46 protein-coding genes, 1 tRNA gene and 2 riboswitches (2 of these 49 cut by a window edge) are annotated in these 57,671 nt (G+C 62.0%); of the genes, 26 read left to right on the top strand and 21 right to left on the bottom strand.

Going from position 1 to position 57,671, the window contains the following annotated elements; genetic code table 11:
- The 4 genes from cobN to EOI86_RS12515 form a co-directional block, all read left to right on the top strand.
- A protein-coding gene (gene cobN / locus EOI86_RS12530) for a cobaltochelatase subunit CobN (RefSeq protein WP_127765532.1) crosses the window boundary here: on the top strand, positions 1-3,543 show its 3' portion. Its footprint begins 207 nt before the window's first position; 3,543 of the gene's 3,750 nt are visible here — the last part of the coding sequence; its start codon lies off the left edge, out of view; the stop codon is at positions 3,541-3,543.
- Between the two features lie 176 nt (positions 3,544-3,719).
- A complete protein-coding gene (gene cobO / locus EOI86_RS12525; protein ID WP_240035658.1) occupies positions 3,720-4,343 on the top strand; it encodes a cob(I)yrinic acid a,c-diamide adenosyltransferase in 624 nt (207 codons plus the stop codon).
- A 101-nt stretch (positions 4,344-4,444) separates the two neighbouring features.
- Positions 4,445-5,170: a lipid-binding SYLF domain-containing protein gene (locus tag EOI86_RS12520; protein WP_127765531.1), complete on the top strand. Its 726-nt coding sequence runs from the start codon at positions 4,445-4,447 to the stop codon at positions 5,168-5,170.
- Positions 5,171-5,239: 69 nt separating this feature from the next.
- Positions 5,240-6,733 (top strand): cobyric acid synthase, encoded by a 1,494-nt coding sequence (locus EOI86_RS12515; RefSeq protein ID WP_240035657.1) that lies wholly within the window; start codon positions 5,240-5,242, stop codon positions 6,731-6,733.
- A gap of 39 nt (positions 6,734-6,772) precedes the next feature.
- Here EOI86_RS12515 and cbiB read toward each other — a convergent pair whose 3' ends face one another.
- From cbiB to EOI86_RS12500, 3 genes are all read right to left on the bottom strand, one after another.
- Positions 6,773-7,813 (bottom strand): adenosylcobinamide-phosphate synthase CbiB, encoded by a 1,041-nt coding sequence (gene cbiB / locus EOI86_RS12510; protein ID WP_240035656.1) that lies wholly within the window; start codon positions 7,811-7,813, stop codon positions 6,773-6,775.
- A 34-nt stretch (positions 7,814-7,847) separates the two neighbouring features.
- The gene (locus tag EOI86_RS12505; RefSeq protein ID WP_240035655.1) at positions 7,848-9,119 is read right to left on the bottom strand and encodes an EAL domain-containing protein; all 1,272 of its coding nucleotides are present in this window, start codon (positions 9,117-9,119) and stop codon (positions 7,848-7,850) included.
- A 167-nt stretch (positions 9,120-9,286) separates the two neighbouring features.
- On the bottom strand, positions 9,287-9,985 hold the full coding sequence (locus EOI86_RS12500; protein ID WP_161973815.1) for a transglutaminase-like cysteine peptidase: 699 nt from the start codon (positions 9,983-9,985) through the stop codon (positions 9,287-9,289).
- 198 nt (positions 9,986-10,183) lie between these two features.
- Between EOI86_RS12500 and EOI86_RS12495 the strand changes: the two genes are divergently transcribed.
- Together EOI86_RS12495 and rfaE1 are read left to right on the top strand one after the other, a co-directional pair.
- On the top strand, positions 10,184-12,319 hold the full coding sequence (locus EOI86_RS12495) for an HD domain-containing phosphohydrolase (RefSeq protein WP_127765529.1): 2,136 nt from the start codon (positions 10,184-10,186) through the stop codon (positions 12,317-12,319).
- Between the two features lie 80 nt (positions 12,320-12,399).
- Complete coding sequence (rfaE1, locus tag EOI86_RS12490; protein ID WP_127765528.1) at positions 12,400-13,890, top strand: D-glycero-beta-D-manno-heptose-7-phosphate kinase; 1,491 nt, start codon at positions 12,400-12,402, stop codon at positions 13,888-13,890.
- Between the two features lie 24 nt (positions 13,891-13,914).
- Here the strand turns inward: rfaE1 and EOI86_RS12485 are convergent, their stop codons facing one another.
- Entirely contained in the window at positions 13,915-14,400 is a 486-nt protein-coding gene (locus EOI86_RS12485; RefSeq protein WP_127765527.1) for an MmcB family DNA repair protein, read from the bottom strand.
- Between the two features lie 200 nt (positions 14,401-14,600).
- On the opposite strand from EOI86_RS12485, the gene EOI86_RS12480 reads away from it, so the two are divergent.
- A complete protein-coding gene (locus tag EOI86_RS12480) occupies positions 14,601-15,410 on the top strand; it encodes an AsmA family protein (RefSeq protein ID WP_240035654.1) in 810 nt (269 codons plus the stop codon).
- 101 nt (positions 15,411-15,511) lie between these two features.
- Here EOI86_RS12480 and EOI86_RS12475 read toward each other — a convergent pair whose 3' ends face one another.
- From EOI86_RS12475 to EOI86_RS12460, 4 genes are all read right to left on the bottom strand, one after another.
- On the bottom strand, positions 15,512-16,735 hold the full coding sequence (locus EOI86_RS12475; protein ID WP_127765526.1) for a threonine synthase: 1,224 nt from the start codon (positions 16,733-16,735) through the stop codon (positions 15,512-15,514).
- A gap of 194 nt (positions 16,736-16,929) precedes the next feature.
- Complete coding sequence (locus EOI86_RS12470; protein ID WP_127765525.1) at positions 16,930-17,409, bottom strand: hypothetical protein; 480 nt, start codon at positions 17,407-17,409, stop codon at positions 16,930-16,932.
- Between the two features lie 89 nt (positions 17,410-17,498).
- Complete coding sequence (locus EOI86_RS12465; RefSeq protein ID WP_150132799.1) at positions 17,499-18,053, bottom strand: hypothetical protein; 555 nt, start codon at positions 18,051-18,053, stop codon at positions 17,499-17,501.
- Positions 18,034-18,139, bottom strand: a riboswitch (cyclic di-GMP riboswitch). It overlaps the preceding gene by 20 nt.
- Positions 18,140-18,261: 122 nt before the next feature.
- Positions 18,262-19,872, bottom strand: coding sequence for a tetratricopeptide repeat protein (locus EOI86_RS12460; RefSeq protein WP_161973814.1), 1,611 nt, complete (start codon positions 19,870-19,872; stop codon positions 18,262-18,264).
- 84 nt (positions 19,873-19,956) lie between these two features.
- Here EOI86_RS12460 and EOI86_RS12455 point away from each other — a divergent pair, with 84 nt between their 5' ends.
- The 3 genes from EOI86_RS12455 to EOI86_RS12445 all read left to right on the top strand — a co-directional run bounded on the left by EOI86_RS12455 (position 19,957) and on the right by EOI86_RS12445 (position 23,744).
- Positions 19,957-20,346, top strand: coding sequence for a DUF6165 family protein (locus EOI86_RS12455; RefSeq protein WP_127765522.1), 390 nt, complete (start codon positions 19,957-19,959; stop codon positions 20,344-20,346).
- Positions 20,347-20,473: 127 nt separating this feature from the next.
- Positions 20,474-21,688, top strand: a complete 1,215-nt coding sequence (locus EOI86_RS12450; RefSeq protein WP_127765521.1) for a sensor histidine kinase — start codon at positions 20,474-20,476, stop codon at positions 21,686-21,688.
- Between the two features lie 130 nt (positions 21,689-21,818).
- Positions 21,819-23,744: a motility associated factor glycosyltransferase family protein gene (locus tag EOI86_RS12445; RefSeq protein WP_127765520.1), complete on the top strand. Its 1,926-nt coding sequence runs from the start codon at positions 21,819-21,821 to the stop codon at positions 23,742-23,744.
- A gap of 87 nt (positions 23,745-23,831) precedes the next feature.
- Here the strand turns inward: EOI86_RS12445 and EOI86_RS12440 are convergent, their stop codons facing one another.
- Complete coding sequence (locus EOI86_RS12440; RefSeq protein ID WP_127765519.1) at positions 23,832-24,485, bottom strand: HupE/UreJ family protein; 654 nt, start codon at positions 24,483-24,485, stop codon at positions 23,832-23,834.
- Between the two features lie 104 nt (positions 24,486-24,589).
- A riboswitch (cobalamin riboswitch) is annotated at positions 24,590-24,835 on the bottom strand.
- 333 nt (positions 24,836-25,168) lie between these two features.
- Here EOI86_RS12440 and EOI86_RS12435 point away from each other — a divergent pair.
- Positions 25,169-27,265, top strand: coding sequence for an ATP-binding protein (locus EOI86_RS12435; RefSeq protein WP_127765518.1), 2,097 nt, complete (start codon positions 25,169-25,171; stop codon positions 27,263-27,265).
- A 21-nt stretch (positions 27,266-27,286) separates the two neighbouring features.
- On the opposite strand, the gene EOI86_RS12430 is transcribed toward EOI86_RS12435, so the two are convergent.
- The 3 genes from EOI86_RS12430 to EOI86_RS12420 form a co-directional block, all read right to left on the bottom strand.
- Entirely contained in the window at positions 27,287-28,036 is a 750-nt protein-coding gene (locus tag EOI86_RS12430) for an NYN domain-containing protein (RefSeq protein WP_127765517.1), read from the bottom strand.
- A gap of 107 nt (positions 28,037-28,143) precedes the next feature.
- Positions 28,144-29,649 carry a DUF4153 domain-containing protein gene (locus EOI86_RS12425; protein WP_127765516.1) on the bottom strand — a complete coding sequence of 502 codons (1,506 nt, stop codon included), beginning with the start codon at positions 29,647-29,649 and terminating at the stop codon, positions 28,144-28,146.
- 502 nt (positions 29,650-30,151) lie between these two features.
- Positions 30,152-30,814 (bottom strand): hypothetical protein, encoded by a 663-nt coding sequence (locus tag EOI86_RS12420; RefSeq protein ID WP_127765515.1) that lies wholly within the window; start codon positions 30,812-30,814, stop codon positions 30,152-30,154.
- Between the two features lie 257 nt (positions 30,815-31,071).
- Here EOI86_RS12420 and EOI86_RS12415 point away from each other — a divergent pair, with 257 nt between their 5' ends.
- Both EOI86_RS12415 and EOI86_RS24770 read left to right on the top strand, forming a co-directional pair.
- Positions 31,072-31,329, top strand: coding sequence for a type II toxin-antitoxin system ParD family antitoxin (locus EOI86_RS12415; RefSeq protein WP_240035653.1), 258 nt, complete (start codon positions 31,072-31,074; stop codon positions 31,327-31,329).
- Positions 31,316-31,498, top strand: coding sequence for a type II toxin-antitoxin system RelE/ParE family toxin (locus EOI86_RS24770; protein WP_240035652.1), 183 nt, complete (start codon positions 31,316-31,318; stop codon positions 31,496-31,498). The genes EOI86_RS12415 and EOI86_RS24770 overlap by 14 nt, the downstream gene beginning before the upstream one ends.
- 355 nt (positions 31,499-31,853) lie before the next feature.
- Here EOI86_RS24770 and EOI86_RS12405 read toward each other — a convergent pair.
- Positions 31,854-31,930 (bottom strand) — tRNA-Arg (locus EOI86_RS12405).
- 633 nt (positions 31,931-32,563) lie between these two features.
- Here EOI86_RS12405 and EOI86_RS12400 point away from each other — a divergent pair.
- The 3 genes from EOI86_RS12400 (at position 32,564) to gpt (ending at position 34,877) form a co-directional block, all read left to right on the top strand.
- Positions 32,564-33,760 (top strand): hypothetical protein, encoded by a 1,197-nt coding sequence (locus EOI86_RS12400; RefSeq protein WP_127765514.1) that lies wholly within the window; start codon positions 32,564-32,566, stop codon positions 33,758-33,760.
- Positions 33,761-33,877: 117 nt separating this feature from the next.
- Complete coding sequence (locus EOI86_RS12395) at positions 33,878-34,333, top strand: DUF4864 domain-containing protein (protein WP_161973813.1); 456 nt, start codon at positions 33,878-33,880, stop codon at positions 34,331-34,333.
- Between the two features lie 64 nt (positions 34,334-34,397).
- Positions 34,398-34,877 carry a xanthine phosphoribosyltransferase gene (gene gpt / locus EOI86_RS12390; RefSeq protein WP_127765512.1) on the top strand — a complete coding sequence of 160 codons (480 nt, stop codon included), beginning with the start codon at positions 34,398-34,400 and terminating at the stop codon, positions 34,875-34,877.
- A gap of 16 nt (positions 34,878-34,893) precedes the next feature.
- Here gpt and EOI86_RS12385 read toward each other — a convergent pair whose 3' ends face one another.
- The 7 genes from EOI86_RS12385 to EOI86_RS12355 form a co-directional block, all read right to left on the bottom strand.
- Entirely contained in the window at positions 34,894-35,751 is an 858-nt protein-coding gene (locus EOI86_RS12385) for an ABC transporter permease (protein ID WP_127765511.1), read from the bottom strand.
- Complete coding sequence (locus tag EOI86_RS12380; protein ID WP_127765510.1) at positions 35,748-36,701, bottom strand: ABC transporter permease; 954 nt, start codon at positions 36,699-36,701, stop codon at positions 35,748-35,750. The genes EOI86_RS12385 and EOI86_RS12380 overlap by 4 nt, the downstream gene beginning before the upstream one ends.
- Positions 36,702-36,784: 83 nt before the next feature.
- Complete coding sequence (locus EOI86_RS12375; RefSeq protein WP_205032187.1) at positions 36,785-38,293, bottom strand: ABC transporter substrate-binding protein; 1,509 nt, start codon at positions 38,291-38,293, stop codon at positions 36,785-36,787.
- Between the two features lie 174 nt (positions 38,294-38,467).
- A complete protein-coding gene (locus EOI86_RS12370; RefSeq protein ID WP_127765509.1) occupies positions 38,468-39,481 on the bottom strand; it encodes a methyltransferase in 1,014 nt (337 codons plus the stop codon).
- A gap of 120 nt (positions 39,482-39,601) precedes the next feature.
- A complete protein-coding gene (locus tag EOI86_RS12365; protein WP_127765508.1) occupies positions 39,602-40,639 on the bottom strand; it encodes a P1 family peptidase in 1,038 nt (345 codons plus the stop codon).
- A 390-nt stretch (positions 40,640-41,029) separates the two neighbouring features.
- Positions 41,030-42,382, bottom strand: coding sequence for a sensor histidine kinase (locus EOI86_RS12360; protein ID WP_127765507.1), 1,353 nt, complete (start codon positions 42,380-42,382; stop codon positions 41,030-41,032).
- A 238-nt stretch (positions 42,383-42,620) separates the two neighbouring features.
- Entirely contained in the window at positions 42,621-43,367 is a 747-nt protein-coding gene (locus tag EOI86_RS12355) for a TVP38/TMEM64 family protein (RefSeq protein WP_161973812.1), read from the bottom strand.
- A 426-nt stretch (positions 43,368-43,793) separates the two neighbouring features.
- On the opposite strand from EOI86_RS12355, the gene rpmH reads away from it, so the two are divergent.
- From rpmH to argB, 5 genes are all read left to right on the top strand, one after another.
- Positions 43,794-43,928 (top strand): 50S ribosomal protein L34, encoded by a 135-nt coding sequence (rpmH, locus tag EOI86_RS12350; protein WP_127765505.1) that lies wholly within the window; start codon positions 43,794-43,796, stop codon positions 43,926-43,928.
- A gap of 3 nt (positions 43,929-43,931) precedes the next feature.
- Positions 43,932-44,381 (top strand): ribonuclease P protein component, encoded by a 450-nt coding sequence (rnpA, locus tag EOI86_RS12345; protein WP_127765504.1) that lies wholly within the window; start codon positions 43,932-43,934, stop codon positions 44,379-44,381.
- A 50-nt stretch (positions 44,382-44,431) separates the two neighbouring features.
- The gene (yidC, locus tag EOI86_RS12340) at positions 44,432-46,222 is read left to right on the top strand and encodes a membrane protein insertase YidC (RefSeq protein ID WP_127765503.1); all 1,791 of its coding nucleotides are present in this window, start codon (positions 44,432-44,434) and stop codon (positions 46,220-46,222) included.
- 62 nt (positions 46,223-46,284) lie between these two features.
- Positions 46,285-46,962: a ribosome biogenesis GTP-binding protein YihA/YsxC gene (yihA, locus tag EOI86_RS12335; RefSeq protein ID WP_127766373.1), complete on the top strand. Its 678-nt coding sequence runs from the start codon at positions 46,285-46,287 to the stop codon at positions 46,960-46,962.
- 112 nt (positions 46,963-47,074) lie between these two features.
- Positions 47,075-48,034, top strand: a complete 960-nt coding sequence (gene argB / locus EOI86_RS12330) for an acetylglutamate kinase (RefSeq protein WP_127765502.1) — start codon at positions 47,075-47,077, stop codon at positions 48,032-48,034.
- Positions 48,035-48,066: 32 nt separating this feature from the next.
- Here argB and EOI86_RS12325 read toward each other — a convergent pair whose 3' ends face one another.
- On the bottom strand, positions 48,067-49,101 hold the full coding sequence (locus EOI86_RS12325) for an NAD(P)/FAD-dependent oxidoreductase (protein WP_127765501.1): 1,035 nt from the start codon (positions 49,099-49,101) through the stop codon (positions 48,067-48,069).
- 150 nt (positions 49,102-49,251) lie between these two features.
- Here EOI86_RS12325 and tsaE point away from each other — a divergent pair, with 150 nt between their 5' ends.
- The 5 genes in view from tsaE to addA are tightly spaced (each overlapping or abutting the next) and all read left to right on the top strand, a layout consistent with a single transcriptional unit that may run on beyond the window.
- A complete protein-coding gene (tsaE, locus tag EOI86_RS12320) occupies positions 49,252-49,758 on the top strand; it encodes a tRNA (adenosine(37)-N6)-threonylcarbamoyltransferase complex ATPase subunit type 1 TsaE (RefSeq protein WP_127765500.1) in 507 nt (168 codons plus the stop codon).
- On the top strand, positions 49,755-50,759 hold the full coding sequence (locus tag EOI86_RS12315; RefSeq protein WP_161973811.1) for an aminoglycoside phosphotransferase family protein: 1,005 nt from the start codon (positions 49,755-49,757) through the stop codon (positions 50,757-50,759). Before tsaE ends, EOI86_RS12315 begins: the two co-directional genes overlap by 4 nt.
- On the top strand, positions 50,756-51,514 hold the full coding sequence (locus EOI86_RS12310) for a nucleotidyltransferase family protein (RefSeq protein WP_240035651.1): 759 nt from the start codon (positions 50,756-50,758) through the stop codon (positions 51,512-51,514). Before EOI86_RS12315 ends, EOI86_RS12310 begins: the two co-directional genes overlap by 4 nt.
- Positions 51,511-54,543, top strand: coding sequence for a double-strand break repair protein AddB (addB, locus tag EOI86_RS12305; protein WP_127765498.1), 3,033 nt, complete (start codon positions 51,511-51,513; stop codon positions 54,541-54,543). The genes EOI86_RS12310 and addB overlap by 4 nt, the downstream gene beginning before the upstream one ends.
- Positions 54,540-57,671 carry the 5' portion of a double-strand break repair helicase AddA gene (gene addA, locus EOI86_RS12300; RefSeq protein ID WP_127765497.1) on the top strand. The gene runs 480 nt beyond the window's last position, so the window shows 3,132 of its 3,612 coding nt (coding positions 1-3,132); its start codon is at positions 54,540-54,542; its stop codon lies off the right edge, out of view. Before addB ends, addA begins: the two co-directional genes overlap by 4 nt.

Genomic DNA, 57,671 nt, shown 5'->3' with positions numbered 1-57,671 from the left:
CATAATTTTTCCGTCGACCTTTATGTCGAGGAAATCGTAGGCAAGGCCCGCTTCGTTCTTTGCCGTCTGCTTGGCGGGCGGTCCTACTGGACCTATGGCGTCGACGAGGTGGCCGCCGCCTGCAAGGCAGCCGGCATCCCGGTCGCTTTCCTGCCCGGCGATGACAAACCGGATATCGAGTTGCGGGACCTGTCCACCATCCCGGACGATCTTTATACCGATTTATGGGAATATTTCATCCAGGGTGGTGTCGATAATGCGGAAGGCGCGTTGACCGCCATCGCCGCGGAACTGGGTTACGCCGTAACACCACCCGCGCCGGCGCCGTTGTTGAAAGCAGGCCTGTATTGGCCGGGCCTCGCCAACCCATCCCTGTCCGATGCGCCCTGGGCGGAAATCGGCACGCGGCCGGTCGCGGCGATCACCTTCTATCGCGCCTTGGTCCAGGCCGGGAATCTTGCCGCAGTGGACGGCATGATCCAGGCGCTGCAGGCGCAGGGCGTCATCCCCTTGCCGATCTTCGCGGCCAGTTTGAAAGACCCGGTCTCCATCGCAACGATGGAGGAGTTGTTCGGCGCGGCCAAGCCGGATGCGATTTTGAACGGCATGGGTTTCGCGGTTGGAAAGCCGGGCGGCGAGAATACCGGGACCGTGCTGGACGCGGCGGATTGCCCGGTTCTGCAAGTGGTCTTTTCCGGCAGCAATCTGCAATCCTGGGAAGAGGGAACGAAGGGTCTCACGCCGCGCGACATTGCCATGAACGTGGCCTTGCCCGAAGTGGACGGGCGTGTCCTGACCCGTGCGGTTTCCTTCAAGGGGGCCAGCCTGCGGGACCCGAATGTTCAGGCGGATATCGTCGGCTATGAACCGGTGCCGGATCGCTGCGACTTCGTCGCGGAACTGGCCGCGAATTGGGCAGCGCTTCGACGGGTACGGCCAGCCGACCGGAGCGTCGGCCTGATCCTGGCAAATTATCCCAACCGGGACGGACGCCTTGGCAACGGGGTCGGGCTGGATACGCCGGCGGGCACGCTGACCATTTTGAACGCGCTGGCCGATGCGGGGTATTCCGTGCCGCATGACTTCGCGACCGGCGACGCGCTGATCGACCATCTGGCCGCGGGTCCGACCAACGCGGCGGTCGACGGGCGGGAGATCCGCGAGACACTGACGCGGGCCGATTACGATGCATTCTTCGCCACCCTGCCGCAAGATGTCCGTTCGGGCATAACCGACCGCTGGGGCGGGCCTGAGGCGGACCCGTTCTTCCGAACCTCAGAGGACGATTTCGCCCTACCAATCTTTACATTGGGGAATATCGCAATCGGCCTGCAACCGGCGCGCGGTTACAATATCGACCCGGTTCAGACCTATCACGACCCGGCCTTGCTGCCGCCGCATGGATACCTTGCCTTTTACGCCTGGATGCGGAAGCGCTTCGGGGCGCAAGCGATCGTGCATATCGGCAAGCACGGGACGATGGAATGGCTGCCGGGCAAATCCATCGCCCTGTCGCAATCCTGTTTGCCGGAAGCGGTTTTCGGCCCGATGCCGCATCTTTATCCCTTCATCGTCAACGACCCGGGCGAAGGGACGCAGGCGAAACGCCGGGCCCAGGCGGTGATCGTCGACCATCTGACCCCGCCGCTGACCCGGGCGGAAAGCTATGGTCCCCTGCGCGACCTGGAACTGCTGGTCGACGAATATTACGACGCCGCCCAGGGCGACCCGCGCCGGGTGAAGGTGCTGCGTCAGGAAATTCTGGACCTCACCCGCTCCGCCGGGTTGGACAAGGATATCGGCATTGCGCCCGATGCCGCGCCGGATGATGCCTTGGCCGCGCTCGACAACCATCTATGCGAATTGAAGGAAATGCAGATCCGCGACGGTCTGCATATCTTTGGGCAAAGCCCCGAAGGGGGGTTGCGCGATGGGCTTCTGATGGCGCTGATCCGTGCGCCGCGGGGATCGGGCGACGGGAACAAATCCCTGCTGCGCGCCTTGGCGGAAGATCTTTCGATCCACGAAGGCTTCGATCCCCTTGACTGTGTAATGGGGGAAGCTTGGACCGGACCTTGCCCGCAGGCACTGATGGCGGTCGATACGTCCCCGTGGCGGACCAAGGGCGACACGGTGGAACGGTTGGAACTTTTCGGCCTGGACTTGATCGCGGGCAAAACGGCAACGCCAGGCCCGGCATCGCAAGCGGTGATGGAAACGGTGGCCGCACGGTTGAAGCCGGCGGTGGATGCCTGCGGGCCGGCGGAATTGGCTGGGATTCTGACCGGGTTGGACGGGCGTTTCGTGGCCCCTGGTCCGTCCGGCGCACCGTCGCGCGGGCGTCCCGAAGTTTTGCCGACGGGCCGGAACTTCTATTCCGTCGATACCCGCATGGTGCCGACCCCGGCGGCCTGGACGCTGGGCTGGAAATCCGCCCAGATGATGGTCGAACGCTATGCCCAGGATCATGGCGACTATCCAAGGCAAATGGCGATAAGCGCCTGGGGAACGGCGAATATGCGGACCGGCGGCGACGATGTCGCCCAAGCCCTTGCCCTGATGGGCGTTCGGCCGACCTGGGACGATACCTCCCGCCGGGTGACCGGGTTCGAAATTCTTCCCGCCGACCTGCTGGACCGGCCGCGCGTCGATGTCACTTTCCGGATCTCCGGATTTTTCCGGGACGCCTTTCCGGGTTTGATCGACTTGCTCGATTCCGCCGCGCGCGCCGTCGCGGCGCTGGACGAGGCCGAGGCGGTCAATCCCTTGGCGGCGCATGTCCGGGACGAGACGCAAGCCCTGATCGACGCCCAAGGCCTGACGGCGGAAGATGCCGCCCGCCGCGCCGGGGCGCGTGTTTTCGGGTCCAAGCCCGGTGCATATGGTGCGGGCCTGCAAGCGCTGATCGACGAGAAGATCTGGCGGGATGAAGGCGATTTGGCTGAGGCCTATCTTACCTGGGGCGGCTATGCCTATGGCGCCGGACAGGAAGGGGAGGCCGACCATGACGGTTTCTCGAATCGGCTGAAAAAGGTCCAGGCTGTCGTCCATAACCAGGACAACCGGGAACACGACCTGCTGGATTCCGACGACTATTATCAATTCGAAGGCGGCATGACCGCCGCGGTCCGGCACTTGTCGGGCGATCAGCCGACGGTTTATCACAACGACCATTCCCGCCCTGAAACGCCCCGCATCCGAACCTTGAAGGAAGAAATCGGCAGGGTCGTCCGCGCCCGCGTGGTGAACCCGAAATGGATCGCGGGCGTCATGCGCCATGGATACAAGGGCGCTTTCGAAATGGCCGCCACGGTCGACTACCTCTTTGCCTTCTCCGCCACCGCGCGGGCGGTGGAAGACCATCATTTCGACCTTGTCTTCGATGCCTATCTTGATGACGCGGCGGTGCGGGAATTTCTGGAGAACCACAACCCGTCCGCTTTGAGGGAAATGGCCGACCGTCTGTTGGAAGCGCAGGACCGGGGTTTGTGGAAGCCGCGCCGCAACAGCACGCGCGAGGCGTTGCAACGCCTGGCCGGCTGACACGTTTATTGGATATCGCACTGTACGGAGACCGGATTGGGGGCCGATGCCTTTTTTCAGCCATACTATGCCGCCATAGTCAGGTGTCACCCATAGTGAGGTGTCATAGCGGGCGAATCCGGGCATTACAGGGGTGACCAATCACTGTACGGGACGTGTGGGGAAGGATTGCCGGTATGAAAACCGAAGGCATGACCGAAGAAGAAATCAATAAGCGCCACGCCGAGAAGATGGCGAAGAAAAAAGCGGCGCGCGACAAGATGATAGCCACCAAAACCGAGGAAAAGGGCCTGTTGATGGTCCATACCGGGAAGGGCAAGGGCAAGACGACCGCCGCCATGGGGCTCGCCGCGCGGGCCGTGGGCAACGGTATGAAGATCTGTATCGTTCAATTCGTGAAAGGTGTGTGGAACACCGGCGAGCGCTTGGTGCTGGAAAAGTTCCCGGATCAGGTCGTGATGAAGGCGATGGGCGAAGGGTTCACCTGGGATACCCAGGACCGGCAGCGCGACATAGCCGCCGCGCAGGCGGCCTGGGCCTATGCGAAGGAAGCCATCAACAATCCTGACTATCAGATGGTAATTCTGGATGAACTCAATATCGTGTTGCGATATGACTACCTTCCACTAGATGATGTAATCGACACCCTGAAGAACAAACCGCACGACACGCATGTCGTCGTCACCGGCAGAAACGCGAAGGAAGAGCTGATTGAGATCGCCGACATGGTGACCGAAATGGAAATGGTGAAGCATCATTTCCGCGGCGGGGTGAAGGCCCAAGTAGGGATCGAATTTTAGGGCGTGATCGAATTCCGAAACCGGTGCGTGATGTGCCGGGACGGACGGGGGTAACCGGCCTGGATATCTTATCCGGGCGGAGGCAACGGAAAAGGAATCACATGATGATCGAATTTAACGGACTGAAGCGCGTCGCCGCGGCGGCGGTCCTGTCGGCCGCGATGGCTTTCGGTATTGCCGCGCCCGCAACCGCCGACGATGCAGCGGACAACTTGAAAACGGCCAATGAGCTTGTTTCCAAAGCGGTCTTCACGGCGGAAAAGATGCGGAACCACAAGGAATTCGCCTCCTACGTGAAGGGCTATATGAAGAAGGCGAAGGGTGTGGTGCTTTTCCCGCAGATCTTGAAGGGCGGATTCTTCGTGGGTGGTGAAGGCGGGTCCGGCGTGCTGCTGGCGAAGGCCGATGACGGTCGCTGGAGCTATCCGACCTTTGTCGGCATGGGCGCGGCCTCGTTCGGGTTGCAGATCGGCGCGCAGAGCTCGGAACTGATGCTGATCGTCCTCACCGGCAAAGGGCTGGAAGCGATCCTGGACGACAAGGTCACGATCGGCGGCGAAATCAATGGTGCGGTCGGTCCCTATGGCGCCGGGGCGGAAGCCTCGACCACGGCGAACCTGAACGCGGATGTCATCGCCTATTCGGTGGCGCAAGGTGTCTTCATCGGGGTCAGCATTGAAGGGGCGGCCGTATTCCCGCGCGAAAAGCTGAATGCCGCCTTTTACGGTACCAACGATGCCAGCCCGAAATCGGTTGTCATCGACGGCAAATTCGCGAATTCGGCGGCCGATCCGTTGCGTGAGGAATTGGCGCGGTATCCCCAATAAGGGATATCTGGAACAGACTGTATCTGGATTAGGCTGCGGAAGCGCAGTAACCGAACGTAAAGGGCAAGTATGACACCGGTGCCGGGCCTTTCGCTGATGTTGCAGGGCACTGGCTCCGATGTCGGGAAGTCCCTTCTGGTCGCGGGCCTCGCCCGGGCACTGACCCGGCGGGGCCTGACCGTCCGTCCCTTCAAACCGCAGAACATGTCGAACAATGCCGCCGTCACGGCGGAAGGCGGCGAAATCGGCCGTGCCCAGGCCTTGCAGGCGCGGGCCTGCGGTGTACCGCCCAGTGTTCATATGAACCCGATCCTGCTGAAACCGCAGAGCGATATGGGCTCCCAGATCGTGGTTCAGGGTAAGGTTTTCGGCCAGGCCAAGGCGCGCGACTACTACACGCTGAAACCCACCCTTCTCCCGAAGATTCTGGAAAGCTTCGCCTTGTTGCGGGCTGAGGCCGATATCGTCCTGGTCGAGGGCGCCGGTAGCCCGGCGGAAGTGAACCTGCGGGCCGGGGACATCGCCAATATGGGATTCGCCGAGGCGGCGGATGTGCCGGTCGTGCTCGTTGCCGATATCGACCGGGGCGGGGTCATCGCCAGCCTGATTGGCACCCATGCGCTGCTGACCGATGGCGAACGCGGCCGGTTGGTCGGTTATATCGTGAACAAGTTCCGTGGCGACAAATCGCTCTTCACCTCCGCGCTGGACATCATCGCAGACCGCACCGGCATGGACTGCCATGGGGTGCTGCCCTGGTTCGGCGACGCCCATCTTTTGCCCGCCGAAGACGCGGTGGCGCTCGACACCCCTTCGGCCGATCGAAGGGCGGGGGACGGCAGTGAAGCGACCCGGCCGATCCGCATCGCGGTGCCGCGCCTGCCGCGCATCGCGAATTTCGATGATCTCGACCCGTTGCGGGCGGAACCGGATGTGGAAATCACCATCGTGCCCGCCGGAAAACCGCTGCCGCTGGACGCGGACCTGATCCTGCTGCCGGGGTCGAAGACCACGATCGGCGACCTGACGGCGTTCCGGAACGAGGGGTGGGATATTGACCTGCACGCGCATATCCGGCGCGGCGGGTGGGTTCTGGGCCTATGCGCCGGATACCAGATGCTGGGAAAGCGTCTGTCCGACCCTAAGGGAATAGAAGGGCCGGCGGGTGATACGGCGGGACTGGGCTGGTTGGATATCGAGACCGAGATCGCCGGCGACAAGGCCTTGCGTGAGGTTACGGCGAGGGAACTGACCACCGGCAAATCTGTTTCGGGGTACGAGATGCATATGGGCGTCACCGCCGGGCCCGGCCTGGCCAGCCCGATGGCCTATATCGCCGGGCGCATGGACGGGGCCGTGGATGCCACGGGTCGGGTCATGGGCTGTTATCTTCATGGGCTTTTCGCCGCCGACGGATTCCGTCACGCTTTCCTGAACCGGTTGCGCGAAGGCCGTACCGGCGGCAGCACCTATGACGCATCGGTAGAGCGGGTTCTCGACCGCCTCGCCGATCACATGGAAGATCATCTTGATATCGACGCCTTGTTGGCGGCGGCACGCTGAGTCCATGGCCCGCTGAGTACACTGCCCTGGGCCGGGTTCCTATCCGGCCAGTGAATAGATCGCGAGCGGTGCGACCAACAACCACAACAAGCCACAGCCGACGACGAACAGCGCCAATCCCCGACGCACGTCGCCGGCCTCAAGCCGGGCCTTGCCGTCGCCGATCCAGATCGCTTTGCTCAAGCCACCGGGATAGACGCGCGGTCCGCCTAAAGCCATGTCGAAGGCGCCCGCCATCGCCGCTTCCGGCCAGCCCGCATTCGGGCTGGCATGTTTGCGGGCGTCGCGGACCATCACCTTCAACGCACGGGCCGGGTTTCCGCCGGGGGCGAAAGCCGCGCCGATCACGAAGATCAGCCCGGCAATTCGGGCCGGAATCCAGTTCACCGCATCGTCCAATCTGGCCGCTGTCATACCGAAGGAAATATAGCGGTCCGTCTTATAGCCGATCATGGAATCCATGGTGTTGATTGCCTTGTAGGCGAACAGCCCCGGCAGGCCGAGCAGCAGGAACCAGAAGGCGGGCGCGACAACCGCGTCGGAGAAATTTTCCGCCAGGCTCTCCAGTGCCGACCGCCCGACGCCGTGCCGGTCCAGCTTGTCCGGATCGCGGCTGACCAGATGCCGCAGATTGTCCCGTGCTTTCAACAGATCGTTCTTGCCCAGCGCGCGGCCCACATCCCGGACCCGCCCGGCCAAGCTGCGCTGTGCCACCAGAATGGCGACCAGCAGAACCTCCGCCATCCAGCCGCTTGGATGTTGGCGGGTCAAAAACTGAACGCCCCACCCCGCGCCGGCGGCGGTCAAGGTGACGAAAACACAGACGACCGCCCCACGGACGGTGCGGTTGATATCGCCGCGCCCTTCCCGGTTCAGTTTCTTGTCCAGAAAACCGATAAGCTTGCCGATGATCACCACCGGATGCGGCAGAAATTTGAACAGCCAGCGCATGTCCCCGATCAGCCAGTCCAGCGCCAAGCCCATCAGCAGCAAAAGAGGGGTCGCGGAGGCAAGCCACAGGGTCTGCCCGTCGCTGCTGCGCCAGATTTGCATAAAGGAAGTGAAGTCTATTCCGTCCATCGGGCTCATCCGAAAGGTGCCGTCCGCGACGGATCTAGGAACGGGTCAGGCGGCCTTGGCCGACCGCCGGCCCCCAACTGCGGCTGCCGCGCTGAAGAATCTGGTCGACCTGGCGGCCTTGGAACAGGGTGATCCCCAATTTCATGCCGTTGCGGATCATGTTCTCGTTGTCCACGCGGGACAGGATCACCCGTCCCTTGCCGACGCGGGCGATTTCCTCACCCACTTCCTGCAGGCGCGGGTCGTTCTCGTCCACGGTGTCGAAGACGGGTGAACTCGCCAGCTTGATCAGGTCGACGCCCATCTGGTGCCGGTCCACATAGAACAGCGTGTCCGGCGTGATGCCGTCCAGGCAGACGCGATATCCTTTTTCCCGCGCGAAATCGCGGGCGAAGAGATAGTTGGAATAGTCGGCCAGAATGTCGATCATCTGCAACTCAACGACCAGCGTGCCGCGGCTGCCCATGCGCAGGCTGGAATCGAACTCAAGGAATTCCTGCGACAACAATGTGTGGACGTTCAGGTTCACCGAAATCTGGGAATGCAGCGATGTATCTTCCGCGCGCGCCAGCATTTTCAGAACCCGGCGGTCCAGCGTCTGGGTCAGGTGCTGAAACAGCCAGCGGTTCGCGGCAAGGTCTACATCCGGCAGCACCGTTGTCGCCAGGTCGACGACGGAAACGAACAATTCCCGGAACATCGGTTTCGGTGGATCGTTGCGGCCCTTTCCGAAGGCGCAGACCGCCTGACGGCGCAGGACGGAAGATAAATCCGCCCTCTCAAGCACTTCTTCCAGCCGGCCCAATTGCTGCGGCGATAACGGCCGGCGCGTATCCGTCGGCAGGTCGTCGCCCGACTGGGTGGCGATCTGCTGCAAACGGCGCTGGCGGATCTGTTCCTCGTTATAGAGGTTTTTGCAAAGGTCGAGGAAACCGTCGTACTGGCTTTCGATATTATACAGCGTCGCGAAGCGCCCATGCCCGTCTTCATCCGGGTCGGCGGAAGACAAGGGATCCTCGCTGAACATATACCGCATCCGCATGACGATATCGTCCAATTGCGCCAGCCGGACGCCCTTGCAGACGAAGACGACGTCGGCACTGCCCAATGTGAAGATCTGTCCTTCATAGGACCGGACGAAATCTTCCAGCGTATTCACCGCGATGCGCAAATGGTGGTCGCGCCGGTTCTGCGGTTTCAGGCGGGATAGATGCAGATGAACGGCGCGGCGCTCTTCCCGATGCCGCTCCAGCCGCTGGGCGAAATCCAGCAGCATGTATTCCTGCCCGCTCGTATTTTCCTGCACGTCGCCACCCGGCACTGAATCAAAGGAATCAACCGGTTGAATACACCAGATTCACCGGGACCGGCCAAGGTATTTGGCGTTTTCGCCCGGTTCAAAGCAAGGTTCGTGGCCCGGTTCATGGACCGGTTCGCCGCGCGGGGTGGCCCTAAGCCTCTAACGCCGGGCGTCTAACCCCGGTGGAGCCACCAGGCGTCTTCGTTGATGGAATAGATCGGCTTGTAGTGTTTCACGCGGTCGGCGCTGATCACGGTCGATATCTGGTTGTCCAGCATCAGCACATCGCCATCCAGCTCCACCAACAGCACCGCATGCGCCGTGCTCAGGTTCAAATCCTGCAGCACCAGGACCCGCATCTTGTCTTTGGGAAAACCCAGATGCGCCAGCGACATGAACTTCGATATCGCATAATCTTCACAATCCCCGGCCCGCTGCATGAATTGCTTGGGCGTCGCCCAATAGTCCTTCACCCCGTAATTCACGGGGTCGATTACATAGAGCCATTTGTTGAGATAGGCGTTCACCAGGTCCAATTGTTCCCGCTTGGGCCGGGTCAGGATCTGTTTCAGGAAAATCCGCCAGCGTGCCAGATGGCATTGATTGGTCGGCGTGACCTTGCAGATTTGCAATTCCTCGGGCTCTTCGCCGGAATAGCGTTTAAGCGTGTCCGTCCATTTCTGGAACTTGGCCAGTTTGGTGGACATCACCTCCTTGGTACCGAAAACAGACCATTTGGCGGTGGTGCGCGCCGCGGCGGACGCATCCGGGGCCAATACCAGCATCGGGGCCAGCATCATGGCAGCGACAGCCAGGACCGCGATCAAGCCGTAAAAGGCATGGTTGGCGCGCGGCGAAAGTGCCGCCGCCATCGCCCTCGCTCCACCGTTACGGTTCCCTGTCGGCCTGCGTCGCATTCCGGTGCAAAATCCCATTAAACGTACCGAATTGTTGGATATTTCATGATGAGGTCGGTTAATTATCTATGAAGATGTGTTGCGGGTGCGATTCCGCTAGGGTGTAGATGAAAAAAGCGGCGATGCGCCAGACCGGAATTGGGGAGATATTCCGTGAGTGATCTATCCACGGCGACTGTGAACGCGTCGGGCAACAAGCCCGGGTCGGAAAGCGGACGGTCTGCGCTGTTCAAAATGGCGGCGACTGGGTTTGCGATTCTCGTTTTTGCGGTGGTCGGCGGCATTCTTGTCCATCAGTTCACCGAAGCCGAACGCGAACGGGAAATGCGCCGCTGGCAGGTTCGCCTGGGCATCATCGCCGATAGCCGCTTCGCGGAAATCGACAATTGGATGGACGCCCAGGTCGACGAATTGCGCGGTTTGGCGGAAAACGAGTCGCTCCAGCTATACATGACCATCCTGTACGATGTGGCCGGCGGCGCGGATGGCGAAGCCTCCGCGGAATTGGAATATCTCGGCAATCTGCTGACCGTCGTCGCTGACCGCACCGGCTTCACCGCCGCGGTCAGCGGGCCTGCCGTGGCGGCGAATGTGAACCGCGTCGGGTCGGCTGGAATCGCCATTGTCGACGAAGAAGGCAATATCGTTGTCGCCAGTCCCGGCGCCCCGCCGGTACAGGGACATATCCGCAGTTTCATCGAGAACACGCCGAAGGGCGAAGCGGCGGTATCCGACATGTTCATCGGGCCGGGCGGTGAGCCGACCATGGCGTTCCTGGCGCCGGTCTTCGCCTTGCAGTCGGATGAAAGCGCCAGTTCCCAGATCGCCACCATTGTCGGCATCAAACCGGTGACCGACGAGCTTTTCCCGCTGCTGGAACAGCCAGGTAATGTGGACCAAACGGCGGAAGCTGTGTTGGTGCGCGCCACCGGCGCGACGGTGGAATACCTCTCCCCGCTGCTCAATGGGGCTGCGCCCATGAAGTTGAAGCTCTCCACCGACACGCCGAACCTCGCCGCCGCCTGGGCGGTCCGCACGCCGGGCGGATTCGCGGTGAAGACGGATTATGCCGGGGCAGAGGTCCTCGCCCTGTCGCGCGCCTTCCCGCAGGTCCCGTGGACCTTGATCTACAAGGTGGATACGTCCGAGGCGCTGGCTGAATCAGAAGACCGCCTGAACCAGATGGTGATCGCCTTTTCCGGCATCATCGTTCTGGTCCTGATCGGGGGCGTCGCGCTTTGGTATTACGGCACGTCCCAGCGCGCGCAACAGGCTGCCGACCGGTTCGAGCGGCTCGCCAGCCGGTTCGAGGCCCAGCGGAATTTCATGCATGTGGTGACCGACAGCCAGCCCAACTCCATCGTCATCTATGACGAAGGCGGGCATTACCGCTGGTTCAACGACATGGCCATGCAGCAGGCCCGGATGGAGCGCGCGGACCTGTTGAACAAGCATGTCAGCGCAATTTTCGGGCCGATCCACGGCAAGCGGATCGCCGGGTGGGTCAAGGAATGCGTCGAGACGCAGGAACATCAGTCGCACACTCATGAAATGGATTTGGGCGATGGCGCGCGAGTGTTCCGGTCGGACCTTATACATCTGCCGCCGTCGGAAGGCATGCCGAACGGCGCGCTTGTGGTCACCCAGGACATCACCGAAAGCGTCCGCGAGCGCGAAAAGCGCGAACAGGTGATGCAGCAATTGGTGAACACCCTGGTCTCCGTCGTTGATCAGCGCGACCCCTTCTCGGCCAATCACTCGGTCCGGGTCGGCGTGGTGGCCCGCGCGATCGCGGCGGAAATGGCACAGGACCCGCTGCTGATCGAAACCTCTGGCACGGCGGGCAGCCTGATGAATCTGGGCAAGATCACGGTGCCGACCCATGTGCTGACCAAGGAAGGCAAGCTGACGGACGAGGAATTCAAGATGATCCGCGACAGCGTGATGGTCAGCGCGAATCTTGTCCGCAACGTGGATTTCGAAGGCCCGGTCGCCGATACGCTGGCCCAGATGCAGGAAAATTACGACGGGACGGGAACGCCGGACGGGCTTTCCGGCACCGATATCATCGTGACCTCGCGCATCGTGTCGGTCGCGAACGCCTTTGTCGGCATGGTCTCAGCCCGCGCCTGGCGCGACGGCATGCCTTTCGAGGCCGCGGTCGACCAGCTTCTGCAGGACGGCAACAAGAAGTTCGACCGTCGCGTCGTCGTCGCGTTGGCCAATCATCTGGATAATCACGGTGGGCGGGAAGCCTGGGCGGATTTCGGAACAAGGCCCAGCGCCTGACGGTTCCGGTCCTGTTTTTCCGATAGCCGGTGATTCGCGGGATGCTTGAACCTCCCCCGGGCTTGGAGTACGCAGCCTTTATGACGCAGGAAAAATCACTGAAATCCGCCCCTTTGGGCGACGATCCGGTCCGCGCGATCGAAGGGTTGACGCATGCGACCGTGCTGGTCATCGGCGATGTCATGCTGGACCGGTTCGTCCACGGCGCGGTCGACCGGATTTCCCCGGAAGCGCCGATCCCGGTCTTGTCCGTGAAAGGGCGCAGCACGGTTCCCGGCGGGGCCGGCAATGTGGTGTGCAATTTGGCGGCCGTCGGCGCGAAATCGGTACTGGTTTCGGTCACCGGTGACGATGCCGCCGCCGACGAATTGGGATCCTTGCTGGGCGACAAGCCCGGCCTGGCCCTGACCCTTATTCGGGACAATACCAGACCGACGAGTGTGAAGACGCGTTTTCTGGCCGGCGGGCAACAATTGCTTCGCGCCGACGAGGAAACAAACGGGTCGCTGGACGGGGAAACCGAAGCCTCGGTCATTGCGGCAATCGATATGGCCCTGTCGCGCTGCGGGGCGATCGTGTTGTCGGATTACGGCAAGGGCGTCTTGACGGAAGGAATCATTGCCGCCGTGGTCGACCGCGCGGGCAAGGCCGGTATCCCCGTTTTGGTCGATCCCAAGGGCCGCGATTACGCGCGCTATGCAGGGGCCGATCTGTTGACCCCCAACCGGGCGGAATTGTCCCTGGCGACGGGTATGCCGATGGCGACGGATGCCGAGGTTGTCGCCGCCTGCGAAACCGCCATCCGCGATTTCGGCGTGGCTGGAATCCTCGCGACCCGCAGTGAGAAAGGCATGACCTTGGCCGGTCCGGCCGGTGTTTTGCATATTCCCGCCCAGGCGCGGGAAGTCTTCGACGTAGTCGGCGCTGGCGATACGGTCATCGCCCTGATGGCCGCGGCCTTGGCGTCCGGCCTGGACAGCGGCAGTGCCGCGCGGCTGGCCAATCTGGGCGGCAGCGTCGTGGTGGGGAAAACCGGCACCGCCGTCGCGCGGCCCGAAGAACTGGTTGCCGCCGCCCATGGCGCGGCCTGGCTGGAAGGCGAACGCAAGGTTCATACTTTGGCCAGCATGACGGATTTGGTCGGCCTATGGCGCCGCCAAGGCAAATCGGTCGGCTTCACCAATGGCTGTTTCGACCTGCTGCATCCCGGCCATGTGCATCTGCTGCAACAGGCGCGGGAACAATGCGACCGGTTGGTCGTCGGCCTGAACTCGGACGAGTCCGTGGCGCGGCTGAAAGGCCCTGAACGCCCGGTGAACAGCGAAACGGCGCGCGCCACGGTGCTTGCCTCGCTCGCCAGCGTCGACGCAGTCGTGGTCTTTGGTGAGGATACGCCGTTGGACCTGATCCGCGCCTTGAAACCCGACGTTCTGGTGAAGGGCCAGGACTATACGGTCGAAACCGTGGTCGGCGCGGAAGATGTTCAATCCTGGGGCGGGCAGGTTTTCCTGGCCGGCTTGCTCGACGGGCATTCCACCACGGGGACGGTCAAGAAGCTGCGCGGTAGTTGACCGTTTGAACCCTTAAAAATTTGTTCAAATGTCGGTCAGGAATTCCTTGCCGGCGGCGCCCAGGACTTCGTCCGTCACCGCGCCCAACCGGCTGGCCGCGTGGCGCGCGAATCGGATCGTCAAAGCCTTGCGCCGGCTGCCGTTCATATCGCCTTCCGCCGCCGGATTCAGAATCGCCGCGCCATAGGCGTCCGCCGTGATCAGGCCGGCTTCCTCCGGCAAAATCTCCTGCGGGAAGTCCACCGGCACGGCGAAATAGAAGGCATCGCAGAAAGGCAGATATTCCTGCCATTTCCGATCGCCGCGGAAATCGGCGACGCTGACCTTCACTTCGACGATTGTGAATTTACCTTTTGAATTCAATGAGATGACGTCGACCCGGCGGCCCGTTTTCAGGCGCAGTTCGGTCACGCAGGCCTGGTCCATCTGGGTCAGCAACCGGCACACGCCCCGGGTCACAAGGCGCGTCTTGTCCGCTGCGGCGATGTCGTCCAATTCTGTACCGGTCATGAAACGGTCTTCTGCATGAAATAATATTACCCGACTCTCTTTACTGGATTCGTAACAGGCTTACACTTGCGGCACGGGGCCAGCTCGCCGATAAGGCAGCCGGGGCGGGACAGTTTATAGCAGCGATCTCACCAGAGATCCCAGAATAGATCCCAGTGATTTGGGTCCGAAGCTTCGGGCTCAGGAAAGGCGGCACCAAAATGGTGAAGAAAATCGGCATAGCACTCGTTGTCCTGATCGTTCTGATCGGCGGCGGTGTCTATTACTTCTTGAGCAATCTGGATGAATTCGTGCGCACGGCGGTCGAAAAGGCCGGAACCCGCGCGACGGGTGTCGAAGTCACCCTTGGCAAAGTGGCCCTCGACATTGCCGGCGGCAAGGGATCGCTCGGCGATCTGAACGTGGCGAACCCGTCCGGATTCGATACGGACTACGCATTCAACCTCGGCGATATCAGCGTTTCCCTGGATTTGGACTCGCTGCAGTCCAATCCGATCGTCATCAATGAAGTCATCGTGACCTCGCCAAAGGTGATCTATGAACTCGGCGATGGCGGGTCGAATATCGATGCGATCCAGCGCAACGTGGAAAACTTCACGAAGGAAATATCCGGCGGGGCGTCCTCAAGCGACGAGGCCGGCGGCGACGGCACGAAGGTCGTGATCAACGATCTTTACATCCGCGGCGCCGATGTCCGCGTCAGCGCACCCTTCCTGAAGGGACAAGCGATGGGTACCGAAGTGCCGGAAATCCATCTGCAGGATATCGGGAAGGATTCCGGCGGCGCGACGCCGGGCGAAGTGGCCGCGCAAGTCCTCGACTCGCTGACCTCGCGCGTCCAGGGCGTCGTCTCCAACCTCAATCTCGACGAATTGCGGGATGCGGCGACGAAGGCCGTCGAAGGGGCTGCCGGCGAAGCGACCAAGGCGCTGGAAGGTGCTGGTGGGTCGGCCGGCGGGGCGCTGGAAGGCGCGACGGAAGGTCTGAAAGGGCTGATCGGCGGCGATTGATCCGCAAATCGTTTTCGGTGAGTTAAGAAAAAACCGCACCTCATTTTCCGGGGTGCGGTTTTTCTTTTTTCAGGATCGCTCGGTTCCTAGCTGAACTGGGCTTAACTGAATTGGGAATAGTCGATCGGCTTGTTCCGGTCGAGCGCGCGGTCGATGCGCGGCATCGGGTATTTCAGGCCGGTGGCGCAGTTATACAGCACCGCCGATTCGCCTTTGCCGACCCTGCCATCGGCCAAGGACTGTTTATAGGCCGCATAGGTCGCCGCCCCTTCCGGGCACAGCAGCAGGCCTTCGCGTTTCGCCACTTCTTCCTGCGCGTCTTGTATGGCGTCGTCATCGACCGCGATGGCGAAGCCGCCGCTTTCGCGCACGGCGCGCAGGATCAGGAAATCGCCGACGGCGATGGGCACGCGGATGCCGGACGCCATGGTATGGGCGTTTTCCCACAAAGGCGCATGTTCCTCGCCATCCTCATAAGCCTTGACGATGGGCGCGCAGCCGGTCGCCTGAACCGCGATCATGCGCGGCATCTTGCCGGTCAGCCAGCCGATGGTCTGCAATTCGGCGAAGGCCTTCCACATGCCGATCAGGCCCGTGCCGCCGCCGGTGGGATAGAAGATCGTATCGGGTAGGGTCCAGCCCATTTGCTCGGCCAGTTCGATCCCCATCGTCTTCTTGCCTTCGATGCGATAGGGCTCCTTCAGCGTGCTGACGTCGAACCAGCCGACGCTTTCCTTGCCCTCGCCGACGATCTTGCCGCAATCGTTGATCAGCCCGTTGACCCGGTAGACCGTCGCGCCTTGAAGCTCAATTTCCGAAACGTTCACTTCCGGTGTGTCTTCCGGGCAGAAGATCGTGGTCTTCATGCCGGCATGGCTGGCATAGGCCGCCATGGCCGCGCCCGCATTGCCGTTCGTCGGCATGGCCAGATGGTTCAGGCCCAATTCCTTGGCCATGGAAACCGCCAATGCCAGGCCGCGCGCCTTGAAAGAGCCGGTCGGCAGGCGTCCTTCGTCCTTCACGATGATCTTGCCGCCCAGTTCGGCGGAAAGCTGGGGCAGGTCGATCAAGGGCGTCATCACTTCGCCCAGCGCAACGGCGTTTTCCGATTTCCGCACCGGCAGGAATTCCCGATACCGCCAAAAGCCGCCTTCCAGCCGGCTTGCCAAGTCTTCCTTGGTGATCGCCTTGCCCAACGCGTCCAGGTCATAGCGGACCAGCAGCGGCCGGCCCACCTCGGACAGACCCTGGATCGTGTCTGCCGGATAGGTCTTGCCCGTCATGGAGCATTCGAGATGGGTGACGAATGTCGGGTATTCGCGCATGCGGACGCTTCCTTCGATGGTGTATTTTTTTCGGTGGGTTTATGAGTTCACGGCGTAAGACCCTAGTCGAAGCGGTGCGGGCCCGACAAGCATGCGCTTTCCCATGCAGGGGACAAGGTCTCTTGCCGAAATCTATCGGGGGGGCTGATGTCGAAAGCGCGTGGGGCGGAATCCGGATTGGCGCGGTGCCCCCGTTACGCGGCCAGCCGGCCGCCTTCGCAGGTGGCGGGTGTTTTCCGGGTGACCCGCTGGATGGGATAGTTGCCGTCGAAGATTTCGATCCTGGGTGTCCCCCGCAGACCGACGGCGTCAACCAGGTCGCCTGCCAGGGAGGCCTTGTCACCGCGCAAGACCGGCTGCCCTTCTTCAATGCCGGTGACGCGTACGGCAGCGGCGAAGCGCTGCAAGCGGTCCCGCACGATCGGCATGTATCTGCAGAAGCGGTTGGCTTCCTTCTTGCCGTTTGTACTGACCACGGCCGTTACCGTGTGACGCTTGCCGTCGACGCCGATCAGCGTGAAGGGGGGCGTGGTGATCCAAAGCCGTGCCGATGCCGACCCCGACGCGCCGTCGAACTCGATCCTCCGTTCGACCTTGCTAGCAAAATAGAGCCCGCCGACGATGGATACCGACAGGGTCACGCAGGAAGCTGCAAAGATCGTCGTGAAGTTCACTCGCACACCAGCAAAAAACGGCGGGTAGGCCCCGCGGGTTCATCCCGGGCAGCGACACCGGAAGAACCTTTCCCCGTAAAAGCCCGTTCTTAGAAGAAAACGGGGCCTTTGCGGCGGTCCAGTGTGCTGCCGTCGCAAACGACCGACTCGCCACCGTGCAGTACAGAGCCGGGCTCCACTTTCGCGTCGACGAAATCCACGCTCATCGGCACCCCGGTTTCCAACAGCACGGCCAATTCTTTCTTCAGCCGGCGTTTCTCGATCGACAATGTCGGCACGCCGTGTGTTTCGAACCGCCGGTTCACTCCGGCGACCACTGTCTGAATGCGGTCGCGGACGATCGGCATCCATCGGCACAAGCGTGTCGCGTCCGTCCTGTTGTCCATCTTCAAGGCCACGACGAAGATCCGATTGTCGCCGGCGGAATCGAGTATCGAGAAGGCCGGGGTGGTCAGCCACACATTGGTGCTGCCCGCTTTGGATCCACTATCCTTGCGGCCCCGTTGGACGTCTTGCTTGCCGGCCAGATCCTTCGTGACGTAAACCAAGGCACCCGGCGCGGAAAGCGCGAGGGACAGAAGTATCAATCCGATCAAGGTCGTGCGACGCATCAACATCACTCCATTCGGCAGTCCCGCTACCATCACGCCGCCACCCGTTGCCGGAGAACGCCCGTTTTAGGCCGGAAACTTTGCGTCCCACCGTTTCCAGTGGTTTGCCGTTTCGTGGGCTGCCCTATGCGGACAGACCTCAACACGCTGCATCATTCACTATAGCTTATGGAAGCGCTGTGACCGCTGTCACAAACGCTCAATTTTTAGGAAAAAGCCCGAAATCGTTTTTTCCGAAGGTTTAAAGGCTGGTTTTCAAGGCGTTGGCGATTTCCCTGACCGGGCCGGACCAGTCCCCGCGAACACTCTGCCGGAAAAGACGCATGGTCGGATACCACGGCATGGCCGACCCGGCCGTGCCCCATCGCCATTCCGGCACTTTTTTCAACAAGACCCAGCTCCGCGCGCCGATGGCGCCGGCCAGATGCGCCGGGCCGGTATCGCTGGTGACAACAATGTCCAGGCAGTGCATGACAGCGGCGGTATCGACGAACGCGTCGTCGCCCAGGTCGAGGGCATCACCCAGATCCGTAACGTTCGGCAAATCGGCGATACCAGCCAGGGCGTCGCGCCCATGCTGTTTCTGCAGCAGGAAGAAATGGATACCTTCAAGCGCCAGCAAGCCTCGAAGCGCGTCGAATGGCAGGGACCGCCCGCGTTCCGACTGGGAAGACGGATCGCCTTGCCAGTTCAGACCGACGGCAAGTTTCCCGCCGCTCCATTCCGCCAATTTCGGCCGCCACTGGGCGATCAATTCATCCTCCGCCGTCAGATAGGCCTGCGGTGCAGGGATATCGGCCAGGGTCATACCCAGCCGGTAGGGGATGCTCATCAACGGGCAATGAAAATCGAAACTGGCGCCCGGCGGCACCGTATCGATAACGGCGATGTCCTGAGAGGCATTTGGCGACAGGCTTGAAATCAGCCGGCGCAAGCGCGGGCGGACCAACAGGGTCACTGCCGCGCCTTTATCCCGCAGTGTGGCGGCGAAACGGCAGAACTGGATCGTATCCCCCAACCCCTGTTCATCGTGCAGCAAAAAGGTTTTGCCGGCGACGTCTTCGCCCTGCCAGGGCACTGCGTTGAATTCCGGCACTTCCATGCCAGGGCGTTTCCAGCGCCATTCATATTCCCGGAACCCGTTCACAAAATCGCCTTGCAATAGGAAGTTCTGCGCCTGGGCGAAGCGCAGCACGGGGTCGTCCGGACGAGCCGCCAAAAGGCGGTCGAATCGGGACCGGCTGGCGGGGAACAGGCCCAAATCCCGTTCCACCAGGGCAAGCGTCAGTTCCAGGTTCTGATTGCCCGGTTGGATCTGAAGGGACCGCTTATAGGCGGCATAGGCTGTGTCGATATCGTCCGCCGCCGCGCTGGCATGGCCCAGCCAGCCCAGCACATCGGCATCGTTCGGCAATTGCGCCGCAAGCGTACGATAGACGTCGCGCGCCTCCGCCGGCTTGCCTGATTTCATCAGGCTCAGGCCCAGATTGCGCGCCGCCGCCGTCTGGCCGGGATCGATTTCCAGGGCTTTCCGCAAGGCGGCGATCGCCTCGCCGGACCGGTCCGCGGTCGCCAGCATCAGGCCCAGCGAAGACCAGGCCCCGGCATCGTCCGGCGCAAGGTCGACGGCTTTTTGGAACGCCGCGGCGGCGTTCGCACTGTCGCCCCTGTGATGGCGAACCGCGCCAAGGCATTTCCAAAGCTCCGCATGGTCGCCCAAGTCGCGGGCCGCGGCCATGCAGGTTGCTTCGGCCTCGTCGAACCGGGCGCTCTGGGCCAAGGCGGTCGCCTCCCGGATTGCCGTCTCGACCGACTCCTTTATGGTTTGAGAAGGGTTGGCGTCGTTTGACATAACAGCGATTATTGTCCCAACGGTGGCTGGCTTGGTCACGGCCATTCGGCCTATTCGACCAACTTTTTTGGGAGGTCCTGCCTAATGTCCGTGTTGGTGCCCGTATCCTGGGGCGAGTTGATCGACAAAATCACGATTCTGGAGATCAAGCAGCAGAAACTCGAAGATCCGGCGGCGCTCGAAAACGTGCGGAAGGAACTGGCGCTCCTTTCGGCGGTCCGCGACAAAGCGGGCACCTTGCCGGACGGCGTCGCCGCGGCGACAGACGGGCTGCGCACGGTAAACGAAAGCCTGTGGCGGATCGAAGACGACATCCGCGATTGCGAGCGCGAGAAGAACTTTAACAAAACCTTCATAGAACTCGCGCGGGCCGTCTACAAAACCAACGATCGCCGCGCCGCGCTTAAGCGTGAGATAAATACGCTTATGAAATCAGATATTTATGAAGAAAAATCCTACGCGTCTTATGACTGAAGGTCTGCGGAATCACGGATAACCCCGCCCCGGTCCGTTAACAAAACTTTGGGATTTGTTAACCTTCCCCGGATGAGGCTTGGCCCGCGCAAATATATGCGGGGGGCAATTTTGTGCGGGGGTATGTATGCAATCTTCTATTTCCCTGTCCGTCGGGGAGCGCGCGGTCAGCCTGGGTGCGGTCGCCACAATCGTGGAACCGTGTCTGACAAGGACGCGATGCGAAACGGTCTACGAGCTTTTCTGCGGCGATCCCGATCTTTTCGTGCTGCCGGTTGTCGATGAAGCAGGCCGACCCGTCGGTTTGGTCGGCCGGCACCAATTCCTGCTCACCTTCGCCGCGCCCTATGGCCGGTCGCTTTACGCCCGTCGCCCAATAACCAGCCTGATGGACGCATCGCCGCTGATCGTGGATGCCGTCGTTCCCCTGTCTGTTCTCAGCCGACGGATACTCGGTGAGAAACCCACCGCGGTGGTACAGGGCTTCATCGTGGTGCGGGACGGTGCCTATCTTGGGGTCGGGACCGGTGCGGACGTATTGCGATTGTCGACCGAGACGATCCGCATCCAGACCGCCGAGTTGATCGAAGCGAAGCAGGACGCGGACCGCGCGAACACGGCGAAGTCGCAGTTTCTGGCCACGATGAGCCACGAACTGCGAACACCCTTGAACGCCATTCTTGGATTCGCGGAATTGATCCGCGACCGCGTCATGGGCGAGGATGTACCGGAAACCTATTCCGACTATGCCGGGCATATTCATGACAGCGGCGCGCATTTGTTGGAATTGATCAACGATGTCCTCGACATCGCGAAGATCGAATCCGGCAAGGTCGAGACCGAGCGCGAGGAATTCGACCTGGCTGATTATCTCCGGCCCGTGGTGGAAGGGTTTTCCGCCAAGGCGGTTAAGCAGGAACTTGCCTTTACCGCCAGAATTCCGGAAGCGCCCTTGCCGTGTTTCGCCGACCCGCGCTCTGTGCGGCAAATTCTGACGAATCTCGTCGGAAATGCGATCAAATACACGCCAAAAGGCGGCCTGGTCGCGGTCACGGTCCGGGAGCTGAATGCGAACGAGGTGATCATCGAAGTCGAAGATACCGGTGTGGGCATTGCGGAAAAGGATCAGAAACGCGTCTTCCAGCCCTTCGAACAGGTCGATAACAAGTATTCCCGCCAATCCGAAGGGTCGGGCCTCGGCCTGGCGCTGGTCCGGCAATTGGTCGATTTGAACGGTGGATGCCTCGCCTTGCGGTCCGTGCCGGGGGAAGGTTCCTGTTTCTCCGTCACCTTGGGAAAGCGCCGTGCGAAGGCACCCGCGCGGGCGGCAGCCGCCGCCTGATCTTTTCTTAAGGGTATCATGATATGCATTGAACCGTGAAACGGGATTTCCCTTTCCGGGCGAAGCATGCCAGGATTTTCCGCAGAAAACGGGCCTGTTTAGCGGAAAGCCAGAGTGAATCGCGTCACCCATGTCATATTTCGAGCAAAGTATTGAAGCCTTTCGCCGCGCCGGGATGGGAACCATCGTCGATGCGGCCGCGGAACGGCAGGGCGGCGCCTATCACCTAAAGGGATCGGCCGCACAGGGTGATTTGAACCTGTATGATGCGAACGGCAACCCGCTTTACAATCCGGATGCCTTGACGGCCGCCTATACCCAGGTCGAGGAATTCAAGCGGAAGCCGACGCGGCATTTGATTCAGCCACCCGGCACCAGCCCGATGCGGACCCTGGCCGGCGACCGGTTCATCGACGATCTCTACAGCAAGCTGGGAAATATGAAGGCCGATCCGGTACCGACACCGGATGCGGGCGGGTTCGTCTGCTTCGGGCTTGGCTTGGGAATTTTCCTGCCGCTTGTCCTGGAAGCGTTCGAAACCCGGGACCTGGTGATCTATGAGACCGACCCCGACCTGATTTATTGGAGCTTGCACGCCCTGCCCTGGGCCGGAATTTTCCGGGCGGTCGAAGCGCGCGGCGGAACGGTGACCCTGGTCGCGAACGGCAATCCCGACAATGCGGCGAGCGAGATCATCTTCGCCCTGCGCGGGGCGAATGCCGCCTTGATCGACGGCAGCTATTTCATGACCCATCTGGACGCGCCGCATAACCGGGCGGTGCTGGACCGGGTGGCGGCGCGCTCGAAACTGTTGGAGGTTTCGTCGGGCTTTCTGGAAGATGAAATCCTTATGTTCCGGAATACTTGGGCGAACCTGAAGCGGCATGATTGGAAATTGTTCCGTGACGGGCCCAAGGGCGGCCTTTCCGCCCCGGCGCTGATCGTCGGCAGCGGCCCTTCGGTGGACGCGGCGATCCCCTTGATCAAGGAGCTGGCCGGCCGTGCGCTGGTTTTCTCAGGCGGTTCGTCGCTACGGGTCCTGCTGCGCCACGGTATTCAACCCGACTTCCATTGCGAGTTGGAGAATACCTCCGACATGGCCGACATGCTGGCCGCGACCCGGGCGGATTACGATTTCGACGGCACGGTGCTGATCGGCGGCAACCCGATCGACCCCAGGATCGGGGAACTGTTTTCCCGCAGGTTGTTGTATTTCCGGCCTGCGACGACGGGCGCGCGCGTCTTTTCGCCGGATGCGGGGGCGATGGACCTGGCGGGGCCGACGGCGATCAACACGGCGGTACGCGCCGCCATCGGCTTCGGCGTCACCGATATCTGGCTTTTCGGCGTCGACCTCGGCGCCCGTGAGACGGACCGGCATCATTCCCGCGACAGTCAATATTACGCCACGGACGACCCCTATTGGCAGGGCGGCACGGGGATGGAACAGATCGATGTGCCCGCCCCGGCGAATTTCGGCGGCACCGCCCATACCACGCCCAGCTTCCAATACGCACAGATGTTTCTGACCCGGCTGCTGGAAAGCGCGCCGCAATGCAGGGTTCTGAATTTCAGCGACGGCGTCGCCCTGCCCGGTGCCCGTCCCGCCCGCCCGGAACAAGCGCCGGTCGATGCGCTGGAATTGGACCGCGCCGGCATGGTGGCGGATCTGCTGGCCGACCTGCCGGCGCCGGATGCGGACGAGTTGTTTCTGGAGGTATGCGTCGACGGCTATCGTCTGGCCCTTACCGATTGGTTCGACAGGGTGGAGCGCACCCTTTACCGCGCCCGGGGAACCGGATTCCTGGCGCTGCACACACAGCTGAAGCCCTTGATGCAGGCGCCCGGTTTGGAAGACGCCCATACCCCCGATATCGCCGCGCGCTATTGCGCGTCGGGCACGCTGGACCGCTGCATGATGCTGGGCCACTACTTGATTCGGCGGCTTGACCGGGAAGCGCGCCCGGCCTTTTTCGAAACCTTCCTGGAGACGCTGGCCGCGCATGTGAAGACGATGCGCAGCACGGCCATGTCCCAATTCGACGCGCCGGAATGAAGGCCTTGTGACAACGAACTGACAACGAAAAAGGGCGCGGAAAACCGCGCCCTTTGTCTTGTGCCGTAACGGCTGTGATGGGGTCGGTCAGACGCCCCAGCCCAGCGCGTTCATGACGATGCCTTCGGCGGTTTCCAGCGACAGGAACAGGCCGACGCCCGCGACGACCGCGCCCGCCAAACGGGCTTCGATCGCTTTCGGGGAGGAAACCTTGAACAGGGTTTCCGCAACCCGGCCGGCAGCCAGGGCAACACCGTATTGCAGGGCGCCCAGGCCGATCAGGTAGCCGATCAGAACCGCACCGCCGACGCCGCCTTCCTGTGCCGCCATGCTGTCGCCGAAGGCGGAGCCGTGGAACAGGCCGAAGACCAGGAACAGTGCCATGAAAGCGCCGGCCGACAGGCCGCGGCCCGACAGGACGATCCCGCCCACGACCAACAGGGACAATCCGATGACCGCTTCCTTCATCGGCAGGCCGATGCCGGCATACATGGCATAGCAGCCGATCAGCATGCCGCCGATATAGGCGGCCGGGGTCAGGTATTTGCGCCCGGTGAACAGGGCGGCGATGCCCATCGCGACTACGAAGAACAGGTGATCGAAGCCAAGCAACGGATGACCGATGCCCGACAGCAGCCCGTCCCCGAATGTTTCCATCGGTGCACCGCCCATGGCGTGGTGTGCAAAAGCCGGGCTGGCGAAAGTGGTGAGTAGCACACCCGCTAGAAAGATCTGACGCATTTATTCCCCCTCAAAAAAGGTGACTGGCCGGCCGGGTCTGTGCCTTTGGGGGATAATGGGAAGAAGCTTCTCAATTATCCGGTCCCGGAACACCCCGTCCGACCACGTGATTGATCTCGATGGCAGGTCTCCTGGCTCGCGAAGTATCGCCTTCCGCCCGCCTTCCCAACCCTGTGTGCCGGTTTCCTTGCGGATCGCCCGGCAGGGTCAGTGGCTTGTTGGGCACGGCACTCCGCTTACAGTTGCGGGGGCAGCCACGGTCTCGGTCCCTGATGGGTACGCCTCACCGTGTTCCCTTTTCATCCAGAACTTACGCTCCAAGTCCCGGAACCATCGACGGAAACCATGGCCCAAGCCGGACCGGAATGCAATTGGGTTGTTGACCTGAAAGCACCGTGAAAAGCGATGACCGCCTCTGTCGGTGCGCAAGTAAAAACAAAAAGACTCTTGCCGGTTCTTTGAAGATTCGTAATAGTTTCTGAATAATAACCAATAAATCTGGGTGGATTCTATCTGCGGCTGGGAAAATTGGTCGCAAATATTTGGTCTGGGCCGGTGCAGTACTGGGCCGGATGTTCGAAGTTTTACGGCCGGGGGGCTGTGGGGGCATGACGGGGTTTCGAATTCAGCGGCATTGGCGGCGCTTTGGGACGGATTGCGGTTCGTATTCGCGAGCGTAGCCAATGGAAAACTATATCGACGTTGCTTGGATCATTATCGCCGCCGCGCTGATACTGGTCATGCAAGGCGGATTCTGTGCGCTTGAATCCGGCTACGTCCGCGCGCGCAACAACGTCAATGTCGCCGCCAAGAACCTCGCCGATCTGTGCCTTTCCACCGCGACCTTCTGGCTGATCGGCGCGTCGATCATGTTCGCCGACGGCCGGCTCTATCAGCCGGGCGAGGCGGATCTTGGAACCGGCTGGCCATCCGCCTTCCTGCTCTTCCAATCGCTTTTTTGCGGCACCGCGACGACCATCATATCCGGCGCGGTGGCGGAACGTGTCGGGTTTCTGGCCTATAGCTGCATCACGCTGGTCGTCGCGCTGGCGATCTATCCGGTGTCCGGCGGCTGGGCCTGGAGCGGGATCGACGGTGGCGCCATGGGTTGGCTGGAGGCGATGGGCTTCGTCGACTTCGCCGGGTCGACCGTGGTGCATTCGGTCGGCGGCTGGGTCGCGCTTGCCGTGTTGCTGATCATCGGTCCGCGCATGGGTCGTTTCGACGGCAAGGAGAAACCGCCGCAGCCCAACAATCTGTCGCTGTCGGCGCTGGGCGTCATCTGCCTCTGGGTCGGGTGGTTCGGCTTCAATGGCGGATCGACCCTGCATTTCAACGCCATGGTTCCGCATATCATTCTGAACACGACAATCGCCGCCTGTTTCGGCGGTATGATCACCCAGGCCGTCAGTTACGCCCTGACCCGCCGGGTCCATATCGGCAAACTGTTCAACGGCATTCTCGGCGGTTTGGTCGCGATCACAGCGGGCGCGCATATCCTAACCACCGAAGGGGCGGCTGTGATCGGGGTCGCGGGCGGCCTGGCGGTTCTGGCGGGCGAATATCTGCTGGTCCGCTGCAAGGTCGACGACGCGGTCGGCGCGGTTCCCGTGCACCTGTTCGCCGGCGTGGCCGGGACGATCGGCCTCGTGCCCTTGGCACCGGCGGGCACCTTCGCCATTCCAATTCTCGACCAGCTGATGGTGCAAGCGCTCGGCGTGCTGGCCATCGGCACCTATAGTTTCGGCGTCGCCTTCGTGTTGTTCAAACTGCTGAACAGGGTACTGCCGCTGCGCGTCTCGGCGGAAGGGGAACGCGTGGGCCTCAACGTCTTCGAACACGATGAAAGCTCACCCATCATCGACATCATCGACGACATGGAAAAGAACCAGGATGCGGATTCCCATCTGCAGCCGGTCCGCATCCATATCGGGTCCGAGATCGAACCCGTGGCGCAGAAATACAATCAGGTCGTCGGCCGGGTGAACCAGCACATGCTGTATCTGGAAAAGACGATGAACGAGCTGGTCCGCGCGAAATCGGCGGCGGAAAGCGCAAGCCAGGCGAAATCCTCCTTCCTGGCCAGCATGAGCCACGAGCTGCGCACCCCCCTGAATGCCATCATCGGCTTCGCCGAAGCGATGGAGCTGGAAAGCTTCGGACCGCTCGGCGGTAACGGGAAGTATGAGGATTACACAAAATCCATACGTGAGGCCGGCGGCCATCTGCTGTCCCTGATCAACGATCTGCTGGAACATTCCCGGATCGAAGCCGGCAAGCTCGATCTGCACGAAACCGATGTCGATGTCGGTATAGTCGTCGATGAAGTGCTGCGGTTGGTGGAACCGAATGTCCGAAAAGCGGGGGTCACCCTGGCCTTTGACGGGGCGTACAATCTGCCCGCACTGCACGCCGACCGGCGGCTGGTGAAGCAGGTGCTCATCAACCTCACCTCCAACGCCATCAAATTCACCGATCAGGGCGGCTGCGTCACGGTCAGGACGGCCTTGGAAACGGATGAACGGCTTGCCATCAGCGTCATCGACACCGGCGTCGGCATGACACGGGCGGAAATCGGCCAGGCGGTTGAGCCGTTCGCTCAAACCGGCTCAGCCTATATCCGCAACGATCAGGGGACCGGCCTCGGCCTGCCGCTTGTACGCGCCATGATGCGCCTGCATCAGGGCTCGATGACCATCGAATCCATCCCCGCCAAGGGCACGACCGTCACGGTCCGATTCCCGGAAGACCGCATCGTGCGGGAAGTCGCGGTGGCCTGATCCCCATTCGATTACCGGCCCCTATTTCGGCCCCTTGCTCTTGCTCCGGGATTTGGCGCGGACATAGATCATGCCGCCTTCCTTCTTGATCTCGAAAGACCCGGTCTTCTCCACCAGGCCCATCAGCTTGGCCTGTCCGTAAGTCCGGGAGTCGAAATCCGATGCCAGGTTCGCAAGCTGCTTGCCGACCGCGCCCAGGCCCACCCAGCCGTCATCGTCTTCCAATTGCGCGATGGCTTTGCGCAGCAGCGGGGTTGCCGCGCTGGGCGATTTCAGCGCCTTGCCGGGTGGGGCGTCGGGCTCGGACTGGGTTTCCGCATTGGCCGCGCCGGGCAACAGGTTTTCCGTATAGATGAACCGGCGGCAGGCTTGGCGGAAACTCTCCGGCGTTTTCTGTTCGCCGAAACCATAGACATCCACACCCTGTTCGCGAATGCGCGAGGCAAGCCGCGTGAAGTCGCTGTCCGACGACACCAGGCAGAACCCGTCGAACCGGCCGCTATGCAGCAGGTCCATCGCCTCGATCACCAGGGCGATGTCGGACGCGTTCTTACCCGTGGTATTGGCGAAGTTCTGGCTCGCCGTGATCGCGTGTTTGGACAAGACCTCCGCCCAGGATTTCAGCCGCGTGCCGGAAAAATCGCCATAGATCCGCCGCACGCTGGCCTCACCGATCTTCGCGATCTCCTCAAAAAGCCCATCCGCGATCTTCGCCGACGCATTATCCGCGTCGATCAGCACCGCAAGGCGTGGTTCGCTTGTTTCAGCCATGGGTTATCTTTCCGTTCCAGAATTGCGCGCCGGTGTTCGTACGCGACAAAGCACGATTCTAACAGGACCGCACGCCGCTTGCGCGGCTTTGTTTCGAGGACTGACAGTCAATGGGGGATATCCAGAAAGTTCAGCAAACGCTGGTTCCGAAAACTCCATGATCGCCAGTCATCGCTGTCGCGCAGAAATTTGGCGAGCCGCTTGCCGAAACATGTCGCATAGCGGGATGGGTTTTCCGGCCCGCGTGGAACAAAGGTTTCGACCGCGGGGAAGGCGTGAACACCGAGGGAGCAGATATAGGCGGCATCCACGGAGTTCGACCAACTGGAGGTCTTGGTAATAGTCGGGGCGCCACCGTGGTTGAGGTTATAGGCGGCAATGAAATAGGGAAAGTTGACGAAGGCGCAGACATATAGCGTCGCCACAAGCGCCAGTGTATTGGCGGAAATCAGCCAGCGGTTCGATTTCTGCAACACGATCCGCACGACGATCAGGACAAGGCCAGCCGCGACCAACCCCATCCAGACGAAGGCGGCGATGCGCAGATAGGTCAGGGCATATTCGGCCACATAGAGCTGCAGCCGGAAGATCGACGACATCACCAGCAAGACGTTTTGCGCGGTCCACAGATAGACCAGCTTGCGCACGGCCGGGTTCCCTTCGGTACGGCTGCCCGGCCGCATCGCGAACAGGATAACGGCCCCGGCAAGCAACGCCGTGAAGACAAGTGGGTAAGCGCCCCTATGCGCGTATTCCGCATGGGTCATGCCGATGGGAAGGCGCGTCCCGCCCCAAAGATAGAACAGGTCAAGGCCCGTTTGGATCAGGAAGAGAGCATTGAATGCCGCGAGCGACCGGATCACGGTATCTGTGCCGAAAAGGGCGTCCGCATGGCGACCGCCAACCACCGGCTGGCCGAAACCGGTGGTCACGGGTGTTGCCGGGAAGACAGCCGATGATCGCTTCAGCCGGACGAACGGCCACACAGCGATCAGCGCGCCGGCCCAAAAGCAAATTCGCCCGGCCTTGATGGTATTGCCCGTCATGTCGGGGACAAGTGACGCCAACCAACTCTCGATCAATGGATTTGCCAACCGGAACAGCAGCAGAAAGATCAGGCCGAGCCCGATGGGCATGATCCAGGGAAGAATGACTTGCGACATCGAATGGCGGCACTTGGCGCGTCTTCCGGCGCGCTTCATCTGCCGAACCGTGCGGATCAATTGAAAGGGACCCGACGTTAACAGGCTGGCGCTTTTGAACAGCAGGCCCTCGAGGCGGGTTGGAATATCCTGATTGAGCAGGATGGCAAAGCTGGCGATTCCCATTATTACAATAAATAGGGAAAGCGTGCTGGCATATTCCAGAATCGGCAGTACGGATGCGGCCAACAAGGCGACGGCAATGGCAATCCGGCGCTTCGGGACCGGCTTGGAAAGTCCGGCGACGACACCAAGCGCGACCACCGTGACGGCGACGATGACCGATATACCCAAAGGCCTGTCATAGAAAAGCCAATCCGCCACCGCGATCATCAAACCCGCCAAAAGGAAGGAACGGCGTATGCCTGGTTTGGGCAGGATGAAGGGTTTCGTCGTTACGGCCGTTGGCATGGCATGCCCTCGTTCAGCGTTGGGGGTCCGGTTCTGCGCGACGTGCCGGCTCGGCCGCGAAACCCGTTTCACGAACCGAATCGCACGACCCGGCACACAGCCACCAGCCGTCTTGCAGTACCCGGTCGGGGATCCGTGGAAGGGGCATGTCGGAGGGGTCGATGCGCGTTGTCATGCGCAGGGTTATGCATCCGGAATACGTCAATACCGTGGCGCAATTGGGGCCAAATCGCGGTTTTGTTCGGGCTTGTTCAAGGAAATAGAGGCGAAGGACGCAGTGCAGCGGGGGCCGTTGCCCATCTGGTTGGGATGTCGCGTTTCAAATCATCACGGGGAATTGGTGCGCGCGGGAAGGGTTGAAACTCGCACTTTTTGATTCGTGGTCGAGTCCTCCATCGAAACGAGCCACGGGCGTGTATAGTTTCGTAGCATGATGCCCACACCCATGTGAGAAAGGCGGAATGGGTCTTCAGGGGATCATGCAGGGCCTTCTGATGCCCTCTTACTGACTTCCGATAAGCGCTCCCATCACGGCTGCTTCTGCTGCGATGGAGTTAACGTAGGATCGTTGATATTCCCTGGTCGCCAATATCATGCCGTCGCGCCACCCTTTTTCAGCGATGTGCTCCACGACCAGCCCATCGAATTCCGGATAGCGGCGTAAGAATTCGGCTTTCGCTCGTTCGAAATTATTCAGGACTTTGATGCCGAACCTGCCCCGGTCAAACAGATAGGTGATCGTGCCCACGTAAATCGCTTTTTGTGGTTCGGCGTGCATCGATATCTGTTGGCCTATGCGACTGCTCCAAAAGAAATCGGAAGGCGTACCGGACCAATACAAGTATTGGTCCCGAGCCGGACCACGCACAATGCCGAGGAATGACTTGCCGGTCTTGCCCGCGTTCGGGAACAGCACATGGTCAAGGGGAATTAACGCTGTGTCTGTCAGCACTAGCTCGTCATCGCCGATGGTCTTCCAGAACTGCCCCGGGACGGAATCTCTAAACTCGCCGCGTGCCTGATCGAAGGCGGCGATATCGTAAAAGAAAAGCATTTCGCCATCACCCAGCGGCGTTCGTGCAACTTCCGAGCCCATATGTGTGCCGCACGCGGCGAGCATCGAAATGAACAGGAGCGTGGCGATAAACCGAACAACAATGCGCATTGAAACCGTCCAAACAGCAGGCGGAGTTGGCGATAAGCGAAGATGATAGCACGTCGACAAATCTCAGTGAAAGAATCAAAAAGCGTGCTGGATCGTTACCCAGGATGTCATGTCGATCATCGGCCGAGCTCATGCGCGGAAAGCTGAGGCTACACGGGCTCGTTGCGGCTCGAAAGGCAGGGATTCCGGCTGACATAGAGGTAATGGTAGGATAAAGTAGGATAAAGTCGCTTAGCTGAAGTTTCCGTGGAAACACCATGAGCATGATCAAGAAAAGCATCACCGTGACGGAACAGCAGGAAGAATGGATTCAGGCGCAATTGGCGTCCGGCCACTACGCGTCGGACAGCGAAGTCGTGCGTGAAGCCATCCGCGAAAAGCAACTGCGCAGCGCCGAGATCGAGCGCATCCGCGCCGCGCTTATCCAGGCCGAGGAAGGCGGGTTCGCTAGCCTTGGAAAGGATGACATTCGCCGCTCCGTTCAAGATGAACTGAAAAAGAATGGCGGGCTATAGGCTCAGCCGTCACGCGGCGGAGGACCTGAGGCGCCTTTACGGGTTTGGCATCGAGCAATTCGGGCTGCCGCAGGCGGACAGCTATTTCGATGGTCTGTTCGACCGTATCGATCAGCTTACAGAAAACCCGCATCTCTATCGTGCCGTGGATGAGATACGGCCGGGCTAACGGCGTTGCGCCTTTGGCGGCCACGCCATCTATTATCGCGTCGATGGCGACTCAGTAGAAATCATGCGTGTGCTGGGGCGTGAAGACCCGACTATTTTGTCGGCCGACGAATAGAGTCCATAGGGAGGAATGCGCACCCGGGAAGATTTGAAGCCGCCAGGGTTCGCAAGGTCGACCGGCCGCCCGAGCTAATGCGAGGAAAGCCCAAGACCGCGGATGCGGTCGCCCGGCGATTGAGGGTCAAGAACCCGCCAGGGTTCACAAGGCCGACCGGCCGCCCGAGCTTATGCGAGGAAAGCCCAAGACCGCGGATGCGGTCGCCCGGCGCTTGAGGGTCAAAATATAAAAGAGAAAATGGCGCGCCCGGGAAGATTCGAACTCCCGACCTCTTGATTCGTAGTCAAGCACTCTATCCAACTGAGCTACGGGCGCGCAGGGCCTTTTCGGACCCGCCCCAGGATAGCCTTCGAGAAGGCCGGTTTCCAGGGACCGCGTATCGGCTTGGCCGATGCGAGGGCGGTTGGTACAGGATGATGCGGGGGATGGCAAGCACCGAATTAAGGCATCCGTTTTAATGATTTCTTCAGGGTTTTCGGGTGACCCTTAAGGAAGGGTGTTCGCCTGCGGGGCCTTCCGGGAACCTTGGGCGGGCGCCCGATGGGAGCTGCCGGATGGACGGCATTTGTCGAAAAGCCGGGACGGGCCTGTCTTGTGGGTGATTTTCTTCTCCCGTAAGATGCGCGCGGCTTGACAGTCGGCCCGGTCCCTGTTGGGAAAGGGGAAAGGTTGTTCAAGCGTTGCAGGCATTTAGCCTTCGGTCTTAAAGGATCGTCCGGCTCGGTGCCGTTGCAGGGACGTTTCGGGGGAACGTCTGGTGGGCCGCATAGCGGGATCGCCAAGTTTCCGCGCTGCGAAGGGGCAATTAAGGGTGACCTTTCAGGCAATAACGTTTAGGGTGCATCAAGTATAGATCGCCCAAAAGCGTGGTTTTTGTCTTGTGAGTATTGTTTTAGAGTATTCGTTATTCGATTTGGAATTGGGGCAGGGTTGAGGCGCGAAGGTCACATGCGGAAGATCAGCGGCACTTGGAAAACTGGTTTGCTCGTCACGGCGTCTGTCGCCTTGGCTGGGTGTGAAGCACTATGGCCGACGACGGAGGCACCCGACCCGGTCGGCGCGCCGACCACCGTGCAGGCCCCGTCGCAGCCGGAACCGGCACCTTTGGCGACGTCGGAAATTCCGGCGCCGGCCTCCTCCGGGTATCAGCAGCCGGCGGCACAGCAATCCATCCAGCAGCAGCTGCAATCGCAAAGCGCGGTTGCTTCCACGGGCGTCACGACGCCGACGATCGGCCAGACTTTCGTCGGTCGCAAGGTCGACGCCATGCAGGGCGATCTGGCCAAGCTGGAAGGCAGCGTGGGCGACATCAAGGCCCGTGCCAATGCGATCATGGAACAGGGGCGTGCCTCGGCCGATCAATATCATCAGCTGGTCGCCGCGATCACCGCGCGCCTGCAGCAGGGGACGACGCCGGGCAACCCGATCCTGGTCGCCCAGTGGAATCAGGCGCAGAGCGCGCTGGAAAGCATCGCGGAAGTGACGCCGCAGGTCACCGTTCTGTCGAATGACGCGGCCGAACACGCCGCCTTCGGCCAATATCTGTTGAACGCGGTTCAGGCGACCTATGGCCTCAGCGGCGCGGTCGAGGAAGACCATGTGCGCTTGCGGATCCTGGAGGACAAAGTTCATCAGGCGGTCGTCGAAGTGGACCGCACGCTGAATGAATTGAGCCAGGATATCAGCCGCCAGAACATCTATGTGAACAGCGAGCGTCAAAACATGACGACCCTGTCACTGGCGATCAAGAACGGTGAGCTTTATGGCTCCAGCCTGGCGACCCAGGCCTTCACGCAGACCGAAAACCTGGCCCGCGCGGCCGCCCGGGCCACCGTGCCCGATGCGAGCGACCCGCCGCTGGTGATCATCCGGTTCGACCGGCCGAACGTGCAGTACCAGCAGGCGCTGTTCAACGCGGTCAGTCAGGCCCTGTCCCGCAAACCGAACGCCACGTTCGACCTGCTGGCCGTCAGTCCGGCCCAGGGCAATGCCGCGAATATCGCCCTGAACAACTCGGCGGCGAAGCGGAATGCGGAAGACGTGCTGCGCACGCTGACCGATATGGGGATTTCCTCAAGCCGGGTTCAGCTGTTGACCACGACGGACGCGGTCGCGAACAACGAAGTCCACGTTTTCGTTCGCTGACCGGGGCCCGCCGATTGAGAGGGGGTAATCCTTTTCGCCGGCTCGTTCGTACCTAATATGAGAAAGCGGCCCCGACCGGGGCCGTTTTCCGTTCCGGTCGATGAAAAGGGAAAGGTCATGACCCGCATTCCAGCGTTTTCCCGTCTCCACGCCCCCACCCTGACAATTCTGATCCTCGCGGCCTGTCTTGCCGGCCTTCCCCGCGCCGGGCAGGCGCAAACAGCCGAACAGCAAGCCGCCATTGTCACCGTCATCGAAAGCCAGCTAAACGCTTTCCGCCGGAATGACGGGCCGGGGGCCTACGGTTTCGCGGCGCCGAATATCCGCACCATCTTCCCCACCGCCGAAGTCTTCATGGACATGGTCCGGGGTGGCTATGGCTTCCTGATCGATCCGGCCGCGGTTGAGTTTCTGGACGTCAGGGCGAAGGGCGGCGACCTGTATCAGGCGGTCCGGGTCATCGACCGCGACGGCAAACGCCGGATCGCGATCTATCAAATGGAACGCCAGGAAGACGGGACATGGAAGATCGCCGCCGTCTACATCACCGAGGATCCGGACGCAGCCGTGTAACGCTTTTCAACCGGCCCTAACCGGTCTATCAAATCGCCGGACAGCAACGCGCGGAGGCGAAACGATGGTCGATGAGAAGGGCATGGATTTCCCGGTTTCCTGGGACGAGCTACACCGGACGGCGCGGGCGCTCGCCTATCGTCTGGACTCGCTGGGGCCCTTCAAAGGCATCGTCGCCATCACCCGCGGGGGGTTGGTACCCGCCGCGATCGTGGCGCGTGAACTGGAACTCCGCCTCGTCGATACGGTCTGCATCTCCACCTATGATCACAAGGATATGGGTGAGGCGAACATCCTGAAGGGGATCGACGGCGACGGGGAAGGATGGCTGATCATCGACGATCTGGTCGATACCGGAAAGACCGCGAAGATCGTTCGGGAAATGCTGCCCAAGGCCCATTTCGCCACCGTCTTTGCCAAGCCGGCCGGGCGGCCGCTGGTCGACACATTTGTGACCGAAGTCTCGCAGGATACCTGGATCCTGTTTCCTTGGGACGTGGAACTGGCCTATGCCCAACCGATCCGCGCGCGGAAAGGCAAATAGGCTGGGGTAGCCCTTCTTAACCCGACCGCACGATGCGCAGGCGCGGGTCCAGCACGTCGCGCAGCCCGTCCCCCAGCAGATTCAGGCCCAGCACCGCGACCATGATCGCGGCGCCCGGCACCACGGCCTGCATCGGATGGGTGAACATCAGGGTTTGCGCGTCGTTCAGCATTTTGCCCCAGCTCGGGTCCGGCGGCTGCACGCCCAGGCCCAGATAGCTTAGCCCCGCCTCCGCCAGGATCGCGACCGCGAATTGGATCGTCGCCTGAATGATGATGGCCCCGGCCGCGTTCGGCAGAACATGGTGGATCGCGATGGCGATCGGGGGCCGGCCGATGGCCGCCGCCGCGGTGACGAATTGCCGGCCCATCACGTTCAGGGCCGCGCCGCGCGTGACGCGGGCGAAGACGGCGATGTTGAAAATCCCCACCGCCAGAATCGCATTGGTGACGCCGGGCCCGTAAAGGGCCGCGATCAGCACCGCGGTCAGGATCGCCGGAAAGGCGAAGATCAAATCCGACAGGCGCATCACCGCGTCGACCGAAAGCCCCTTGCGCATAGCGGCATACAGGCCCGCCGGCACGCCGACCGCCAAGCCGATCCCGACCGCGACACAGCCCATCAGCATGGCGTTCTGCGCGCCCTTCATCAGCATCGACAGCAGGTCGCGGCCCAGGGAATCAGTGCCCAGCCAATGCGCGGCTGTGGGCGGCTGCAGCCGTTCGGCGATGGACACCCCGTCGGTCGGATAGGGGGTTCCGATCGCTGCAGCCAGGGCGGTCAGAAAAATGAAACCGGTCAAAAAGCCGCCCAGCACCAGGTTCGGCCGGTGCAGGGCCTTGCGGATCAAGGATTTTTGCCGGGTCCCGCTCATCGGTGCGCCTCCCCATGGGGGCGCGGGTCGATCAGGGCATAGGCCAGGTCGACGATGAAATTGACCAGCACGACAAGGCCGGCCAGCAGCAAGATTATGTTCTGTACCACCACCAGGTCGCGCTGGAAGATCGCCTGCAGGATCAAGCGGCCCAGGCCGGGCAGATAGAAGACGTTTTCCACCACCACCGCGCCGGCGATCAGAAAGGCGAATTGCAGCCCCATGATGGTGACGACCGGCAGCAGCATATTGCGCAGCACATGGCGGAACAGCACGGCGGGTTTGCTCAACCCCTTGGCCCGAGCGGTGCGAACGTAATCCTCGCGATAGACATCCAGCGTCGCCGAGCGGACGACACGCGACAGGATCGCCGCTTCCGACAACGCCAGCGCCACGGCGGGCAGCAGCAGGGATTTCAGCGCCGGTCCCCAGCCATCCGCCCAGGGCGCGAACCCGCCCGCCTGGAACCAATGCAGCTGAACCGCGAAGATCAGGATCAACAAGATGCCGAACCAGAAATTCGGCACCGCCAGGCCCAATTGCGAAAATCCCATCACCAGATAGTCGCCGGGCCGGTTGCGGTTCACCGCCGCGAAAACGCCGAAGGGAAGGGCGACGGCAACCGCCATCAGAAAGGCGATGATCGCCAGCGGCACGGTCACTTGAAGGCGTTCCAGCACCAGTTCCGCGACCGGCACGCCATAGGTCATGCTCTGTCCGAAATCACCGTGCAGCACGCCCCCGATCCAGTCGAAATACCGGATCACGGCGGACTCGTTCAGGCCCAGTTCCGCGCGCAGGGCGGCCAGGGATTCCGGCGTCGCGCCGACCCCCAGCATGATTTCCGCCGGGTCGCCCGGCAGGACGGAGAGGATGACGAAAACGAGCAGCGAGGCCGCCAGCAGCGCGGCGGCCAGGTTGAAGGCGCGGTGAGCGAGATAGGACAGCATCAGGCGTGCCCCTCAACCATCACAAGAAAACAGAAAACGGCGGAAAATGCCCCGGCACCTCGAATCCGGGCCGGGGCGATTTCCTATTTCCGCCAATGGACGCCGGTGACGTCATTGGCCTGGATCGGGGCGTTTTCCCACAAGCCGTCCAGCTTGGCGGCGCGGACACCTGTTTTGGCCAGTTGGAACAGGAAGACGTTTGCGGTGTCCTCCGCCAGGATCGTCTGGGCTTTCTGATACAGTTTTGTGCGTTTTGCCTCATCCGCCGTATCACGAATTTCGTCCATCACCGCGTTGAACGCGTCCGAGTGATAGCCGAAATAATAGTCCGGGCGGGCATAGATTCCGATATCCAGAGGCTCGGTATGGGAAACGATGGTCAGGTCGAAATCATGGTCGCCCTTGAAGACGTCCGACAGCCACTGCCCCCATTCCACATTGACCAATTCGGTTTCGATTCCGACCGCGCGCAACTGGGCGGCGATGATTTCCCCGCCGCGCCGCGCATAGGACGGCGGCGGCAGTTTCATCACCAGCTTCAGACCGTCCGCATGGCCGGCCTCGGCCAGTAGAGATTTCGCCTTTTCGGGGTCGTAGGGCGCGACGCCGGTCAGGTCCAGATAGGCCGGGTTATGCGGCGCGAAATGGGAACCGATCGGCGTGCCGAACCCGAACATCGCCCCATCGACGATTGCCTGCTTGTCGATGGCATGCGCGATGGCGCGGCGGACCTTCGGGTCCTTGAACAGATCCCGCCGCTGATTCAGCACCAGCAGAGTTTCCCCTTCCGTCGTGCCGACGACGACTTCAAAACGCGGATCGGCTTCGAATTGCGCCAGGGTTTCCGGCGCGCCCATATTGGGCATCGCGTCCACATCGCCGGCCAGCAGTGCCGCGACCTGGGCGGAGGCATCGGGAATGAATTTGAAGGTGACCGATTTCAGTGCCGGCGCCTTGCCCCAGTAGTCGTCCCGGCGGGTCAGCATCACACTGTCGCCCTTGGTCCAACGCGCCAATTTGAAGGGGCCGGTGCCGACGGGATTGGTGTTGTTGCTCTCAGCGCTGGCCGGGTCGACCATGACCGCGTCGCCCCACCCCATGTTCCACAGGAAGTTCCCTTCCGGCTGTTTCAGGGTGACGATGACGGTTTTAGGATCCGGCGCTTCGACCGAAGCGATCCCTTCGAACAAGCCTTTCTGGGCATTGGTCGAGGTTTCCGCACGGGCCCGGTCGAGGGAGAATTTCACATCCGAGGAATCGAAAGACGCGCCATCGTGGAAGGTGACGCCGTCGCGCAGGGTGAAGGTATAGGTCAGGCGGTCGTCCGAAATCGTCCAGCTTTCGGCCAGGCCCGGCTGCACCGCGCCGTTCCGATCGATCCGTGTCAGGCCCTCGAACAGATTGGCATAGACGATTTCGTCGATTGCCGCGGCGGCGCCGGCTGTCGGGTCCAGATGCGGCGGCTCCAGGCCGACGCCCATGGTCAAACTGTCCTTCGCGAAGGCGCCACCCGTTGCGGCAAAGCCTGCCGTCGCGGCCAAGGCCACCATCTGGGCTGCGGCCAGGGCAATGCCAAACCGTTTACTACGCATTATACAATCCCTCCCGAAAAAATCCGGCGAAGGAACGGATGCGTCCTGCCCCGCCCAGCCGCCGGAAACGAGTATGCCAGAAATCAGCGACCCGCCAAATCCGGCGGGTCGCATCTTATCGTAAGCTTTCGGGCTTTAAAGCAAGTCCAGCGCCCAAGCGGCGGTTCACAGCGCTCAGCGCGGGCGGGTGCCCTTGGCCAGCATGGTCATCGCCGGGATCATTGGTTCCACCGAGACCGCGCCGAACCCGGCGCCTTTGAGCTGCGATTCCAGCCATTCGTCGTCCAGCGAGCGGGCATGCGGCGTGAACGCCGTATGCTGCAATTGCCAAAGCGCCGCGTTTTTCGGACCCGTCCGGTCCGCATGCACGACGAAATCGTGGATCATCACGATGCCGCCCGGATTGAGGCAGTCATAAGCCTGTTTGATCAGCCGCTCGTGTTCCGTATCCGGTACGCCCGAGAACAGGTAGGACATCAGAATGGCATCCTGGCCTTTCGGCCAAACCGTCTCCAGCGCGTTGCCCTCTATATAGCGGATCTTGTCGGCAAGCCCCGCCTCGGCAACATAGTTGCGCCCCAGTTTGGCAACGTTCGGAAAGTCGATGACCGTCGCCTTGAGGTTCGGAAAGGCATTGCACAGCGTGATCGAATAGGCGCCGGTACCGCCGCCCACATCCAGCAGCGAGGTCGCGTTTGTAAGATCGATCTGCTTGGCCAGGCCGCGCGCCGGACCGAGGGAGCCGGCATGCTGGCTTTCGGAATAGATCCGCGCTTCCTCCGGGTCGGAAAACCATTCGGCGTAGGATCCCGTCGCCCCTTCGGGAAGCTCGTCGATCAACGCGTTTTCGATTTGATCCAGCAGCGAATACATCTGGCGGTCGACCTGCAGGCGCAGGTAGTCGCCGAAATCGTACTTCGCGCCTTTGACCAGGAAGTTTTCCGCCGCGGGGGAATTCGAAAATTTACCGTCTTCAACCGCCACAAGATCCAGGCCGGCCAGTGCCGTCAGCAGCGTCTGCGCGCGCTCCGGGTCCAGTGCCGTGACCGCCGCCAGTTCTTCCGGCGTCTTGGGGGACTCGGACAAATGGGTGAAAACCTTGTTATGGAGCGCCGCGAAAAGCGCCTTGGATCCCATAAATCCGAATGCAATGTTCGATATGTCCTCCGCGCGGGTTAGGACCGACATGCCATGCACCTCATTTTTTTTATTGCGATGCAGCATAGTAACCCGAGGGGTCGAAGGAGTCACCCCTAAGGGGCGGATTGTAAATAACAGAACGGTAATGAATACAGTAAAAACAACCGTTTAAATATCAATAAAAGCAGTGCGGTCATGCAGCGTTTCCGCTGTTACCACCGCCCGCCCGACGGCCCGCGCGACCGCATCCGCGGTCAAGGCGCCGAGATGCATCAGCAGGTCCGGGGACACCGTGCCGGTCTTGCCGTCGGTCGCGCCCAAGCTGAACAGCAGGTCGCCGTCGAAGGGCGTGTGAACCGGGTGGATGGCGCGGGCCAACCCGTCATGCGCCATGATCGCGATCCGCTGCGCCTGGGCGACCGTCAGGGGGGCGTCGGTGGCGACGACCCCGATCGTCGTATTCTCGCCCGCTTTTTGTCCCAGCCGGCGCGGCCGTTTCGTGCGATAGGCCCCGCCGGTCGGAACGGGTTGCGGGGGGCTGACGCCGAATTCGCCGTCCAATTCGAAAGGCCAGGCCCACAGGCCGGACCCGTCGGGCGTGATCGGCGAGCCGACGGAATTCAGCGCTATCAGCGCGCCGACCGTATAACCGCTTTCCGGGTCGATGGCCGAACAACTGCCCAAACCGCCCTTCACCGGTCCGGCGATGGCGCCATAGCCGGCACCCGCATTGCCGAGCTGGAATTCAAGCCCGGCGGCCTCGCAGGCCCGGTATCCCAATTGCCGATAGGGCGGGTCGTCGCCCCACTCCTTGTTTCCACCATTTGCCAGATCGAACAGAATTGCCGCCGGGACGATCGGCACCACCTTGCCGGCGATGTGGAAGCCCCGGCCCGCCGCCGCCAGCCAGGACTGGGCGCCGCCGGCCGCGTCCAATCCGAAGGCGGACCCGCCGCTCAATACAATCGCGTTCGCCCGGTCGACCAGGGTGCCGGGTCGCAGGGCGTCCGTCTCCCGCGTGCCGGGCGCGCCGCCGCGCGTGTCGACCGCCGCGATGGCCCCCTCGCCCTGCGCCAGTACCACGGTGGTGCCTGAAGCGACTGCCTGGTCCTCCGCATTGCCGACCGTCAGGCCGGGCACGTCCGTGATCAGGTTCAGTTTGCCGGGTTTGGGCAGGAATTGCGGGTCGTGGGGAAGGATCGCCATGGCGCTACTTTCATGCCGAGGGTTTTTATCGCGGCCAAGATTGTCCCGCCTCGCCCGCCAAGGCAAACGCGGGATAGCGCGAAGCTGAACATTGTTCCCGTTGAGGTGTGACCCGAAAGCGCCGGTTTACGAGGCAGGCCTAAGTGACGAAAGTTTCCGTCCTGGAGAGTAGGCAAGATGCACACCGTTGGCATTCCTCTCCCGAATGGCCGTCCAACGAGCGCCCCGGGGCACCCAAGCAATGGCGCTTTCGGGCCATCTCGAATATTAACTAACGATAGTATTTAGTCACATAATGTTCGCGCTATGCATGCTCGGTGGCCGCGCGCGACCGTGCGTTTAGCGCTTAAAGAACGCCTCGAACGAGGCATTGGTCAGATTATTTGACGTTCACGGTGTTGCGCGGTCGGGAATGGTGAGGCGGAAGGTGGTGCCGGTGCCGCTGGTCTGCAGCAATTCCAGGTCCCCGCCGTGGCCGCGCAGCAATTCGCGCGCGATGGCAAGGCCAAGGCCGGATCCGCCGGCGCGTGTCGACCCCTTGAAGGGTTTGAACAGGTTTTCCTGCGCCCTGGGGGGCAGGCCCGGCCCGTCATCCGAGATATCGACCACCGTGCCGCCATTGTCCTGTCGGACCGAAACATCGATGGCTTGCGCGCCGGCCTGGACCGCATTGCGGATCAGGTTCGACAGCGCCCGGTAAAGCTGGTCGCGATCCGCGTCGATCATTCGGCCCTCTACGGTTTCGGCGCTCAGCGTGATGCCGTCGATCTCCCGCTCGCAAACCTCGTCCAATAAATCCTGCAGCGCGAAGCGGCTGCGTTTCAGGCTGGGACTTTCCTGGCCGACATAGTTCAGCGTGTGGCTGCACATGGCGATGGCGCGGTCGATCGACGAAATCAGCGTCGGCGTGATCCGCCGCACCTCCGGGTCGTCGGATTCTTCCAGCCGGTCGAAAACCAGGATGGCGCGCGACAGAATGCCTTTCAGATCGTGATTGATCTTGGCGACGGCGGTGCCCAAGGCGGCCAGATGTTCCTTCTGTTGCAGGGCCGCGCGCAGGCCTTCCTGCATGGAAGCGAGTTCCTTTTCCGCAACACCTACTTCGTCGCGCCGGGCGGTCGGTACGATGACCCGGGTCGCGTCCTCAGGATTGTCGCGGAAAGCGGTCATATTGGCTGTGATGCGGCGCAGTGGGCGGATCAGAATCCAGTGTAGCGCCAGAAAGACGAGACCGGCGGTGAACAGGGAGATCACCAGAGACAACAGGAAAATACGCCAGCCGAAATCGAGCAGGGCGGCGGACATCGGGCCTTCGTCGATGACGACTTCGATTTCGGCATCCATGTCCTTGGGGCTGTATCCGATGACCCGCAGCACCCGATCTTGGCGCACAATCATGGAATCCAGGGCGCCGGAAATCATATCCAGGGGAGACAGTTCCTCCAGCCGTATGGTGCTGTCGACGGCGCGCGGATTGTCTTCCATCAGCGTCAGTTTCATGCCGCTGCGCCGGACTGAAATCGCATGTGCGCCGGTGAAATCGAGCAATTGTTGTTTCAGCTTGTCGGATACGATGCCGTCCGGCGTGGCGTCCAGCGCCAGAATCCCCAGATGCGCGTCACCGATCCGCTGCACCATGTAGTCCTGCCGAAACCGCGCGACGGACGGCAGGAAGATCAAGACTTCCGCCAGCATCACGAAGACGGCGGTCAGGATCAGCACCCGGGAAGACAGGCTATGCATGGCCACCGATCCAAGAATCGTCAGTCCGGGCGTTCGGGCCGAATACCGCACTGTGGCCCTGCAGTGTATCGACCGTCATGGTTCCTAGACTGCCATGGTTGCGGGGCCCTTAAAGGAAGGCCCATTCGTGAATGATCAAGTAAACGTGAGTCCGTCTTCGGCCAAGTGCAAGACCTAAAGGTGTTTCAAGGGGAGCAGCACGTCGCAACACACTAGGACTTTGCGGCTATAGCTTCGTTCATCTGTCCACGGATTTTGCGCCGAATTTCTTAAGAACGACCGGCGCGAGAGAGAGCACCGCCAATCCGGCTAGACCAACTAGCAATTCGGGAGAAATTAGCCCCTCAACAGTGAATTCTGCATCTGACGCAAGGAGTTCACCGAGGCCGGCACCAAGAAATGCATATACAGCGGACCCTGGGATGATGCCAAAGAACGTTGCGATGACAAATGTTCGAAGGGACACGCCAAGAAATGCGGGTACGATATTAATGACGAAGAACGGAAAAACTGGCACCAAACGAAGAAACAGCAAGTAGTTCATTTCATTGTCATGGAAGCCTTCGCGCAATCGACCAAGCCATGGGCCTGCCTTTTCACGAAGAATGTCCTCGAATGCCGTCTTCGTTGCCAAAAATGCTCCGGTCCCTCCGAGTGTTGCCGCAATGACAATATAAATAGTGCCAAGGATCGGACCGAACAGGAACCCGCCAGCCAGTGAGACAATTGTTGCAATCGGAAGGAAGAAAACAACAGACAGCGCGTAAATGGCGACGAAGACTGCGGCGGTGACGAGATGGTACTTTGCGACAGTTTCGACCAGCCATTGGCGATGTTCGCGAAGCGAATCGAAGGAAACATGCTCATTTAGGCCGAAAACAAAAAACGCTGCAAAGCCAGCGACGATCAACACCAGGGGCGCGAACCGCCAGGGTGATTTCGGCGACGCCTTTTGCGGCGTGCTCTCTTCCGCAATCTCGCTCATGTCATTCCGCCTTGGATCGGTTGTCACAATCGCATGTCCCGTCGCCCCGCCCTTTGGTCCGTTATGGTGACGTGGCATTGTAAAGGGATGATTTAGACGATGATGTAAAGCGGGGGGCCGATCACTGCCATTCAACCGTCCGTGATGGCGCCCGGGATGGCGCCCGTGATGGCATGCGCGGGCGTTACGCATGCGTTTTGCCTTGGTATACCTTCGATCCGCGTTGACTTGGTCCCGTGCCCGCACTATACACCGGCGTCGTTTTCACAGGCACGGCGGGTCCATAGGGCCGGACGCCGCGATTCTGCGTCTGTCGCAGGGCCGGGTCAGATCGTCCTGAAAACTACGAGAAAGCAAGAGAGTTTAGCGATCCTCCCGGGTCAGCGGATTTCGGTCCGGTCCGGCGGGGACTGTAGGAGAAGAACGGTGAAACGTACCTTTCAGCCCAGCCGCTTGGTTCGCAAGCGTCGTCACGGTTTCCGCTCGCGCATGGCCACGTCCAGTGGTCGCCGCGTGCTTGCCAACCGCCGCGCCAAAGGCCGCAAGCGTCTGTCCGCGTAAACGATGACCCGGCCCGCCGTCGAAAGATTGAAGCGACGGGCCGAGTTTGTCGCCCTTTCCCGCGCCAAACGCAGCACAGCGCAGCCGGGATTGGTTTTGCAGGCAGCGAAACGGCGTGACCTTCCCGGCCCCACTCGGCCGGGCTTGACCGATAACGCGGTTCGTATCGGTTTCACGGCCAGCAAGAAAGTCGGCGGCGCGGTTCAGCGGAACCGTGCGAAACGACGTCTTCGCGCCATCGCGGATGAGGTTCTGGTGCCGCATGCGAAAAGCGGTGTCGACTTTGTTCTGATCGCCAGGGCGGGCACGCTCGACAGGCGTTTCGACGATCTGCGCACGGACATGGAAAAGGCTATGAAGCGTTTGAAGGTCTGGACAATCAGCGACGACCGGAACACCACGCCGAATGCCCACCAACCGTCGCGGCAAGACGGCCGCGGTTCATCCGAGTAAAAGGCTGCAGGGTTATACCGCCGCCGAGTTTAGAGGCTGACTGAGGGATCATGGACGGCGACAACAAAAGAAACATGATACTGGCGATCGCTTTGTCTGCGATCATCATGCTCGGCTGGCAGTTCTTCATTGCGCTTCCGCAAGAGGAAGCCCGCCAGGCCGCCCAACAGCAGCAAGCCGCTGAGCAGGCACAGTCCGGTTCGAATGAGGCCGCGCAGCCGAAGATCGGCGCCGAAGTGCCTGCCGGGATCCAATCCGTCGCCGATTTGCCGAAAGCCCGAAACGACGTTCTGGACGACACCGCGCGGCTGGACATCGAAACCCCCCGTCTTTCGGGCTCCATCGCCCTGAAAGGCGCGCGTTTCGACGACCTGACTCTGCGCAATTATCATGAGACCGTGGACGACGACAGTGCCAACATCGTGCTGCTCAACCCGGTCGGCACCGAAAAGCCCTACCTCGCCGAATTCGGCTGGTTGGGCCAGTCCGGCGACCTGCCGACGCGGGCCACGGTTTGGAGCGCGGACAAGCCCGCATTGACGGTGAATGACCCGGTCACGCTGAGTTGGACGAACGACAAGGGCGTGCGGTTCGAACAGGTTATTACGCTTGACCAGAATTACATGTTCACGGTCACCCAGCGTGTCGTGAACAATGCGGGCGAGCCGCTGACGGTCGCGCCCTATGGCGTGATCTCGCGGACCGGCACACCGAAAGTTCTGGGCTATTACATCCTGCATGAAGGCCCGGTCGGCTTTCTGGGCGAAAGCCTGAAAGAACCGAAATACGATGACCTGATCGACGAAGGCGTCGTACAACCCGCGCAAAAGCAAGCGACGACAGGCGGCTGGCTCGGTATCACCGACAAGTACTGGCTGACGGCGCTGATCCCCGACCAATCCGAAACCGTCCAGACCAGCTTCACCGGCGACCGGACGAACGGCAAGAACCGCTACCAGGCGGACTTCCTGACCGACGCCAAATCCGTCGCACCGGGCCAGACGCTGGAAGTCACGAACCGGCTGTTCGCGGGCGCCAAGGAAACCACGCTGCTGGATAGTTACCGTGACAATCTGGGCATTGCGAATTTCGACCTCGCGGTCGATTTCGGTTGGTTCTACTGGCTGACCAAGCCGATCTTCTACGGCATCCATTTCCTGCACGGCGTTTTGGGCAATTTCGGCCTGGCGATTTTGGCGCTGACCTTCGGCATCAAGCTTCTGTTCTTCCCGCTCGCGAACAAATCCTACCGGTCCATGAGCAAGATGAAGCTGCTGCAGCCGAAAATGGTCGAGCTGAAGGAGCGCTATGGCGACGACCGCCAAAAGCTGAATACAGAGATGATGGAGCTGTATAAGAAGGAAAAGGTGAATCCGCTGTCGGGCTGTTTGCCGATCATGCTGCAGATTCCCGTTTTCTTCTCGCTCTACAAGGTGCTGTTCGTCACCATCGAAATGCGCCACGCGCCTTTCTACGGCTGGATTCACGATCTTTCCGCGCCGGACCCGCTGGGTCTGTTGGAAGGCTTCGGCATGTTCCCCTGGGAAGTTCCTGCGGCGCTGGCCATCGTCAATATCGGCGTCTGGCCGGTGATCATGGGCCTGACGATGTTCCTGCAGCAGAAGCTGAACCCGGCCCCGGCCGATCCGATCCAGGCGAAGGTCTTCATGTTCATGCCACTGATGTTCACCTTCATCCTGGGCGGTTTCCCGGCCGGTCTGGTGATCTATTGGGCGTGGAACAACTCGCTTTCGATCCTGCAGCAATATGTCATCATGCGCCGCATGGGCGTTGCGATCGGTGGCGGCAAGGCGAATACGGGCGATTCAGCCAAGTCCTGACCGCTATTCAATGACGCCGATTGGTTCTGGGGGGCTCGTTTGCGATGCCCCGTTCTGGAGGAATGGCCATGGCCGATGCGCCGGCCCCGACAGCTGAATACACGGACGAGGAATTGGAGGCGGGCCGCCTTCTGTTCGCGCGCCCCTGCACCTTCGTGAAGAGTGTTGTCCGCACGGCGGACCTGCCGCCGGACGGACCCATCGAAGTCGCTTTCGCGGGGCGGTCCAATGTGGGCAAATCGAGCCTGTTGAACGCGCTGGTCGGTCAGAACGCCCTGGCGCGGACCAGTAACACCCCGGGCCGGACCCAGGCCTTGAACTATTTCGATCTGTCCGACGAAACCCTCATGCTGGTCGACATGCCGGGATACGGGTTCGCCAAGGCGCCCAAGCATTTGGTGGACGGCTGGAACCAGTTGATCCATGACTATCTGCGCGGACGGCAATCCCTGCGCCGTCTCTGTGTGCTGATCGATGCGCGGCACGGGCTGAAGGCTTCCGATATCTCCCTGATGGAAGGGTTGGATTCGGCGGCCGTCTCCTACCAGATCGTGCTGACCAAGCGGGACAAGATCTCCGCCCCGCAATTGGAAAAGCTGATCGCCGATATCGCCGTGGTCCTGAAAAAACACCCGGCCGCGATCCCGCAGGTCCTTGCCACATCATCGCGCAAGGGGCTCGGCATGGCGGAATTGCGGGCGGAACTGGCAATGCTGGCGGCCCCCGCGAACAGCGACTAAACTCCAGCGGAAATTGAATGCCCATCCTGCTGTCCGGCTGCCGCTATCGGTTCTGCCCAGGGACAGCGGCTGGAAGAACATGTTGGTTGAAGGAAACGCCGGGGACCCGCGCATGAGTGAAGACGACAAGGACGGCCAAGCCGAAAAAGACGATCTGGCCCATCGGTTGGAGCATAAATCCCGCCGCCGTCTGGAATGGCTGGCCCAGGCGGGCATCCTGACGGAAGCCCTGCCCTATATGCGCCGCTACAATGACGAGACGATCGTCATCAAATATGGCGGCCATGCCATGGGCAACGACGAATTGGCGAAACTCTTTGCGCGCGACATCGTCCTGCTGAAGCAATGCGGCATCAATCCCATTGTCGTTCATGGCGGCGGCCCGCAGATCGGCGCCATGCTGGACAAGATGGCGATCAAGTCCGAATTCATCGACGGATTGCGCGTGACCGATGGGGAAACCGTGGGGATCGTCGAAATGGTCCTCTGCGGTCAGATCAACAAGGGCATCGCAGCGGCGCTGGCGGAAGCGGGCGGCCGGGGTGTCGGCATTTCCGGCAAGGATGGTGGGCTGATCCGGGCGCGCAAGGTGGAACGCACCAAGAAGGATCCGGATTCGAATATCGAACGGGTTTTGGATCTAGGATTCGTCGGCGAACCGGAAAAGATCGATCCGACCATACTGGACGTATTGCGGTCGACGGATCTGATTCCGGTGATCGCGCCCATCGGTCTGGGGCCGAACGGGGAAACATACAACATCAACGCCGATACGGTGGCCGGTGCCATCGCGGCGGCGGTCAATGCGCGGCGCCTGCTGCTGCTGACCGATGTCGCCGGGGTGATGGACAAGGACAAGCATGTCATCACCGATATGGATGTGGATCAGGCCAGCCGGCTGATGGAAGACGGCACCCTGACCGGCGGCATGATCCCCAAGGTGGAAACCTGTATCGACGCGATCAATAAGGGCGTCGACGGCGCCGTTATTCTGGACGGACGTGTGCCGCATGCGATTCTGCTGGAAATGTTCACCGCGCATGGCTCGGGAACGCTGATCCGCCGCCGTTAGGCGGGACCCCAGGGTCTAGGGTCGAAAACCCGTCAGAGTTCCGTGACGCCCTTGGTCGTCGAATGTTCGAAATGCAGCGCCTGATCGGGGAAGACCCGGGCAAAAGCCGCATGCGCCGCGCCCGCCGCATCCGCGAAGCCCTGCAGAATCAGTTTCAGCTTGCCCGGATAGTCGGCGACATCGCCGATGGCATAGATGCCGGGCCGGTTCGTCTCGCAGGTCGACCGTTCCACTGTGATCTGATGCTTGTGCAGGTCCAGGCCCCAATCGGCGATCGGTCCCAATGTGTTGGCCAGGCCGTAGAAGGGCAGCAGCCGGTCGGCGTCCAGCATTTTCTCGTTCCCGTCCAGGTCCTTGACCGCGACTCCGGTCAATTGCCCGGCGGATCCTTGCAATCCCGACAGTTGGAACGGCGTCACCAGATCGACAGCCCCACTTTCCGCCAAGGCGTGCAATTGGCGCACGCTTTCCGGCGCGGCGCGGAACTTGTCCCGGCGGTGGACGACGAAAACCTTTTCCGCGATCGGGGCCAGGGAGACGGCCCAATCAACCGCCGAATCCCCGCCGCCACCGATGACGATCCGCTTGCCGCGGAAGTCTTCCCGGCGCTTGACCAGATAGAAGACGCTTTGGCCCTCAAAATCCTCCAACCCGTCCAGGGGTGGGCGGTTCGGGCCGAACGCCCCCGCACCAGCCGCGATCAGGATGACCTTGCAGGCCACGGTCTCGCCTTTCGAGGTTGTCAGCGTGAAGCCGCTTTCGGCATCGCCTGCGACCGCCTCGACCCGGCGGCCCAAAAGATAGACCGGATGGAAGGGTGCGGCCTGCGCTTCCAGTTTTGTGATCAAGTCGCCGGCATCGACGGCGGGAAAGCCGGGAATGTCGTAGATCGGCTTTTCCGGATACAGTGCGGTGCATTGGCCGCCGACCTCGTCCAGCGCGTCGATGACATGCGCCTTGATACCCAGCATGCCCAGTTGGAAAACGGCGAACAGGCCGACGGGGCCGGCGCCGATGATCACGGCGTCCGACTCAATTCTCGCGGCGGGGGATGTCTCTGTGCTCATGGGAATTGGGGGTAGTGCGTCAGGCCCGATTGGTCAATCGGCGGGGCCCGTTTGAGGGATGCGGTTGGGGTTTCTGTTGCCGGTGTGAATCGACTATAAAATCAGGCATACGGGTATTCCCTCAAACCGATCGTCGGACCGGGTCACATCATGACACATGCCAGCACAGCAGAGGGTGAGGATCATGTCGTAACCCTCGCCTTACCGGACGAGGCCGCGACACGCGCGCTCGGCGCCAGGCTTGCGCCGGTGCTGCGACCGGGCGACATCCTGGCCCTGTGGGGCGATCTGGGCGCGGGCAAGTCGACCCTGGCGCGCGGCTTGATCCAGGCCGCGATGGGCGAGGAGATCGAGGTGCCAAGCCCGACCTTCACGCTGGTGCAGATATACGACCTGCCGGAATACGAGCTTTGGCATATGGACCTGTACCGGCTGGACGACCCGGAGGATGTGTTCGAACTGGGGGTCGAGGACGCCTTCGCCGAAGCGGCCAGCGTGATTGAATGGCCGGACCGGATGGGCGCTTATCTGCCGCTACACCGGCTTGATGTCCGGATCGAACAGGAGGGTGCGGGCCGGACGGCGACGCTTTCGGCGCCGCCCGGCGCCTGGCACGGCAGGCTGGCCGATGCCGGATTAGGGGAGGGATCGGTGTGAGCGCGCGGGACCAGGCCTTGACCCAATTTCTGACCGCCAATGGCTGGCGCGACCAGGATCGCGCCGTGTTGGCGGACGATGCCTCCTTCCGGAGATACGACCGGTTGAAGGATGGCTGGCGCCGGGCCGTGTTGATGGACGCGCCGCCGGACAAGGAAGATACCCGCCCCTTCGTCCGCATCGCCACTCTGCTGCGTGACGCCGGCCTAAGCGCGCCGGAAATCATCGCGCAGGATGTGGAGAACGGTTTCCTGCTGCTGGAAGACATGGGCGACGACACCTTCACCAAGGTTCTCGCCGCCGGCGCGGACGAAGCCACGCTCTACGCCCAGGCCCTGGAGGCGCTGGCCGCGCTGTATCGGCGCATCGATGTCGCGGCCCTCGGCGACCTGCCGCGCTATGACGAGGCATTGTATCTGCGCGAAGTATCGCTGCTGATCGACTGGTATCTACCCGCCTTGCGCGGCCCCCTGCCCGATGAGGTGCGCGACGCGTTCCTGCAGGCTTGGCGCATGGTCCTGCCCCGTGCGGCGGGCGTGCCCGAGACTTTGGTGCTGCGGGATTACCATGTGGACAATCTGATGTGGCTGCCGGAGCGTGAGAGCCCGGCCTGCGTCGGTTTGCTGGATTTCCAGGACGGTGTCGTCGGACCGGTGACCTATGACCTGGTCTCGCTGTTCGAAGACGCAAGGCGGGATGTCGACCCGGCGGTGACGGCCAAATTGCTCGACCGTTACCTCACATTGTTTCCGGATATCGACCGCGAGGCCTTCGAAGCTTCCTATGCCGTCCTGGCGGCCCAGCGCAGTACCAAGATTCTGGGGATCTTCACGCGCCTTGCCCATCGCGACGGCAAGCCCGGCTATCTGCGTCATACCGCCCGGTTGTGGCGCTGGCTGGAAGGGGACCTGGCGCATCCGGCGCTTGCCCCAGTCAAGGACTGGTTCGACCGGGAAGTGCCGCCGGCGCTGCGCCGCGAACCCCCGGCAGAGGCCGCATGATGGCAAAGCAAGAAGCCAGGACCAAGAAGGCCGCCACGATCGAAACCGCGATGATTCTGGGCGCGGGGCTCGGCACGCGCATGGCCCCGCTGACCGACACGACGCCGAAGCCGCTGGTGCCGCTTTGCGGGAAGCCGCTAATCGATTGGCCGATCGACCGGCTGGCGGCAGCGGGCGTGACGAAATTCGTCGTCAACACCCATTACCTGGCAGATCAGATGGTGGAACATTTCGAGGGCCGCACGGATGTGATCCTCAACTTCGAACCGGAAATCCAGGAAACCGGCGGCGGCGTGCGCGACGCATTGGACAAGATCGGCGACGCCCCTTTCTTCGTGACCAGTTCCGACGCGATCTGGTTCGACGGAATCAAACCGGCGGTGCAACGCATGCTGGACGCCTGGGACCCGGACAAGATGGACGCCCTGTTGCTGCTGGTGCCGGTTACGGGATCCTACGGGTATGAAGGCTCCGGCGACTATTATCTGGACGCCGATCAACGGGCCGCACACCGGGGCGACCGCCTGGTCGCGCCCTATCTGTTCGGCGGCTTGCAGATCCTGAAACCGTTCCTGTTCGAAGGCGCGCCGAAGGGCCCCTTCCCCTTGCGCCTGATCTACAACAAGGTTCAGGAAACGGAGCGCCTATACGGAATCACCCATGATGGGGAATGGTACCATGTCGGCACGCCCGAAAGCCTCCGGGAGGTCGAGGAAGTGATCGCCGAGGGCTATACCAAAGCGAATACGCGATGAAATTCGGCCAGGTCTATTCGATCCCCGCCGAGCGCTCCTTCGTCGACGCGCTGGCCGACGGATTGCTGCGGCAATGGGGCGATGACCCGCTGGCCCTGTCGGAAGTCATGGTTCTGCTGCCGACGCGGCGTGCCTGCCGCTCGCTGCGCGAAGCCTTCCTGCGCCGGGCGCAGGGGGCGGCCTTGCTGTTGCCGCGGATGCGGCCGATCGGCGATGTGGATGTGGAGGAAATGATCCTTGGATTCGGCGCCGGTGCCGGTCTGGAATTTTCCGACCTGGTCGCCGACCTGCCGCCGCCGGTTTCCGCGATGCGGCGGGTTCTGGTTCTGGCTTCGCTGATCCAGAAATGGCCTTACGGCTTCGATAATCCCAGTCCCGAACAGTCGGCCATCCTGGCGGGCGATTTGGCGCGGCTGTTGGATCAGGTCCATATCGAGGGTCTGTCGCTCGACAATCTCGACCGCCTCGCGCCTGAGCGGTTTTCCGAGAACTGGCAGCAGACCTTGAGCTTCCTGAACATTCTGCGGGAGAACTGGCCGAAGATTCTGGCCGAGGAAGGGGCACTGGACCCCGGCGAATGGCAAACGGCGATGCGCCGGGCCCAGGCGGACCTTTGGCGCGCGGACCCGCCGCAGCACCCTGTCATCGCCGCCGGGTCCACCGGCAGCGTCCCGGCGACCGCCGATCTTCTTTCCCTTATTCTGGAAATGCCCAAGGGCATGGTCGTCTTGCCCGGATTGGACAGGACCCTGGACGACGCGGCCTGGACGGAAGTGGCCAGGGATCAAGGCCATCCGCAATTCGGCCTCTCGCGCCTGCTCGACCGGTTCTCTCTTCAACGGACCGAGGTGATCGATTGGCCGGGCGAGGACCACGAGGGCGAGACCAGAACCAGCCGCGTCCATCTGCTGTCAGAAGCGATGCGGCCGGCGGCGGCGAGCGATGCCTGGCGGCATTTGCCGGATTTCACGGCAGAGGATATGCGCGGCGTTTCGCAAACCGTCTTCGACACATCCCGCAGCGAAGCCGTTTCCATCGCGATGATGATGCGCCGTACCTTGGAAGCGCCGACGAAACGCGCCGCCCTGGTGACGCCCGATCGGTCGCTTGCCCGGCGCGTTGCGGCGGAATTGCAGCGCTGGGGTTTGACCGTCGACGATTCCGCGGGCCAGCCTTTGGGCGCGACGGTACCCGGCAGCTTCCTGCGCTTGATCGCCGAGACGGTGAATGAAGGGTTCAGCCCGGCCACGCTGTTGTCGGTCCTGAAACATCCGCTGGCCCGGGGCGGCCGTGGGGCCGGTGCCTTCCGGCATCAGGTTCGGCTGCTGGAACGCTGGGTGCTGCGGGGCCCGAAACCGGCTCCGGGCTTCGATGGGCTGCGCGCCGCCCTTGAAGGCGCGGACCTGCGCGATATGGATCATGACCGGGCATCGGTGGCCGAAAGCCTGTCCGGGTTTATTGCAGGTTTGGCAGAGATGTTTTCCCCGCTGACGGACCTGATGCAGGGGTCGGCTGTGTCCCTGCGCGACTGCGTCCTGGCCCATGGCCGTGTCGCCGAAGCGCTGGCGGACGATCCGGACAAGCCGGGCGCGGACCGCATCTGGGCCGGTGAGGCAGGGGAAGCCGCAGCTCTTTTCGTCCAGGAATTGGCTGAAGGCTGTGCCGACCTGTTCGGCGATATCGCACCGGCGGATTACCCGGGCCTGCTGGATGCGATGATTTCAGGGCGGGCGGTGCGGCCGCGGTATGGCGCGCATCCCCGGCTTTTCATCTGGGGACCCCTGGAAGCGCGGCTTCAGCATGTGGACCTTGTGATCCTGGGCGGATTGAACGAAGGCGTCTGGCCGCCTGAGCCGGAGACGGATGCCTGGATGTCGCGTCCCATGCGGCAGGAATTCGGCTTGCCGGCGCCGGAACGGCGCATCGGCCTCAGCGCCCATGACTTCGCCCAGGCCTTCGCCGCGCCGCAGGTGGTGCTGAGCCGGGCGGAAAAAGTGGACGGCCAGCCGACCGTGCCGTCGCGCTGGCTGTCGCGGCTGCATGTGGTGCTGGACGCCCTGGGATTGGGCGATTCCGACGGTCAGGCGAATGTCCTGGCGGTGGAGGATCCTTGGACGGATTGGGCGGGCCTGCTGGAACGCAGCCGGGGGCCGACCGCATCCGCGCCGATGCCCGAGCCACGCCCGCCGGTCGAAGCACGCCCGGTGGGATTGTCGGTGACGCGCATCGAAACCCTGATGCGCGACCCCTATAGCATTTTTGCGCGCTATATCCTGCAGTTGAAAGTTCTCGACCCGTTGGAGGCCGATCCCGGTGCCGCCGAGCGCGGCACCTTCATTCACCAGGCGTTGGAAAGGTTCGTCGCCGACTATGCCAGTGGACCCTTGCCGGCGGAAGCGCGCGACGTTCTGATCCGTGAAGGCGAGGCGGCTTTCGGCCCGGTCCTGTCGCGGCCGGCGGTGCGTGCCTTCTGGTGGCCGCGGTTCGAGCGGATCGCCGATTGGTTCCTGCGCGAGGAAGCGAAACGCCGCGGTGGGCTGGACCTGTCTTTCGTCGAACAGAAGGGAAAGACAGTGGTGCCGATTGCAACCGGGCAATTCACCTTGCAGGCGACCGCCGACCGAATCGACCGCATGGCCGACGGCGGCTATGTGATCATGGATTACAAGACCGGGCAGCCGCCATCCAAGAAAGATGTAAAGACCGGCAAGGCCCCGCAGATGCCCTTAGAAGCGATGATTTTGGCGGATGGCGGTTTCGGGTCGATCGGCCCCGGCACGGTGGCGGAATTCCAATACTGGCGCCTGTCGGGCGGCAGCCCCGCCGGCAAGATCACCCCGATCGACGAGGATGTAAGCGGCATCGTCGATGAAATCCGTGACGGGTTGATCGCCCTGATCGATGGTTTCATGCAACCGGAAACGCCCTATCTGCCGACGCCGCGCAGCGCCTTGAAAATGCGCTTCAACGATTACGATCACCTGTCGCGCAAGGCGGAATGGTCCGCCGGCGGGGATGGTGACGCATGACTGGCGCATCGTTTTCGTCCCCCCGCCCGGATCCTAATATCGCGCAGCGTAAAGCCGCGGACCCGACGGGCAGCGTCTGGGTCAGCGCCAGCGCGGGCAGCGGCAAGACCAAGGTTCTGACCGACCGGGTGCTTGCCCTGCTGCTGACTGGGTCGGCGCCGGAAAAGATACTCTGCATCACCTTTACAAAGGCGGCGGCGTCGGAAATGGCGAACCGCTTGAACGCCCGGCTCGGCGCCTGGGCGCGGATGGATGACGAGACGCTTGCCAAGGAAATCGCCGCCATTCTGGACCGGCCGCCCTCGCCGCAGGAGGAAAGGCGCGCACGGCGGCTTTTCGCCCTGGTTTTGGACGCGCCGGGCGGCTTGAAGATCCAGACAATCCACAGTTTCTGTCAATCGCTGCTGGGACGTTTCCCGATCGAGGCGAATACGCCGCCGCATTTCGATGTGATGGATGAACGAACCGCCGCCGAATTGATGCAGGTTGCGCGGGACCGGGTGCTAAACCAGGGGATGGACGATCCCGATCTGGGCAAGGCCCTGGGCGTCATTTCCCAGTATGTGCAGGAAGACCAGTTCAATACCCTGCTGCAGCGAATTTCGTCCGAACGGTCGCGCTTGGCGATGCTGATCGGTGACGGCGAGGAACCGCTCTTTGACGCGGTTGCGCGGATCTATGCTGCGGTCGGCGCCGATCCCGCCTTGGGCGAAGACGATGTGGTCGCGGCGGCCTGCGAAGACGGTGCTTTCGACAAAGCGGGGTTGGCCTCAGCGTTTCAGGTGCTGCGCGATCTGGGTACGCCCAAGAATGACGGCGCCGCCGCGGCCCGGATCGAACGATGGATCAATGCGGATGCCGCCGGACGGCAGGCGATACTGGATGACTACAGGTTGGCGTATTTCACGTCCGGCGGGGATCCGCGCGCGAATCTTGCCGGCAAGAAGGTGCGCGAGCAGCGCCCTGACATAGAGTTACTGCTCGACCGCGAGCGCGAACGCCTTGTGGAAATCGACGCGGCGGTGGCGCGTCAGGTAACGGCCGCGTGCTCCGCCGCGCTGTTGACCCTGGGAACCGCCATCCTGGCGCAGTATCAGCGCGCCAAGGATCTGCGCGCCAAACTGGACTATGACGACCTTATCCTGCGGGCGCGGGACCTGCTGCGCGGCAGCCTCGTCGCCAATCCTTCCTGGGTAATGTTCAAGCTGGATGGCGGGATCGACCACATCCTGGTCGACGAAGCGCAGGACACCAGCCGTGAACAGTGGGAAGTGATTTCCGGCCTGGCCGATGACTTCTTCAGCGGGGAAGGTCAGGGCCTGGAAAACCGCACGATCTTCGTTGTCGGCGATGTGAAGCAATCGATCTACAGTTTCCAACGCGCCGACCCGGATGCCTTCGACACTATGCGCGATTATTTTCAGGCGCGGATTCAGGCGGCGGGTGAACGGTTCGGCCGCGTGCCGATGGAGGTTTCCTTCCGCTCGACCGAAGCGGTGCTGGCGGCGGTGGATGCCACCTTTGCCGACGACCGCGCCAAAATCGGCCTGGTGCCGCCGGACGGAACCGTGACCCATTACGCCCATCGCGCCGGCGTGCCGGGACTGGTGGAACTGTGGCCGGTGGTTGAGAAGGTGGACGGCGAGGTGCCGGAACATTGGAGCGCACCGGTCGCCGTCCAGTCGGACGTGCCGCCGGTGGCACGGCTGGCCCAGGGGCTGGCGGAAAAGATCGCCGGCTGGATCGGAAAGGAATATCTACCGTCCAAGGGTCGGACCGTCAGGGCCGGGGATATACTGGTGCTGGTCCGCCGCCGGACCGAATTCGTCGACCGGCTGATCCGGGAGTTGAAACAGCGCGGCGTCACCGTCGCCGGGGTCGACCGGCTGACGCTTTCCAAGCATATCGCGGTCATGGATCTGTTGGCGCTGGGCCAATTCCTGCTGCTGCCGGAAGACGATCTGACACTGGCGACGGTGCTGAAGGGCCCCTTCATCGGTTTCGACGACGACGATTTGTTCCGGCTGGCCCATGACCGGGGCAAGCAGAGCCTGTGGCGGCGGCTGGAAGCAGCCCAAAAATCCGAAGGCAAGGTAGATGGCCGGATGAAAGCGGCCTGGGACTGGCTGTCGGGGCTTCTCGCGGCCGTCGATTACCACCCGCCCTATGAGCTCTATGCCCATATCCTGACCCAACCCTGCCCCGCGCCGGTGCCTTCCCATGCCGCGGTTGCGGAATTCGCGCCGATGAGCGGAAGGCGGGCCCTGATTTCCCGCCTTGGCGTCGAGGCGGAGGATCCGGTGGACGAGTTCCTCTCCCTGACCCTTTCTTTCGATCTGCGGCGCGTGCCGTCCCTGCAAGGGTTCCTGCATTGGTTCGCGGCGGGGGAAGCGGAAATCAAGCGCGACCTGGAATCGGGCGAAAACGATGCCCTACGTCTGATGACCGTCCACGGCGCGAAAGGTTTACAGGCGCCGATCGTCATTCTGCCCGATACGGTTCGCAAGCCGGCGGGCGGCGGCGCGAATGTTTCCTTCTATTGGGTCGACGACGCGGTGAGCCGCGCCGGCGCCGATGCCTCCCCCGTCTTCTTGTGGCCGCCTGCCAAGCGGTTCGAGGAGGATCGCTGCAAAACCGCGCGCGAAGCGGCGGAGTGGAAGGCGGACCAGGAGTACCGCCGCTTGCTTTATGTCGCCATGACGCGGGCCGAGGACCGGCTGTATATCTGCGGATACAGCACTGAGAAGGCGATCAAGGAAGGCTGTTGGTACGATCTGGTCAGAAACGGTCTGAACGGCCTGCCGGGTATCGCGGAAGTGCCGTTCGATGCGGGTGAAGACTGGAGCGGCGACGCCCTGCGCCTGTCGATGGGGGCGGCGAACGAGGATGTCGGCAGTGAAACCGCTGAGGGGGCGGTGGTGACCGCCGCCGCGCAAACCTCTGCCGATTTAACCGATATTCCTGTGCCGGATTGGCTTTTTGCCGAACCGGCGGTGGAACCGACGCCGCCGAACCCCGTTGCACCCAGCCGGCCCGATGTGGAAGACCCGCCGGTGCGGTCGCCGCTGGCCGATGGCAAAGGCCCCGATGGTGGCGTTCTGGGGGATGAGGACCGGTTCAAACGCGGC

This window comes from Hwanghaeella grinnelliae, assembly GCF_004005845.1.
GTDB lineage: Bacteria > Pseudomonadota > Alphaproteobacteria > UBA8366 > Aestuariispiraceae > Hwanghaeella > Hwanghaeella grinnelliae.
This window is presented reverse-complemented; position numbering and strand designations above follow the sequence as displayed.

Coding starts and splice junctions, on each gene's coding strand:
- EOI86_RS12360 (WP_127765507.1), bottom strand. CDS start 42,382: ATGCATAGCCTGTCTTCCCGGGTGCTGATCCTGACCGCCGTCTTCGTG.
- EOI86_RS12375 (WP_205032187.1), bottom strand. CDS start 38,293: ATGCGTAGTAAACGGTTTGGCATTGCCCTGGCCGCAGCCCAGATGGTG.
- argB (WP_127765502.1), top strand. CDS start 47,075: ATGAGTGAAGACGACAAGGACGGCCAAGCCGAAAAAGACGATCTGGCC.
- cbiB (WP_240035656.1), bottom strand. CDS start 7,813: ATGGACGGAATAGACTTCACTTCCTTTATGCAAATCTGGCGCAGCAGC.
- EOI86_RS12515 (WP_240035657.1), top strand. CDS start 5,240: ATGACACCGGTGCCGGGCCTTTCGCTGATGTTGCAGGGCACTGGCTCC.
- EOI86_RS12420 (WP_127765515.1), bottom strand. CDS start 30,814: ATGCGCATTGTTGTTCGGTTTATCGCCACGCTCCTGTTCATTTCGATG.
- EOI86_RS12480 (WP_240035654.1), top strand. CDS start 14,601: ATGGTGAAGAAAATCGGCATAGCACTCGTTGTCCTGATCGTTCTGATC.
- rnpA (WP_127765504.1), top strand. CDS start 43,932: ATGACCCGGCCCGCCGTCGAAAGATTGAAGCGACGGGCCGAGTTTGTC.
- tsaE (WP_127765500.1), top strand. CDS start 49,252: ATGACACATGCCAGCACAGCAGAGGGTGAGGATCATGTCGTAACCCTC.
- EOI86_RS12435 (WP_127765518.1), top strand. CDS start 25,169: ATGGAAAACTATATCGACGTTGCTTGGATCATTATCGCCGCCGCGCTG.
- EOI86_RS12520 (WP_127765531.1), top strand. CDS start 4,445: ATGATGATCGAATTTAACGGACTGAAGCGCGTCGCCGCGGCGGCGGTC.
- EOI86_RS12485 (WP_127765527.1), bottom strand. CDS start 14,400: ATGACCGGTACAGAATTGGACGACATCGCCGCAGCGGACAAGACGCGC.
- EOI86_RS12310 (WP_240035651.1), top strand. CDS start 50,756: ATGATGGCAAAGCAAGAAGCCAGGACCAAGAAGGCCGCCACGATCGAA.
- EOI86_RS12415 (WP_240035653.1), top strand. CDS start 31,072: ATGAGCATGATCAAGAAAAGCATCACCGTGACGGAACAGCAGGAAGAA.
- EOI86_RS12355 (WP_161973812.1), bottom strand. CDS start 43,367: ATGAGCGAGATTGCGGAAGAGAGCACGCCGCAAAAGGCGTCGCCGAAA.
- EOI86_RS12380 (WP_127765510.1), bottom strand. CDS start 36,701: ATGCTGTCCTATCTCGCTCACCGCGCCTTCAACCTGGCCGCCGCGCTG.
- EOI86_RS12400 (WP_127765514.1), top strand. CDS start 32,564: ATGCGGAAGATCAGCGGCACTTGGAAAACTGGTTTGCTCGTCACGGCG.
- EOI86_RS12365 (WP_127765508.1), bottom strand. CDS start 40,639: ATGGCGATCCTTCCCCACGACCCGCAATTCCTGCCCAAACCCGGCAAA.
- EOI86_RS12430 (WP_127765517.1), bottom strand. CDS start 28,036: ATGGCTGAAACAAGCGAACCACGCCTTGCGGTGCTGATCGACGCGGAT.
- cobO (WP_240035658.1), top strand. CDS start 3,720: ATGAAAACCGAAGGCATGACCGAAGAAGAAATCAATAAGCGCCACGCC.
- EOI86_RS12370 (WP_127765509.1), bottom strand. CDS start 39,481: ATGTCGGTCCTAACCCGCGCGGAGGACATATCGAACATTGCATTCGGA.
- EOI86_RS12500 (WP_161973815.1), bottom strand. CDS start 9,985: ATGGCGGCGGCACTTTCGCCGCGCGCCAACCATGCCTTTTACGGCTTG.
- EOI86_RS12465 (WP_150132799.1), bottom strand. CDS start 18,053: ATGGTAGCGGGACTGCCGAATGGAGTGATGTTGATGCGTCGCACGACC.
- EOI86_RS12425 (WP_127765516.1), bottom strand. CDS start 29,649: ATGCCAACGGCCGTAACGACGAAACCCTTCATCCTGCCCAAACCAGGC.
- rfaE1 (WP_127765528.1), top strand. CDS start 12,400: ATGACGCAGGAAAAATCACTGAAATCCGCCCCTTTGGGCGACGATCCG.
- yihA (WP_127766373.1), top strand. CDS start 46,285: ATGGCCATGGCCGATGCGCCGGCCCCGACAGCTGAATACACGGACGAG.
- EOI86_RS12445 (WP_127765520.1), top strand. CDS start 21,819: ATGTCATATTTCGAGCAAAGTATTGAAGCCTTTCGCCGCGCCGGGATG.
- gpt (WP_127765512.1), top strand. CDS start 34,398: ATGGTCGATGAGAAGGGCATGGATTTCCCGGTTTCCTGGGACGAGCTA.
- EOI86_RS12455 (WP_127765522.1), top strand. CDS start 19,957: ATGTCCGTGTTGGTGCCCGTATCCTGGGGCGAGTTGATCGACAAAATC.
- EOI86_RS12395 (WP_161973813.1), top strand. CDS start 33,878: ATGACCCGCATTCCAGCGTTTTCCCGTCTCCACGCCCCCACCCTGACA.
- EOI86_RS24770 (WP_240035652.1), top strand. CDS start 31,316: ATGGCGGGCTATAGGCTCAGCCGTCACGCGGCGGAGGACCTGAGGCGC.
- EOI86_RS12325 (WP_127765501.1), bottom strand. CDS start 49,101: ATGAGCACAGAGACATCCCCCGCCGCGAGAATTGAGTCGGACGCCGTG.
- EOI86_RS12475 (WP_127765526.1), bottom strand. CDS start 16,735: ATGCGCGAATACCCGACATTCGTCACCCATCTCGAATGCTCCATGACG.
- EOI86_RS12385 (WP_127765511.1), bottom strand. CDS start 35,751: ATGAGCGGGACCCGGCAAAAATCCTTGATCCGCAAGGCCCTGCACCGG.
- EOI86_RS12450 (WP_127765521.1), top strand. CDS start 20,474: ATGCAATCTTCTATTTCCCTGTCCGTCGGGGAGCGCGCGGTCAGCCTG.
- yidC (WP_127765503.1), top strand. CDS start 44,432: ATGGACGGCGACAACAAAAGAAACATGATACTGGCGATCGCTTTGTCT.
- EOI86_RS12440 (WP_127765519.1), bottom strand. CDS start 24,485: ATGCGTCAGATCTTTCTAGCGGGTGTGCTACTCACCACTTTCGCCAGC.
- EOI86_RS12460 (WP_161973814.1), bottom strand. CDS start 19,872: ATGTCAAACGACGCCAACCCTTCTCAAACCATAAAGGAGTCGGTCGAG.
- addB (WP_127765498.1), top strand. CDS start 51,511: ATGAAATTCGGCCAGGTCTATTCGATCCCCGCCGAGCGCTCCTTCGTC.